The sequence below is a fragment of the Polynucleobacter acidiphobus genome, assembly GCF_003065385.1.
Classification (GTDB): Bacteria; Pseudomonadota; Gammaproteobacteria; order Burkholderiales; family Burkholderiaceae; genus Polynucleobacter; species Polynucleobacter acidiphobus.
The window spans coordinates 326,044-383,714 of sequence record NZ_CP023277.1; the positions used below are offsets into that span (position 1 = coordinate 326,044).

General features: G+C 49.7%; 52 protein-coding genes and 1 tRNA gene (1 of these 53 running past the window's edge). 38 read left to right on the forward strand and 15 right to left on the reverse strand.

Annotated features, from left to right (window positions below):
• Window positions 1-292: 292 nt before the first annotated feature.
• Window positions 293-1,474, forward strand: a complete 1,182-nt coding sequence (locus AOC32_RS01825; protein ID WP_108507863.1) for an integrase core domain-containing protein — start codon at window positions 293-295, stop codon at window positions 1,472-1,474.
• A gap of 73 nt (window positions 1,475-1,547) precedes the next feature.
• On the opposite strand, the gene AOC32_RS01830 is transcribed toward AOC32_RS01825, so the two are convergent.
• From AOC32_RS01830 to tsaE, 3 genes are all read right to left on the reverse strand, one after another.
• Window positions 1,548-1,623, reverse strand: a tRNA-Lys gene (locus AOC32_RS01830).
• 179 nt (window positions 1,624-1,802) lie between these two features.
• Window positions 1,803-3,185 (reverse strand): N-acetylmuramoyl-L-alanine amidase, encoded by a 1,383-nt coding sequence (locus AOC32_RS01835; RefSeq protein WP_108507864.1) that lies wholly within the window; start codon window positions 3,183-3,185, stop codon window positions 1,803-1,805.
• On the reverse strand, window positions 3,182-3,670 hold the full coding sequence (gene tsaE, locus AOC32_RS01840; RefSeq protein ID WP_234409771.1) for a tRNA (adenosine(37)-N6)-threonylcarbamoyltransferase complex ATPase subunit type 1 TsaE: 489 nt from the start codon (window positions 3,668-3,670) through the stop codon (window positions 3,182-3,184). The genes AOC32_RS01835 and tsaE overlap by 4 nt, the downstream gene beginning before the upstream one ends.
• Here tsaE and queG point away from each other — a divergent pair.
• The 10 genes from queG (at window position 3,660) to AOC32_RS01890 (ending at window position 10,332) form a co-directional block, all read left to right on the forward strand.
• A complete protein-coding gene (queG, locus tag AOC32_RS01845; protein ID WP_234409772.1) occupies window positions 3,660-4,994 on the forward strand; it encodes a tRNA epoxyqueuosine(34) reductase QueG in 1,335 nt (444 codons plus the stop codon). The two genes, tsaE and queG, sit on opposite strands and share 11 nt — an antisense overlap.
• Window positions 4,995-5,011: 17 nt before the next feature.
• Complete coding sequence (locus AOC32_RS01850) at window positions 5,012-5,875, forward strand: AzlC family ABC transporter permease (RefSeq protein ID WP_234409773.1); 864 nt, start codon at window positions 5,012-5,014, stop codon at window positions 5,873-5,875.
• Window positions 5,872-6,252 carry an AzlD domain-containing protein gene (locus AOC32_RS01855; protein ID WP_108507867.1) on the forward strand — a complete coding sequence of 127 codons (381 nt, stop codon included), beginning with the start codon at window positions 5,872-5,874 and terminating at the stop codon, window positions 6,250-6,252. The genes AOC32_RS01850 and AOC32_RS01855 overlap by 4 nt, the downstream gene beginning before the upstream one ends.
• A gap of 147 nt (window positions 6,253-6,399) precedes the next feature.
• A complete protein-coding gene (locus AOC32_RS01860; RefSeq protein WP_108507868.1) occupies window positions 6,400-6,660 on the forward strand; it encodes a helix-turn-helix transcriptional regulator in 261 nt (86 codons plus the stop codon).
• Window positions 6,650-7,906 (forward strand): type II toxin-antitoxin system HipA family toxin, encoded by a 1,257-nt coding sequence (locus AOC32_RS01865; RefSeq protein WP_108507869.1) that lies wholly within the window; start codon window positions 6,650-6,652, stop codon window positions 7,904-7,906. The genes AOC32_RS01860 and AOC32_RS01865 overlap by 11 nt, the downstream gene beginning before the upstream one ends.
• Before the next feature lie 91 nt (window positions 7,907-7,997).
• Window positions 7,998-8,372: an MbcA/ParS/Xre antitoxin family protein gene (locus AOC32_RS01870; protein WP_108507870.1), complete on the forward strand. Its 375-nt coding sequence runs from the start codon at window positions 7,998-8,000 to the stop codon at window positions 8,370-8,372.
• 61 nt (window positions 8,373-8,433) lie between these two features.
• The gene (locus tag AOC32_RS01875) at window positions 8,434-9,045 is read left to right on the forward strand and encodes an RES family NAD+ phosphorylase (RefSeq protein ID WP_234409774.1); all 612 of its coding nucleotides are present in this window, start codon (window positions 8,434-8,436) and stop codon (window positions 9,043-9,045) included.
• Window positions 9,046-9,065: 20 nt separating this feature from the next.
• The gene (locus AOC32_RS01880; protein WP_108507872.1) at window positions 9,066-9,329 is read left to right on the forward strand and encodes a type II toxin-antitoxin system HicB family antitoxin; all 264 of its coding nucleotides are present in this window, start codon (window positions 9,066-9,068) and stop codon (window positions 9,327-9,329) included.
• 184 nt (window positions 9,330-9,513) lie between these two features.
• Window positions 9,514-10,149 carry an NYN domain-containing protein gene (locus tag AOC32_RS01885; RefSeq protein ID WP_108507873.1) on the forward strand — a complete coding sequence of 212 codons (636 nt, stop codon included), beginning with the start codon at window positions 9,514-9,516 and terminating at the stop codon, window positions 10,147-10,149.
• A 75-nt stretch (window positions 10,150-10,224) separates the two neighbouring features.
• Window positions 10,225-10,332, forward strand: a complete 108-nt coding sequence (locus AOC32_RS01890; protein ID WP_108507874.1) for a type II toxin-antitoxin system HicB family antitoxin — start codon at window positions 10,225-10,227, stop codon at window positions 10,330-10,332.
• Window positions 10,333-10,356: 24 nt separating this feature from the next.
• On the opposite strand, the gene AOC32_RS01895 is transcribed toward AOC32_RS01890, so the two are convergent.
• On the reverse strand, window positions 10,357-13,425 hold the full coding sequence (locus AOC32_RS01895; protein ID WP_108507875.1) for an FAD-binding and (Fe-S)-binding domain-containing protein: 3,069 nt from the start codon (window positions 13,423-13,425) through the stop codon (window positions 10,357-10,359).
• A 206-nt stretch (window positions 13,426-13,631) separates the two neighbouring features.
• Here AOC32_RS01895 and AOC32_RS01900 point away from each other — a divergent pair, with 206 nt between their 5' ends.
• The 14 genes from AOC32_RS01900 (at window position 13,632) to galE (ending at window position 31,015) form a co-directional block, all read left to right on the forward strand.
• Window positions 13,632-13,967 carry a helix-turn-helix domain-containing protein gene (locus AOC32_RS01900; protein WP_108509290.1) on the forward strand — a complete coding sequence of 112 codons (336 nt, stop codon included), beginning with the start codon at window positions 13,632-13,634 and terminating at the stop codon, window positions 13,965-13,967.
• Between the two features lie 61 nt (window positions 13,968-14,028).
• Complete coding sequence (locus AOC32_RS01905) at window positions 14,029-14,439, forward strand: heme-binding protein (protein ID WP_108507876.1); 411 nt, start codon at window positions 14,029-14,031, stop codon at window positions 14,437-14,439.
• 103 nt (window positions 14,440-14,542) lie between these two features.
• On the forward strand, window positions 14,543-15,730 hold the full coding sequence (locus AOC32_RS01910; RefSeq protein WP_108507877.1) for a Fic family protein: 1,188 nt from the start codon (window positions 14,543-14,545) through the stop codon (window positions 15,728-15,730).
• A gap of 37 nt (window positions 15,731-15,767) precedes the next feature.
• Window positions 15,768-17,147 (forward strand): DEAD/DEAH box helicase, encoded by a 1,380-nt coding sequence (locus AOC32_RS01915; RefSeq protein ID WP_108507878.1) that lies wholly within the window; start codon window positions 15,768-15,770, stop codon window positions 17,145-17,147.
• Between the two features lie 52 nt (window positions 17,148-17,199).
• On the forward strand, window positions 17,200-18,390 hold the full coding sequence (locus AOC32_RS01920; RefSeq protein WP_108507879.1) for a glycosyltransferase: 1,191 nt from the start codon (window positions 17,200-17,202) through the stop codon (window positions 18,388-18,390).
• Window positions 18,391-18,417: 27 nt separating this feature from the next.
• Window positions 18,418-18,840 (forward strand): PqqD family protein, encoded by a 423-nt coding sequence (locus tag AOC32_RS01925; protein ID WP_108507880.1) that lies wholly within the window; start codon window positions 18,418-18,420, stop codon window positions 18,838-18,840.
• A 5-nt stretch (window positions 18,841-18,845) separates the two neighbouring features.
• Window positions 18,846-19,886 (forward strand): phosphoenolpyruvate carboxykinase (ATP), encoded by a 1,041-nt coding sequence (locus tag AOC32_RS01930; protein WP_108507881.1) that lies wholly within the window; start codon window positions 18,846-18,848, stop codon window positions 19,884-19,886.
• Entirely contained in the window at window positions 19,883-20,590 is a 708-nt protein-coding gene (locus AOC32_RS01935) for a glycosyltransferase family 2 protein (RefSeq protein WP_108507882.1), read from the forward strand. The genes AOC32_RS01930 and AOC32_RS01935 overlap by 4 nt, the downstream gene beginning before the upstream one ends.
• Window positions 20,590-21,252: a glycosyltransferase family 2 protein gene (locus tag AOC32_RS01940; protein ID WP_108507883.1), complete on the forward strand. Its 663-nt coding sequence runs from the start codon at window positions 20,590-20,592 to the stop codon at window positions 21,250-21,252. The genes AOC32_RS01935 and AOC32_RS01940 overlap by 1 nt, the downstream gene beginning before the upstream one ends.
• A 26-nt stretch (window positions 21,253-21,278) precedes the next feature.
• Window positions 21,279-23,651, forward strand: a complete 2,373-nt coding sequence (locus AOC32_RS01945; RefSeq protein ID WP_108507884.1) for a nucleotidyltransferase domain-containing protein — start codon at window positions 21,279-21,281, stop codon at window positions 23,649-23,651.
• A 21-nt stretch (window positions 23,652-23,672) separates the two neighbouring features.
• Window positions 23,673-25,658: a tetratricopeptide repeat protein gene (locus tag AOC32_RS01950; protein WP_108507885.1), complete on the forward strand. Its 1,986-nt coding sequence runs from the start codon at window positions 23,673-23,675 to the stop codon at window positions 25,656-25,658.
• A gap of 58 nt (window positions 25,659-25,716) precedes the next feature.
• Window positions 25,717-27,816: an ESPR domain-containing protein gene (locus tag AOC32_RS01955; RefSeq protein WP_108507886.1), complete on the forward strand. Its 2,100-nt coding sequence runs from the start codon at window positions 25,717-25,719 to the stop codon at window positions 27,814-27,816.
• A complete protein-coding gene (locus AOC32_RS01960) occupies window positions 27,800-29,995 on the forward strand; it encodes an autotransporter family protein (protein ID WP_108507887.1) in 2,196 nt (731 codons plus the stop codon). The genes AOC32_RS01955 and AOC32_RS01960 overlap by 17 nt, the downstream gene beginning before the upstream one ends.
• 6 nt (window positions 29,996-30,001) lie before the next feature.
• Window positions 30,002-31,015, forward strand: coding sequence for a UDP-glucose 4-epimerase GalE (galE, locus tag AOC32_RS01965; RefSeq protein WP_108507888.1), 1,014 nt, complete (start codon window positions 30,002-30,004; stop codon window positions 31,013-31,015).
• Here the strand turns inward: galE and gluQRS are convergent.
• Window positions 30,999-31,991: a tRNA glutamyl-Q(34) synthetase GluQRS gene (gluQRS, locus tag AOC32_RS01970; RefSeq protein WP_234409775.1), complete on the reverse strand. Its 993-nt coding sequence runs from the start codon at window positions 31,989-31,991 to the stop codon at window positions 30,999-31,001. The two genes, galE and gluQRS, sit on opposite strands and share 17 nt — an antisense overlap.
• A gap of 34 nt (window positions 31,992-32,025) precedes the next feature.
• Here gluQRS and dnaE point away from each other — a divergent pair, with 34 nt between their 5' ends.
• Together dnaE and AOC32_RS01980 are read left to right on the forward strand one after the other, a co-directional pair.
• Window positions 32,026-35,616, forward strand: a complete 3,591-nt coding sequence (dnaE, locus tag AOC32_RS01975) for a DNA polymerase III subunit alpha (protein WP_108509292.1) — start codon at window positions 32,026-32,028, stop codon at window positions 35,614-35,616.
• A gap of 75 nt (window positions 35,617-35,691) precedes the next feature.
• Window positions 35,692-35,937 (forward strand): AbrB/MazE/SpoVT family DNA-binding domain-containing protein, encoded by a 246-nt coding sequence (locus AOC32_RS01980; protein WP_234409776.1) that lies wholly within the window; start codon window positions 35,692-35,694, stop codon window positions 35,935-35,937.
• Window positions 35,938-36,017: 80 nt separating this feature from the next.
• Here AOC32_RS01980 and galU read toward each other — a convergent pair whose 3' ends face one another.
• The gene (galU, locus tag AOC32_RS01985) at window positions 36,018-36,887 is read right to left on the reverse strand and encodes a UTP--glucose-1-phosphate uridylyltransferase GalU (protein ID WP_108507889.1); all 870 of its coding nucleotides are present in this window, start codon (window positions 36,885-36,887) and stop codon (window positions 36,018-36,020) included.
• Between the two features lie 140 nt (window positions 36,888-37,027).
• Here galU and AOC32_RS01990 point away from each other — a divergent pair, with 140 nt between their 5' ends.
• The gene (locus AOC32_RS01990) at window positions 37,028-37,306 is read left to right on the forward strand and encodes a type II toxin-antitoxin system RelE/ParE family toxin (RefSeq protein WP_108507890.1); all 279 of its coding nucleotides are present in this window, start codon (window positions 37,028-37,030) and stop codon (window positions 37,304-37,306) included.
• Window positions 37,306-37,638, forward strand: coding sequence for a HigA family addiction module antitoxin (locus tag AOC32_RS01995; RefSeq protein WP_108507891.1), 333 nt, complete (start codon window positions 37,306-37,308; stop codon window positions 37,636-37,638). The genes AOC32_RS01990 and AOC32_RS01995 overlap by 1 nt, the downstream gene beginning before the upstream one ends.
• 10 nt (window positions 37,639-37,648) lie before the next feature.
• Here the strand turns inward: AOC32_RS01995 and AOC32_RS02000 are convergent, their stop codons facing one another.
• A complete protein-coding gene (locus AOC32_RS02000; protein WP_108507892.1) occupies window positions 37,649-40,552 on the reverse strand; it encodes a valine--tRNA ligase in 2,904 nt (967 codons plus the stop codon).
• A gap of 24 nt (window positions 40,553-40,576) precedes the next feature.
• Between AOC32_RS02000 and AOC32_RS02005 the strand changes: the two genes are divergently transcribed.
• Window positions 40,577-42,913: a UvrD-helicase domain-containing protein gene (locus tag AOC32_RS02005; protein ID WP_108507893.1), complete on the forward strand. Its 2,337-nt coding sequence runs from the start codon at window positions 40,577-40,579 to the stop codon at window positions 42,911-42,913.
• Window positions 42,914-42,922: 9 nt separating this feature from the next.
• Here AOC32_RS02005 and AOC32_RS02010 read toward each other — a convergent pair whose 3' ends face one another.
• Genes AOC32_RS02010 through AOC32_RS02020 form a run of 3 tightly spaced genes read right to left on the reverse strand, consistent with a single transcriptional unit; the run spans window position 42,923 to window position 45,121 of the window.
• Window positions 42,923-43,708, reverse strand: a complete 786-nt coding sequence (locus AOC32_RS02010) for a BPSS1780 family membrane protein (RefSeq protein ID WP_108507894.1) — start codon at window positions 43,706-43,708, stop codon at window positions 42,923-42,925.
• Window positions 43,709-43,724: 16 nt separating this feature from the next.
• Complete coding sequence (locus AOC32_RS02015; protein WP_108507895.1) at window positions 43,725-44,702, reverse strand: homoserine kinase; 978 nt, start codon at window positions 44,700-44,702, stop codon at window positions 43,725-43,727.
• 8 nt (window positions 44,703-44,710) lie between these two features.
• Entirely contained in the window at window positions 44,711-45,121 is a 411-nt protein-coding gene (locus AOC32_RS02020; RefSeq protein WP_108507896.1) for a hypothetical protein, read from the reverse strand.
• Window positions 45,122-45,243: 122 nt separating this feature from the next.
• On the opposite strand from AOC32_RS02020, the gene polA reads away from it, so the two are divergent.
• Genes polA through AOC32_RS02035 form a run of 3 tightly spaced genes read left to right on the forward strand, consistent with a single transcriptional unit; the run spans window position 45,244 to window position 49,753 of the window.
• A complete protein-coding gene (polA, locus tag AOC32_RS02025; RefSeq protein WP_108507897.1) occupies window positions 45,244-48,006 on the forward strand; it encodes a DNA polymerase I in 2,763 nt (920 codons plus the stop codon).
• 37 nt (window positions 48,007-48,043) lie between these two features.
• Entirely contained in the window at window positions 48,044-48,943 is a 900-nt protein-coding gene (locus AOC32_RS02030; protein ID WP_407675545.1) for a dienelactone hydrolase family protein, read from the forward strand.
• Between the two features lie 48 nt (window positions 48,944-48,991).
• The gene (locus tag AOC32_RS02035; protein WP_108507898.1) at window positions 48,992-49,753 is read left to right on the forward strand and encodes a ZIP family metal transporter; all 762 of its coding nucleotides are present in this window, start codon (window positions 48,992-48,994) and stop codon (window positions 49,751-49,753) included.
• Between the two features lie 21 nt (window positions 49,754-49,774).
• Here AOC32_RS02035 and AOC32_RS02040 read toward each other — a convergent pair whose 3' ends face one another.
• A complete protein-coding gene (locus AOC32_RS02040) occupies window positions 49,775-50,608 on the reverse strand; it encodes a sulfurtransferase (RefSeq protein ID WP_108507899.1) in 834 nt (277 codons plus the stop codon).
• 23 nt (window positions 50,609-50,631) lie between these two features.
• Entirely contained in the window at window positions 50,632-51,738 is a 1,107-nt protein-coding gene (locus AOC32_RS02045; protein WP_108507900.1) for an aromatic ring-hydroxylating oxygenase subunit alpha, read from the reverse strand.
• A 192-nt stretch (window positions 51,739-51,930) separates the two neighbouring features.
• Between AOC32_RS02045 and xseB the strand changes: the two genes are divergently transcribed.
• The 4 genes from xseB to folE2 are packed head-to-tail and all read left to right on the forward strand — an operon-like array spanning window position 51,931 to window position 55,892.
• Entirely contained in the window at window positions 51,931-52,158 is a 228-nt protein-coding gene (gene xseB, locus AOC32_RS02050; protein ID WP_108507901.1) for an exodeoxyribonuclease VII small subunit, read from the forward strand.
• 19 nt (window positions 52,159-52,177) lie between these two features.
• A complete protein-coding gene (locus tag AOC32_RS02055; RefSeq protein ID WP_108507902.1) occupies window positions 52,178-53,086 on the forward strand; it encodes a polyprenyl synthetase family protein in 909 nt (302 codons plus the stop codon).
• A 13-nt stretch (window positions 53,087-53,099) separates the two neighbouring features.
• Window positions 53,100-55,010 carry a 1-deoxy-D-xylulose-5-phosphate synthase gene (gene dxs / locus AOC32_RS02060; RefSeq protein ID WP_407675546.1) on the forward strand — a complete coding sequence of 637 codons (1,911 nt, stop codon included), beginning with the start codon at window positions 53,100-53,102 and terminating at the stop codon, window positions 55,008-55,010.
• A gap of 57 nt (window positions 55,011-55,067) precedes the next feature.
• Window positions 55,068-55,892, forward strand: coding sequence for a GTP cyclohydrolase FolE2 (gene folE2, locus AOC32_RS02065; RefSeq protein WP_108507904.1), 825 nt, complete (start codon window positions 55,068-55,070; stop codon window positions 55,890-55,892).
• On the opposite strand, the gene tsaD is transcribed toward folE2, so the two are convergent.
• Window positions 55,889-56,959 (reverse strand): tRNA (adenosine(37)-N6)-threonylcarbamoyltransferase complex transferase subunit TsaD, encoded by a 1,071-nt coding sequence (gene tsaD, locus AOC32_RS02070; protein ID WP_108507905.1) that lies wholly within the window; start codon window positions 56,957-56,959, stop codon window positions 55,889-55,891. The genes folE2 and tsaD overlap by 4 nt on opposite strands.
• 86 nt (window positions 56,960-57,045) lie before the next feature.
• On the opposite strand from tsaD, the gene rpsU reads away from it, so the two are divergent.
• On the forward strand, window positions 57,046-57,258 hold the full coding sequence (gene rpsU, locus AOC32_RS02075) for a 30S ribosomal protein S21 (RefSeq protein ID WP_011903537.1): 213 nt from the start codon (window positions 57,046-57,048) through the stop codon (window positions 57,256-57,258).
• An 83-nt stretch (window positions 57,259-57,341) separates the two neighbouring features.
• Here rpsU and AOC32_RS02080 read toward each other — a convergent pair whose 3' ends face one another.
• Window positions 57,342-57,650 carry a helix-turn-helix domain-containing protein gene (locus AOC32_RS02080; RefSeq protein WP_108507906.1) on the reverse strand — a complete coding sequence of 103 codons (309 nt, stop codon included), beginning with the start codon at window positions 57,648-57,650 and terminating at the stop codon, window positions 57,342-57,344.
• Window positions 57,647-57,671 carry the 3' portion of a type II toxin-antitoxin system RelE/ParE family toxin gene (locus AOC32_RS02085; RefSeq protein WP_108507907.1) on the reverse strand. 299 nt of this gene lie beyond the right edge of the window, so the window shows 25 of its 324 coding nt (coding positions 300-324); the start codon falls outside the window, past its right edge; it ends in the stop codon at window positions 57,647-57,649. Before AOC32_RS02085 ends, AOC32_RS02080 begins: the two co-directional genes overlap by 4 nt.

Consider the following 57,671-nt stretch of genomic DNA (forward strand, 5'->3'; position numbering starts at 1 on the left):
CCGGCGAGCAGATTGATAGCGAAAAGCTTCTAGTGCAATTGCTAGGTCATATTCACAATGCAACTGCTTAACCAAATCCTCCAAGAGATGCCTAGTCTCTCCAAGGTGTCCGTCATCCCCACTTGAAACGTTTATTAAGCTCCGCATTGTTTCAAACAGTAATCACATTTGCCGCAACCAAAAGAAAAAGACCCAGAGATTACTCTAGGCCTTTGTTGTACAACCCGACACATCGTTAACACTTTATACCGGACACATACTTTACAGTTTTTGGCATAGGAGGGACCACTCTATGCCGTGGAATGAAAGTACGAAGATGGATGAAAAGCTCCGGTTTGTGTCGCGTTTTTTAGATGGTGAGAAGATTGCCCCCTTATGTGCCGAGTTTGGCATTTCCCGAGTCACTGGCCATAAGATCATTGAGCGGTATAAAGACAGTGGTTTAGAAGCCTTGACCGATCGCAGTAGACGCCCGTTTCGGCAAGCCAACCGCTTGCCTTTTCAGGTCGAGCAGTTGATCGTCAGGCTCAAAAAGGAGTTCCCCACCTGGGGCGCCCCTAAACTGCGTGAGCGCTTGCGGACCCACTATGGGGAGATTGCATTACCGGCCAAGAGTACCGTGCATGCAGTTCTGGATCGCCATGGTTTAGTGAAGAAGAAGCGGGGTCGCCGCCATCCCAAGCTTACGGGGACAAACCTATCGGACCTCAAAGAACCGAATGCCCTGTGGTGCACCGATTACAAAGGCGAGTTTATGCTGGGCAATCAGCAATATTGCTATCCCCTAACGGTGACTGACTACGCGAGCCGTTACCTGATTTGCTGTGAAGGACTCGAGAGTACCAAAGAAGCCCAGGCCATCACGGTGTTTGAGCAACTCTTTAAGGAATATGGGCTACCAAGCGCGATTCGATCCGATAATGGGGTGCCCTTTGCCTGCGCCAATGCCCTTTATGGACTCTCTAGCCTATCGGTGTGGTGGCTCAGATTAGGCATTGGGATTGAGCGCATCAAACCAGGCAACCCCCAGCAAAATGGTCGGCATGAACGCATGCATTTAACCTTAAAGCAAGCGACGACCAAGCCCCCAGCCAAAACACTCTTACAACAACAAGATAAGTTTGAAGACTTTATCTACGAGTACAACTACGAGCGACCCCACCAAGCCTTAGAGATGAAAAAACCGGCAGAGCTCTATACACCATCCACTAGACGCTATCAGGGGCTCCCCGATGTGAGCTACCCCTTCCACGATAAAACGGTGACCGTGACCAACTGTGGACGAATCTGCATCGCGGGTCAGAAGATCCACTTAAGTACGGTCTTTGCCGGACACGATGTGGGTGTCCGGCAAGTGGAAGATGATGTGTGGCTCGTGAGCTTTATGGATTACGATTTAGGGTACTTTGATTTGGAATCGAATAAGGTGCAAGCCTTAGACAATCCATTTGGTCCCAAAGTACTTGGCGTGTGAGCGGTAAAAAAAGTGTAAACCATGTGCTCGGTATATTGTGTAAACCATGTGACCGGTTTACACCTGTATTTATTGGTGGGTCGGGCGAGACTCGAACTCGCGACCAACGGATTAAAAGTCCGCTGCTCTACCGACTGAGCTACCGACCCAGTGTGGTGTTGCTTGATTCAAAACTGAACGAGCAAGGAATTTGCCAAATGAGAACACTGCATGAAAACCGCTTTAATTCATTACTTTAGCAAAACCAAGATTATAGCAAGATGTGAAAAGGCTATCTGACCCTCTAATTCCGCCTTGTGACCTGCCTTCTCCCCCAACCTGAATTTCCTCAGCCACGCCGTGCTACGGGCGGGTTCTTGGCAAAGTAATCCTTGATCCCCGCCAAAATGGCTTCCGCAATTCGCTCCTGGTAGGTCTCGTCATTGAGCTTTTTTTCTTCTTGGGGATTGCTAATAAAAGCCGTCTCAATAAGGATCGATGGAATATCGGGGGCCTTTAAGACCGCAAAACCCGCTTGCTCCACCCGGTTTTTGTGCAGGGGCGCAAAGTTGCCAATATTGTGTAAGACCGAGTTGCCCACCTGCAAAGAGTCGTTGATCTGCGCGGTGGTTGACATATCAAGGAGTAAATGCGCCACTTGCTTATCCTTAGTTTTGATATTGATGCCACCGATGAGATCCGAGGCATTTTCTTTATTGGCCATCCAGCGTGCGGCTGAACTCGTTGCTCCTTGTTGCGAGAGGGCAAAGACCGATGCTCCTTTAGCATGGGGTTGTATAAACGCATCCGCATGAATGGAAATAAATAGATCAGCCTCCACCTGCCGTGCTTTAAAGACGCGGCGGTGCAAGGGCACAAAATAATCGCCATCGCGGGTCAAAAAGGGCCGCATCGAGTCTTCTTGATCGATCTTATTCTTTAAGCGCTTGGCAATGGAGAGCACAATATTTTTCTCGTGTGACCCTCGAGCGCCAATGGCGCCTGGATCTTCGCCCCCGTGACCGGGGTCGAGTGCCACCGTAATTAGGCGCTTAAACGGAATGCGCTGGGTATTGGCAGTGCTTGCGCTTTGTGAACTCTGTGGACTTTGTTGAGTTGTACTGGGGCCACCCTTTCTACCGGGAGCCGTATCTTTTTTGGCAAAGGCAGCAATCGGGTCATCCTCTGCAGGTAAGCCTTTTTGAGACTTGGCCCGCTCCTCTGCAAGTAATTTCTCTTTTCTGGCGGACTCTTTGACGAGTTGCATGAGTGGATCGGGAGGATTAGTGGGGTAGAGATCAAAGATTAAGCGGTATTGATACTCGGCAATCGGCTCAAGGGTGAAGAGCTGGGGTTTCACCGCTTCTTTGAGATCAAACACGAGTCTTACAACCGTCGGTTGAAATTGCCCCACGCGAATTTGTGCCACGTACGGATCATTGGGTTTGACCTTCGCGACCAAATCTTTCAAGGTGGGGTTGAGTTCCAAGCCATCAATATCAACAACCAGTCGATCAGGACCTGTGAGTAGTTGATGGGAAATCGGTAATGCCTTATCCGACTCCAAAGTAATGCGCGTGTAGTCTTCCGAGGGCCAAATGCGAACGCCCAAGAGTTTGGCGCCGCTATTGGCTTGTACCAGTTCACTTTCAGTGAGTAAGAGATAAAGCACACCGAGCGAGCCCATCGATTGCAGTCCTTGTGAGATGACTTGGCGACGTTTGGGGTTCATGGATTGGTTGATGATTGGGTGACGAGGGATTGAAGGACTGCTTCACCCTTTGGGGTCTGTGCGGCGATCACGACCGTTCTCGCCAGTTCCGATTCCGTCTCTTGGGAATGAATCAGGGTGATCGCCAGATCCATGGTGGGTAGGGTGTGCTCGGCTTTCTCGGGCCACTCAATGATGCACAGCGTTGGGTACTCGGATTGTGTGAAGTGCTCTAAGAGACCAGCGTCGACCCATTCCTCTGGGCTTTGCATGCGGTAGAGATCAAAATGAAAGACGTGGAGTACTTCGTTGGGTAAATCCAGAATGTGCTCTTCACACAGGCTATAGGTCGGACTTTTGACCTTGCCCGGATAGCCCATCGCTTGGAGGAGGTAACGGGTGGCGGTGGTTTTGCCTGCTCCCAGATCCCCATGAAGACTCATAAAGAGTGATTGAGGTTTTTTGGGGGTGGAGGTATAGAACCCGAGGATTGCATTGGCGAGCATTTGTACTGCCTTTGCAGTAGCCCTCTCATCTTTACAATGGATCGTATGGTTTATTGCCAAGCGCGTCATGACCTCGTGCGTTCACACTCATTTAGGAATGGATTCTAAATTGCCTATGCATTCTCACGCATTTTCGCAAGAATTGCACACTCAGTGGGGGACGTTGCGCGCATGGCTCAATACCCGTGCCAAGGAGTTGGGCTTTTCCGAAGTGCGTATTACCGATACCGATGTGAGTGATGCACATCCTCATTTGGTGAAGTGGTTAGCAGAGGGTCGTCATGGCCAGATGGCTTATATGGAGCGTCACAAGGAGCCACGTTCCGACCTCGGTCTTTTGCAAGCAGGCGCGATTCGCAGCATTTGCCTCACCATGCCGTATTTAAGTGAGCAAAGTAAATTACATGAGCAGCATGAGCCACATGAGATTGGCGCGTCTTCAGTTGAGCAAATCATTGAGTGTGAAGAGAAGCGTCTCTTGCAGAGCGATCAAGCGGTGGTTTCACTCTATGCCAGAGGGCGGGATTATCACAAGGTGATTCGCTCGCGCTTACAAATCTTAGCTAAGGAGCTGGAAGAAAAACTACAAGCGGCGTTCAGCGAACTAAATCATTCCTTGCAATACCGCGTCTTTACCGATTCTGCGCCGCTCATGGAAGTGGAGTTGGCGCACAAAGCCGGTTTGGGCTGGCGGGGCAAGCACACCTTACTTCTGAATCGCGACTCCGGGTCGTTTTTCTTCTTAGGCGAAATCCTTATCAACGTCCCACTGCCCATCGATGCGCCAGTGGAAGCGCATTGTGGCTCGTGTCAGGCGTGCATCGATATCTGCCCTACAAAGGCGATAACGGCTCCTTATCAATTGGATGCAAGGCGTTGCATTTCCTATCTAACAATTGAGCATCACGATGCAATCCCCGTGGAGTTTCGTAGCGCCATGGGTAATCGCGTCTATGGCTGCGATGATTGCCAACTCGTATGCCCCTGGAATAAATACGCCCAGCTCTCGACCGTACCTGATTTTGCAGAACGCAATCACTTGGGAAGCTCTTCGTTACTGGAGCTCTGGGGCTGGAGCGAAGCACAGTTTATGGAGCGCCATGCGGGTAGCGCCATTTTGCGCATTGGCTATGAGCGCTGGCGACGCAACCTGGCCGTTGCTCTGGGAAACGCCTTGGCATCGAACCTCGATGATGAAGTAAAGAGAGAGATTGTTTGGCAGTTACAAGATGCCTTGCCAAGCGCGAGCCCCTTGGTCGCCGAGCACATCTCTTGGGCGCTGAGTCGAGATAGCTCACAAGGTACCGAAGGGTCAGACCGCTAAAATAGCAGTGACCCATCATGAGTACTCCACCCATCGACCCAAAGGATTTACAAGCTAGGCGCACCGAGCGCACAGGCGATCGTGTTGCCACTGAAATGGATTCGCTTGAGTCGCACCAGTCCGAGATTGATGCATCGACCCATTCAATAGCGACCGCGCGTTTTACCAGCACACACGATGCCTTTTGGAGTGGGGTGCGCGATGGCCGTGGAGCGCCAGCGATGGTGCTTTTTGCCGGAATGGTGGGCTTTGGGGCGATGGGGCGCACCAATGGCTTTGATCTGTGGTTTACGACCGCAACAAGCTTTTTAATGTTTGCCTTGCCCGGTCAGATCGTGATGCTGGAAATGATTTTAGTAGGCGCTTCATCGCTCACGATTGCGCTTGCGACCACTCTCACCGCAACCCGCTTTGTGACCATGACCGCCACTTTGTTTCCGATGCTCCATGAGCGCGATCGCAATAAGGCGCTCTATGCCAAAGTGCACCTTCTGGCGATGACCGCGTGGGCAGTTTCTTTGAAAGAATTCCAAACAATTGAACCTAAATATCGCCTAAGTTACTTTGTGGGGCTTGGAATCTTGTGCTGGTTAATTTCAGTACCCGGAACGATTGTGGGATTTTTAATTGCGGGCTCGGTACCCATGCCCATCACCTTGGGTCTCATTTTTATTAATCCCCTCTTTTTCTTACTCACTTTTACCGAGATTAAGGTGAGTGGCTATCGCCTAGCCATTCTTCTAGGCAGCATTGCCGGCCCCATCTGTTATTTACTCGATCGCGATACGAGCCTGTTAACCGCCGGACTGATTGGCGGTACTTTAGCCTATTGGATTGATCGGCGTTGGATCAGGTGCTATGACCGAAAGGTGTCCTCATGAGCCTATCTGCATCCCTAGCGCAAAACCTCGATACCGCCTTTGCGATTCAACAGGGGTGGGGCGCATGGCTTGCACTTTTAGCTGCGTCACTCGGAACTTATGTGTGCCGCGCAGTGGGCGTAATGCTCTCGGGGCAAGTGAGTCAAGATAGCGAGTTCTTTCGCTGGCTATCAGCAGTGACCTATGCGATGGTGGCAGCGCTCACGATTCGCTTGATATTCTTACCAATTGGCCTTTTAGCCACGGTACCGCTCTACCTGCGCATTCTTGTGTGCATCTTGGCTCTGGGGGTGATGCTCTCTAATCCCAATCGGCGCTTAGTGCCGGCATTGCTCACCGGTACTTTATTGATGGTATCGATCGGGGTCATGCTCTAGGGGTAAGCAGGGTAGCTGGAATTTCCCGACTGGGGATATCTTTCCCTATATGGGTGCTGTTACACAGAAAATTCCTGAACGGGAAATATTTCTTGATTCTTTCTTTGAATTGATAGATAATTTACTGAACGGGAAATAACGTCACACATGAGCTCCATACAAACCACTAAACAACTCGGTCACGCACTGCGTGCCGCACGCAAGCAGCTCGGGTTGACGCAGCCTCAACTGGCTTTGGCCGCAGGCGTTGGTGTGCGTTTCATCGTTGACTTAGAAGCTGGCAAGACCACCCTACGGCTTGAAAACGTGCTGCGCGTCATTGATGCCCTGGGGGGTAAGCTTGAGCTCCTTGGCCTACCATCATCTATTCCTGAAAATGACGCTAAGGGCAAATCAAATGACGCGTGAGCTTGAGGTCTGGCTCTTTGCCGAGCAGGTGGGTGCGCTAGCCCTTATCGATGGGCGGCTCAACTTTCGGTATAACCCGGATTGGATCTTACGTCCTGACTCGCTAGCCCTGTCTCATTCGCTACCTCTCCAAACAGAGTCATTTGACGATCGCCAAACGCGCCCGTTCTTTGCGGGACTCTTGCCAGAGGGGCAACTTAGGCGCCTCATTGCCAAGCAATTTCAGGTATCAAGTCAGAATGATTTTGCGCTACTCGATCACATCGGTGGAGAGTGCGCCGGGGCCGTGACCTTACTGGAGCCAGGGCAGTCGTTGTTTAGTCCCGGGGGTTATCACGATCCTCAATGGCTAAGCGAGAAAGAGATTGTTGAGATTCTGGATGAGTTACCGCATCGACCGATGTTGGCTGGTAAAGACGGCCTACGGCTTTCACTGGCGGGCGCTCAAGATAAGTTACCCGTCGTTGTTGATGGTGACCGCATTGGTCTCCCAAGAAATGGAATGCCCAGTTCGCACATCTTGAAACCTGCCATTCCTAACTTAGAGGATACAGTGACAAACGAAGGTTTTTGTCTAGCGCTCGCTCAAGCCATGCAACTTAAGCCTGCAAAGTCACAGATACGCTCTGTGCTAGGGCGATCATTCTTACTGGTTGAGCGTTATGACCGACTAATCAATCCACAAGGCCAGCGGCAGCGTCTGCATCAAGAGGATTTTTGCCAGGCTCTGGGCGTCGTGCCTGAAATGAAATACCAAAACGAGGGCGGTCCAGATCTGGAGCAATGTTTTAATCTGATTCGGCGTACCACTCGCCCCAGTGCACCGCAAATCTTGCGCATGCTTGACTTTGTGATCTTCAACGCTTTGATTGGCAATCACGATGCGCACGCAAAAAACTTTTCGCTCCTCTATGCGGGTAAGTCTGTCATCTTGGCGCCGCTCTATGACGTGCTTTCGACGGCGGTCTACCCTACGTTAACACCCAAGATGGCGATGAAGATTGGTAGTGCATACAAGTTCAGCGAAGTGCAGGCAAGGCATTGGGATCGGTTTATGGAAACCGTTGGCTTAAGCAGGGCTCAGGCCAGAAAGCGGATTCTAAATTTGGCAAAGTCCTTGCCGATGACTGCGCGTCATCTGCAGTTCGATCCAAAGAGTGGCTTCATAGGCCATGACATCATTGAGAAAATCGTGACCGTCATCGAACAACGCTGTGCTCTGACCATACGAAGGCTCACCGAGTAGTCTAAAAAAGTATAGGGCGTTTTAGTTACCGTGGGGAAGTGCATATTGAATCTATAGAAATTTATTTATGGTAAAATTTCTATAGAAAATTATGGCTACCCAACCAATCCATACCTCTTTAGACGCATCTGCCACTCTTAGTAAAGCAGTTATTAGAACCGCTGAGCGGCTTCATCTGTCAAAAACAGAGCTAGCAAAGGTTTTGGGTTTGAGCCCACCAACGATTACCCGCCTATATAGCGGTCACTATGTTTTAGAAGAAAAACGAAAAGAATGGGAATTTGCTTTGCTATTGATTCGAGTATTTCGAAGTTTGGATTCCATTTTGGCCAATGAGCAAGCGATTCAACAATGGCTTAATAGCAATAACCATGCATTGGGTGGTAAACCGATCGAACTCATTCAACAAACAGAAGGATTAGTACGTGTCATTCAATACTTGGACTCCTCACGCGGTATCGTCTAATCAGTTTACTTGGAGAGGTACTGCTTGGAGAATGGTTGAAGCGCAGCATTACGCTTCGACCATGAAAATCGTTGACACGCGCGACGAGCAGGATCTTTTAGAGGTATTGCTTGAGACGAGTAAACCTCAATTATCAAATGAGTTAAGCGGTTTGCATTATTTACTCGCTACACCGTTTCGTTATCACCCGCTCAAATATGGATCTCGATTTCGAGGGCCTACTGATCCTGGAGTTTTTTACTGTGCAGAGTCGGCACTAACAGCTGGTATTGAGCTTGGGTATTGGCGCTGGCGTTTTCTGAATGACTCCGAGGGCTTAGACGAGATTGAGCCCGTGACCCACAGCGCATTTTCGGTTGAGCTCAAGGCGTCGACCGTAGATCTTGGTAAGAAGGCATTTTTGGAAGACGAGTCTCAATGGCGCAATTCTCGGGATTACAGCGCAACCCAAGATTTTGCAAACAGCGCAAGAAAAACAGAGGTTGGGGTCATTTTGTATCAATCCGTTCGAAATCCTGAGCCAAGTTGGTGTGCCGCAGTATTGCGACCTAATGCATTTGCAAAAACAAAGCCAGCGGGACAAATGCAAACTTGGCTCTTGAAAGTCAATCAATCGCATCTCATCTTGCGATCGGACACTGAGTCAGCCCAGGTATCGACTGAGAATTGGTAAGTGATCAGGAGTTCTATGTCATGAGATATCCAATTGCCATTGAGATGGGTAGCCCAAAAAAATCGTGGGGCGTTGTGGTACCCGATCTACCGGGTTGCTTTTCTGCTGCTGATTCTGGAATTGATGAGGCAATCGAGAATGCAAAAGAAGCGATTGAGCTATGGATTGAAGTCGCGCTTGAAAAGGAAATGGAAGTTCCAAAACCAAGCTTAATTACTGATCTTCAGAAAAAAAAGGAATTTAAGGGGTGGATATGGGCGGTTGCTGAGATCGATCGCGAATGAGTGTACGAAAGCATTAGTGGCTAAGCTCGATCTGGAAGCCTTGTTTATTCAGTGCTAAAACCCTAATTTAGGTTGCGTTTTACGCTTATTAGTATTATCATAAGTAAATTACTCCCCTGATGGTTTCGACTGTCAGGCGCAGGGCCTCTTCGGAGGCCCTTGCTTTTTCTGAAGAAAGTTCTGGGTGTCTAAATCTAAATTAAGAACTATTGTCTACATCGATGGTTTTAACTTCTACTATGGACAATTAAAAGATAGCCCTTATAAATGGCTGAATCTGAGCAAGCTATTCAAAACAATCTTGGGCAAAGAAAATGAGTTAATAAAGATCAAATACTTTACAGCTCGGGTACAGCCAACCGAACGTGACCCGCAAGTCAATACACGGCAGGATACTTATTTTCGGGCATTGGGGGCATATTGCCCAGAGGTTGAAATTCATTTTGGACATTTTTTACGACATAGGGTGTTTGCTGAAAATGCTAACCCACCCCCCAATAAAATAGAAATTTTTAAGACTGAAGAAAAGGGGTCAGATGTTAACTTGGCTCTGCATGTATTAAATGACGCTTGGGCCAATACTTATGACTGTGCCATCATTGTCTCAAATGACTCTGATTTAGCTACAGCTCTATTAATGATAAAAGAGCAAAATAAAGTCATTGGCCTGATTACTCCTGGCTCGCCAAAGCGCAAACCCTCATGGCAATTGAAAAAGCATGCGAACTTCTTTATCCCAATTAGAACCTGGGCTTTAGAGCTAAGCCTTTTACCTAGATTAATACCTAATACGGAAATCAGAAAACCAGTTAGTTGGTAGTTGTGGTTAGATAGCCATACAGCGTTTAATGAAAAAAGAGCTGATGTCATAGAGCTTTGAAATAAAAATCAACGAATGGATACAGCACTTCCCAACACTGTATCCAGTAAGTTTGATGCAAAAGCCAAGAAAGCGGGCGAGACTCGCTCAGGATTCATTGCACACTTAGCCCTGTGCGCATGAGTTTGAGTCAGTATGAGTTAGTCTTTAGCTTACTAGATGCCGTTCTAGAACCTTCGCAATATGCACTGCCTCGCGACTTGCCCCATCGGCAATTTGATGACGACAGCTCGTGCCATCAGCGACCACGATTGCATTAGGCTCTTTGCGAATGCGCGGTAATAAACTGAGCTCCGCCATTTGTTTGGAGGCCTCAATGTGCTCGACTTCATACCCAAAGCTGCCCGCCATGCCACAGCACGAGGACTCAATGAGTTGGGGGTTAGCATTCGGAATGAGTTTCAGTAATTCAAGGGTGGGGCTCACGGCCGCAAAGGCCTTTTGATGGCAATGGCCGTGCACTAAAATTGGCTGAGCGGACTCCTTGAAGTTGGGCACAAACCGATTGGCTTTATGTTCACTGGCTAAAAACTCTTCGAGGAGTTGGGCGTGCTTACTCACGACTTGCGCAGCGTCACCGAGACCCATCGTGAGTGCTTCATCGCGTAGCGTAAATAAGCAAGAGGGCTCTAGACCCACAATCGCTATTCCTTCGTTTGCATAGGGTGCTAAGTGATTAATAAGTGCTGAGAGTCGGGTTTTCGCTTCGCCGACCATGCCAGAGGCCAAGTAGGTGCGACCACAGCAAAATGGGTTTTGTTCATCATGATCTTTTGCAGGTTGCGCCACATGAATCGCGTAGCCCGACTTTTGTAATAGGGCAAGCGCTGCTTGAAGATTCTCATTCTCAAAATAGGCGTTAAAGGTATCAGCAAAGAGCACCACCCGTTTATCGTGCTTGGTGAGCACCTCGGGAGCCATGAAGGGCAAGGGCGCTTGATTCCAAAAATGCTTGCTTTTCCAGACCGGCAAGGAGCGTTGAGCGCTAATTCCGGTGACCCATTCTTGGATCTTGGCTAAGAGTGGGATGTGATTGCGTAGATTCATGAGCGCTGGCAAACCAGGAATACGCGCAATCACAGGCGCGTAGTTGGGTAGGTGGGCGACCAAGCGATCACGCAGGGTATGACCAAAGCGCTCTTTGTATTGCGCCAGATACTCAATCTTCATTTTGGCCATGTCCACGCCCGTGGGGCACTCGCGTTTACAGCCTTTGCAACTCACGCACAAATCCATCACCTCTCTCACTGCTTGGGTGGCCAGTGGCAAATGGGCAGGAGGTGTATCACTCGTATTCGTAATCTGCCCTGAGATCGCTAGACGCAAGGTGTTGGCACGGCCGCGGGTCAGATCTTTTTCATTGCGGGTGATGCGATAACTTGGGCACATCACATCCGCATCAAATTTGCGGCAGTGCCCGTTGTTATTGCACATCTCAATCGCTTTTGCGAGACCCTGCGCCGGATCGCCACCGGTGCCTGCTGCAGTGACTGCTTCGGTCACGGGATTATTTTGCACATTCCAGGCGGACCAATCGAGCTTGGGTGTCACACTAATCACTTGATAGCTCGGTGGATAGCGGAAGTAGGCGCTGTCATCCATCCTGGGAGGATTCACAATCTTGCCGGGATTGAGAAGCCCTTTGGGATCAAATTGTGTTTTGATCTTGGCAAGCGCCTCGGTAATCTTGGGACCAAATTGCCAGCTAATCCACTCCCCCCGGCACAGACCATCGCCATGCTCGCCACTAAAGGCACCTTTGTATTTGCGCACGAGCTCCGCCGCTTCCTCTGCAATGGCGCGCATCTTCAGAGCCCCATCGCGGCGCATATCCAGAATCGGGCGCACATGCAGGGTGCCGACTGATGCGTGCGCATACCAGGTGCCGCGTGAGCCATATTTACTGAAGACCTCGGTCAAGGCTTGGGTGTAGTCAGCTAAGTACTCTAGGGGCACAGCACAATCCTCAATGAAGCTCACCGGCTTACCATCACCCTTGAGACTCATCATGATATTGAGTCCTGCTTTGCGCACTTCCCATAAGTTCTTTTGCATCGCCGGGTCGGGCATCATCACGACCGACCCAGGTAAACCCAGATCACTCATGAGCGCATCGAGCTCTTGAAGTTTTTGTAAGAGTGGAGCGTGCTCGTCGCCGCTAAACTCCACGAGCAAAATCGCATCGACTGTTTTAGCCTGGGCGTCCACGAGCGCCGTTTCAATGGTTTTACGAAACGCCGGGTTATTGCGCGAGAGGTCGATCATGGTGCGATCAACCAGCTCCACCGCAGTAGGCCCTAACTTCACGATATGCTGGGCACTATCCATCGCTTGATAAAAACTCGCAAAGTTCACGACCCCTAAGACCTTATGCTTGGGTAAGCGCGCAAGTTTGAGTGTTAAGGATTTGAAATAGGCTAGAGTGCCTTCACTGCCTACGAGTAAATGAGCAAGATTGACACTGTTATCTAAGGTGTAAGGCAACTCGCTTTGCGGATGAAAGACATCTAAGTTATAACCCGCGACTCGGCGCATCACTTTAGGCCAATGCGCGTCAATCTCGGGCTTGAGATCGTCCACTAGGTGCTTAACGTAATCCCCCAACACTTTGGCACGGCCCATGCTTTCTGAATAAGGACCAAAGTTGGCGAGCTCGCCATCAGCAAGCCAGGCATCAATCCCTAAAACGTTGTGCACCATATTCCCATACGCAATGGAGCGGCTGCCACACGAGTTATTGCCTGCCATACCGCCGATGGTCGCTTGGGCTGCTGTGGAGACATCAACCGGATACCAAAGCCCGTGGGGTTTAAGGTGAGCATTGAGATGATCCAGCACCATACCTGGTTCCACCTCTACCGTGGCGTGATCCGGATCACTCAGATCAGAAGAGAGGATCTTGCGAAAGTGTTTGCTGTTATCAATCACGAGTGCAGCACCCGTGGTCTGGCCGCATTGACTTGTACCACCACCTCTGGGTAAAACGGGAATACCTGACTCGTTCGCAACCTCAAGGGCCGCTTCAATGTCCTGCGCCGATTTAGGAACAAGAACTGCTACCGGAAACTGTTGGTAGATTGATGCATCGGTGGCGTAGCGCCCACGACTAGCACCATCAACCAAAACCTCGCCTTCAACGTGCTGTTGGAGTTTGGTGGAAATCTCGGGTGGCAGGCTGCTTAAGGTAAAGCTAGGATCGGGTGCAATTTTGGTCATGAAGTAAGGCTATTAGCAGGGTGATTGATGCGCAATGACATAGAACAATATTTAGTAAAAATGATTGTAGTGATTTAAGTGCTACTTTTCAGGGGATGTAAGGATTCCTTTGCCGACTATGGGCAAGGAATTACTCAGGAATTGTTTATACTATTTCAGGTATAATTTTCTCATGCACAATGTTAAAAAATGCTCATAGTTGGAAGATGAAGAAAAGAGAAATGGGCGGTACTGAAATTACCCGAGGATCGAAAAATGTGTATGCAGATCTAGGTTTGCCTGACGCTGACAAACTCAAGATTAAGACTGATCTGGTCATTCAAATTATTAAAGCGATTGAGCGCCTTCAGTTGACTCAGGCTGAAGCTGCGCAACGGATGGGTATTTCACAGCCAAAAGTCTCAGCCATGATTAATGGAGACTTCTCTAATTTGTCCGAGCGCAAGCTGATGGACTGTCTCACCTGCCTTGGTTACAACATTGAGATTCGGGTAAAGCCAGTTAGAAAGCCGATTGGGAGCTTGCGGGTAGTTATTGCTTAGGCTGATAAGAACCGTGGCAGAATGATCCTAAAGAAAGAACCAAAATACCAAGGAGACCACCATGCTTGCCAATAAACCCTATTTGCGCCAAGTCGATGTGCAAAAAATTTTAGATGCCGCCAATGCCCATGCCGAGAAACACAATTGGGCGGTCACCATTGCAGTGTGCGATGACGGCGGGCATCTATTGGGATTGATCCGTCGTGACGGTTGCGCCCCGGTGTCATCCTATATTGCTCAAGACAAGGCACGCTCTGCAGCGATGGGTAAGCGCGAGAGTAAGGTGTATGAGGACATCATTAATAACGGTCGAACTGCCTTTGCGACGGTCCCCCACATCAAGGGCATGCTTGAAGGCGGGGTCAATATCGATGTGGATGGGCACACTATCGGTGCGGTAGGGGTTTCTGGCGTGAAGTCGGCCGACGATGCGGGTATTGCTAGAGCTGGCATCGCCGCGATTTTGTCCTAAATCAAAGCCAAATCTACCTTGTAAGGTAAGCCACATCTAGTAGTGAGCCGTATTTTAAAAAATACGGCTCAAAATATGAGCCGTATCAGCTATAATACGGCTCATGGTGTTCGCTCATTCATCAAAAAAAACCTATATCTGGCAATTGCCAGGATGGCCAAACTTTCAGATCGATCATGATCGCTTGGAGTCTCTGATAACCAGTGCTCGCCAAGCCCAAGGAGTGATTATTGGTAAGGCATCCGCTATTGGCTTAACGGATATCGCTGATGTTCATCAACAACTCTGGATTGATGAGGTGATTGCTACCTCAGCGATCGAGGGCGAGCAATTAAATCCGGACTCTGTGCGTTCATCGGTATTAAGAAAGCTGGGAATAAAGTATCAGGCTATTTCTGATCCGCGTTCAGAAATGATTGATGGACTAGTCGCCATCATGGATGATGCGCTAACGCATCACGATGAAGAGCTTAATCATGAGCGATTGTGTTCGTGGCATCGGGCAATCTTTTCAAATGAGCGATCAATTAAACCGATGAGGGTTGGCGGTTATCGTACGCATACAGAGCTTATGCAAATTGTGAGCGGTTTATATCGCAAAGAGAAGGTGCACTACGTCGCGCCACCTTCGGAAGAGGTCCATGATCAGATGCATCAGTTTCTGACTTGGTTTGAGCTCACGCGTCCAAATATCAAAGGGCGCAAGGCAGAATCCTTGGATGGTTTGTGTCGGGCTGCTATTGCCCATTTATGGTTTGAATCGATTCATCCGTTTGAGGATGGAAACGGTCGCCTTGGGCGGGTCATCTTGGATATGGCTCTCGCACAGGATTACCCACACTCGATGCGTATTTACAGCATCTCGAATCAAATTATGCGAAATCGTTCCTCGTACTACGATGCGCTTGAAGAGGCGCAGTCAGGAGATTTAGAAATCACTAATTGGTTGATTTGGTTTTTAAACACATTTATTAAGTCATGCAAAACATCCTCACAATTTATTGATGATGCAATCGCAAAATCGCAATTTTGGCAAAGGCATGCCAATCGGGGATTTAGTGAACGACATCGTAAGGTGATTCAAAAACTGATCGAGGCGGGCGATGGCGGATTTCTTGGCGGCCTTACCGCTGAAAAGTATCAAAAAATCACCAAGGTATCTAAAGCGACTGCAACTCGCGACCTTGGGATTCTCAAGGAATGGGGCATCTTATTTACTAGCGGGGAAGGTAAAGCCACGCGCTATTACCTGAAATTAGGTAATTGGCAGCATGGGCTTGATAAGGAGTGATTCCTTGCAAGCAGGAGAAGCCCTGTAAAATCAAGGGGTGTCTACAAAAACCGATCCAAACCTACCCGATTCGGGTAATGCACCCAGCGCTAATTTTGCTGATTTCCAATTAGATCCCAAGATCCTCAAAGCAGTTGAGGAGCAGGGCTATACCCAAGCAACCCCAATTCAGGCCAAGGCGATTCCAGTCGTCTTGGAGGGTCGGGATGTGATGGGTGCAGCGCAAACCGGAACCGGTAAAACCGCCGCCTTTACCCTGCCCATTATTCAGAAGCTGTTACCCCAGGCCAATACGAGTACCTCACCCGCACGCCACCCCATTCGGGCCCTAATCTTGACCCCGACTAGGGAGTTAAGCGATCAGGTGGCTGATAACGCGAGCCTCTATGCCAAATTCACGGATCTGCGCACGGCCGTGGTATTTGGTGGTGTGGACATCAAACCTCAAACAGCCTTGCTACGATCGGGCGTAGAGATTTTGATTGCAACCCCTGGGCGTCTACTCGACCACATCACCAGTAAAACAGCCGATCTATCGCAAGTGCAACTCTTGGTATTGGATGAGGCTGATCGTATGTTGGATATGGGCTTCTTGCCAGATCTGCAACGCATTATCAATTTGATTCCCGCGCAGCGCCAGACTCTATTGTTCTCTGCCACCTTTTCTCCAGAGATTAAGAAGCTCGCACAAACCTATTTGCGCAATCCCGTGACTATTGAAGTAACTCGGCAAAATGCCGCAGCCGATACGGTTAATCAAGTGGTGCACTTAGTGCCCTCCGAACATAAGCGCGCAGCCATTGTGACGATTTTGCAAAATCGGGCGAAGGCCGGCTTAAGTCGCCAGTGCATCATCTTTACCAATAGCCGAATGGGATGTGCGCGCCTAGCAAGTGCCTTGGAGCGCGATGGCATCAAAGCGGCTGCGATTCATGGGGATAAGAGCCAAACCGAACGGATGGCAACCTTAGAAGCATTTAAGACCGGTGCGATCGATGCCTTAGTGGCTACCGACGTTGCGGCACGCGGCTTAGATATTGCCGATATGCCGTGCGTGATTAATCATGAGCTACCCTTTAATGCTGAAGACTTCATTCATCGAATTGGTCGCACTGGGCGCGCTGGGAGCAAAGGTGATGCGATTGCATTAGTTGACGATAGTGAAAAGCGCTTACTCGAGGATATTGAGAAGCTCATGAAGCGCAAGCTCACGATTGTGCGATTACCCACCAGTGAGCGAGAGAGTAAAAGCGGTGGTTCTAAAGCGATTACAGCCGACCCATTTTTTTACATGCCTTATGAGCCTGGGCAAACCGCGACAGCACCAAAGCAAGAGCCAACGAGTGCGCCGGTTAAACCAAACTCGAACTCAAAAAAGCCAGTGCTTGGCGCGCTCTTGGGCGGAATCAAAAAATAGTTTTATACCCCTTCCTTTGAAGTCTTAAAAAATGGGGGATTAGATTCAAATCATGGAATTCGTCAGAAAGCACATCCTGTTTGTTGAAGGAGGGTTGCCCACCCCAGAAATGGATGCGGGGTCATTGGCTAATCTAGAGCTGATTAGCCTTATTCAATCGCAGGGTCATCGGGTGAGTTATCTCTTTACGGGACATCACCCCATGGGCGCGCGTCACGCACTCATCGATCTGGGATGCGAGGTCATCGATGGAGTGGGCTTTACACGCGCTCAGCAACAGACTCTATTCAAAGAACAAGGGTTTGATGCGGCCATCCTCTCACGCCCTGGACCGGCACTGCAATGGATCGATGCTTTAAAGGCGCTTGCGATTCCCACCGTTTATTTTGGGCATGATCTGCACCACGTTCGACTCGAGCGCGAGTATGCGCTTCATTTGGAAAACGCACCGCAACCCAAATTGCTGCAATCGTGTTTGGTGCATAAATCGATTGAGCGTCATTTGTGGGAGCTAGCCGATGTGGTGGTCTACCCAACGTCTTGGGAATGCGATTACGTCATGACGCACTGTGGCCGCACCCACGCGCTCCCCATGCCGATTTACGATGGTGAGGCGATGGCGCAGCTCCAGCCGCAGATCGCAAGTATCGTTGCGCAAGTGCAGACCAACGACGGCACCCCATACCCTCTTCTCTTTGTGGGTGGCTCGCATCATGGCCCTAATCGCGATGGTCTTCTTTGGTTCGTGCGCGATGTGGCACCTTTACTGACGCTACCCATGGAATTACGGGTCGTGGGGCAGTGGGATTGCGAGGCAATGCAACAACTTAAGGCTGCAACACTCGGTGCATGGCGCGGCGATCAGCGCTTGACCTTTTGCGGCTCGCTAACGAAGAAAGCGTTATTGCATCAGTACGCCACTGCGTCCTTGGTGATTGCGCCACTGCGCTATGGAGCAGGGCTCAAGCGCAAGGTGGTTGAAGCATTGCTGTTTGAGCGCCCCTTGCTCACAACCCCGATGGGAGTGGAAGGAATCGAGCTAGCACCTAGCCAATTGGAGCAGGTGTGTAGTTCCCTCGATCCCAAGGCGTTTGCCAAGGCTGTGGAAGCCCGCTTGCAATTGCCGCCATCAGTCCATCAGGCACGCTCTCAAGATATTGCTCGCCAGATGGCTAGGCAGTTTTCAAAGACCCAGCGTTTAGCGAGTCTTGCGCAAATCTTTGCTATGCTTAAACTTTACTAATTTTGGGTTTTCACACTATTTGAGTTTATGAGCACTGCCTACGAAATCAATACCCCGCACGTGATTTCTGAGTCACTTGGTAGTGAGACCGTCATCATTAATTTAGAGACCGGTACCTACCATCATTTAAATGGCAACGCTGCGCGCATTTGGCAACACTTGCAGCAAGCGATTACCACTGACATGCTGGTACAGGGAATGGTAGCGGGCAGTCCAGAGCGTGCGTCCACCCTGACCCAGGCTCTCCCCGATTTTCTTGCGCAATTGGTGGATCAAGGCCTGATTCGCGAAAGTACTCGCGAGCCAATTGCACAACCTTGCCCAGCCATTACGCTCGATGACAGTGCCATGGTGTGTGAGAGTTTTACCGATATGCAAGATTTATTGGGCTTAGATCCCATTCATGAGGCCGATCCGAACGCTGGCTGGCCACATCAGCCACCGACCTAATTGGTTTGAACGCGTTATTTGCGCAGTTAGCCACCACTTTGCGTGATCCGATCGCAAAGGCAATCTCCTTCTCAGAGCAACTATTTGGTCTGCACCGTTTTTCCTTTTGGATCAGTCCCGATTGGCCCCACCAGGCAATTCGTGCCGCTCTTCATGGGACCCAGAATCAGAGCGCGTCAGTTCAATCAGACTGGCAGGTCTTGGCATTAACCGTAACGCACGAGCATCTGACCGAGCTTGTAAAGCCCTACGATCGCAATCGCTATGGGCAATTAACCATGCCCGGATGCGTCCAAGGTCAAGGGGGAGTTTTAACTCAGATGGCGTTTTACGATCCGCTGGCAAAGTCCTTAAGAGCCTATGATTTTGATTCTCAGATTGCCTACATCCTAGTGACCCCAGCGCATGCATTTGCCGAGTGGGAGATTTTTAGTCCCTTTAAAGAGTTTTGGCATTACTGGGCCCTTGTGCATGATTCACTGGTGGTGCACTCAGGGGTGGTATGCCAAGCGGATGGCGCGCTTGTGATCTTAGGACCGGGTGGTGCAGGCAAGTCCACCACCACTTTATCCTGCGTAGAATATGGCATGCAAACGACGGGCGATGACTTTAATGTATTGTCGATGGTCGATGGACAGGTTTGGGTGTATCCCCTTTTTCGAACCATCAAGGCAAAATCGGGCAACTCCCTCATTACCGGTTTTCGCTCTTTATCCCGCTGGCCCTCGCAGACCTATGCCGCAGATCAGAAAACGATTTACTTTCCACCAAGTGCTGATGCCATTTGGCAAAAAAAGCCAGCGCAAGTGCTCGCCTTTTTAGAGCCTCAGTGGCAAAGCCAGGATTTGCCGCGCACCCCGGCTGCTAAGCCTGTCATCCAAAGTGCCGTGAGTGCTATTTTGCAACACCCATATTGGGCAGAGCGCTATTTGCAGCGCATGAGCGCCATGCTGGCGCGATGCCCACGCCACACCCTGTATTTGTTGGCGCAACCCCACGATAATGTGGCGCGCATTCGTGCTTTGATGGCGACTCTTCGGTCATGAAAGCGATGCACCAGGTCAGCGTCATTATTCCGGTGTTTAATCCCACTGAGCACCTAGCGGCGTGCGTGGCGAGCGTCTTGCAGCAAGAGCACGCTCCGTTTGAAATCATCCTCGTTGACGATGGCTCCAGGAATGACCTCCTGGCGACGCTAGAGACGACTTGGCCAGGCGAGCTTGTGCGGGTATTGCGGCTCGAGCGCAATCAAGGCGTTGCTCACGCTCGCAATTGGGGTGTGCAACACGCGCGCGGTGAGTATTTAGCATTTATCGATCAAGACGATTTATGGCCACCCCATAAATTACGCCTCCAGCTTGAGTATTTGGATGCGCATCCTGCCATGGATTTTGTGATTGGTCAGCAGGTGTATTTTTTATCCGCTGAACAAACCCAGGTGCCACCGTGGTTGCGCCGCGAATTACTGCAAACGAGTCTGCCTGGGTATTTGCCGGGCACTCTGCTAGTGCGCAAAGATCGTTTTGCAACAGTTGGTTTTTTTAATGAAACCCTGGTATCAGGTACCGATGATGTGGATTGGTTTTTTCGGGCAAAGGATCGGGGTATGCAAAGCGCTATGCTAGCCGATGATCTTTTATACAAACGCGTGCATGGCAATAACTTAAGTCAACAGGTTACTCGGCATCAGCAGGAGTTATTGCGCGTGGTGGCTGCGAGTATTGCGCGTCAGAAAAACACAGGTAAATAATGCCAATCTCTGTGATCATGCCGTGTTACAACGCCGCTCTGTATATCGAAGAGGCGATTGCCTCGGTCTTAGCGCAGGGCGATTGGGTGGGTGAACTGATTGTGATTGATGATGCCAGTACCGATGACAGCGCTAAGCGCGTTTTGCACCTTGCGCACCCGAAGATTCAGCTGCTACGTCGAACCACCAATGGTGGCATTGCATTGGCGCGCAATCAAGGGATTGAGGCAAGTTCGAACGAGTACTTGGCGTTTTTAGATGCCGATGATTGGTGGCCAATGCAGCGTTTAGCAAGGATGCGCGCCACTTTGGGTGATGGGCAGTGGTGCTTTGGTCAGATTGAGCATTTTTATTCCCCCGAATTGCAGCCAATGCCCACTAAACCCTTACCACCCATCCAAACCGGTTATTTTGCAAGTGCGATGCTCGCGCGTCGCTCATTTTTTGAGCGCGTTGGAGTATTTAATCCTCAATTGCGCGTTGGGGAGTTTATCGATTGGTTTGATCGTGCTCGCGCGATTGCGCCCGATCCAGTCCTCCTAAACGAAGTGGTTTTAAGGCGGCGCATTCATCGCAGTAATTCATCGTTAACAAGCCAGCAGCATGTCCGTGACTATCTCAAGGTGGCTGCCTTAGCGATTGCACGAAAGCGTTCATTGTGAGTTTGAGGCCCGAATACCTTGCCTTAATGGATGAATGCCACCACGGGCAATTTGCCGATGCAGCGCTTCGCATCACCAAGCAATTGCAACGCAGCGATGGTGCAGTGACTGCGCAGGTGATGGCAGCTCATTTTGCCTTGCGCCAAGCGCAATTTTCCAAAGCCCAATGGTTCATTGATGCAGCGCTCGCCAAGGATCCTTCAGACCAAGGAATTTATGCCGAGGAGCTTTTATACCTCTTTGCTCAAAGTGATTACGCCACGCTTTGGCAAAAATGGAATTTAGCAGTTGTCGCGGCCGCCCCAGCGCAGCATCCGATTCACGTGCTGGCACAAATGATGGAGCTTCTGAGTGCCGATGCCCCGCGTGATAGAGTGCTGCAAAAAATCAAGACCCATCCATTTACGACCATGGCCACGCATTTGCCATGTTTTGCATTTTTAGCAAAAGCGGATCCGCATATGCCGGCGTTGGATTTTGAAGCCGAGCTAGGACTGCAAACATTACGTAGCGTAGAAGATCTCATTGCCAAAACTGATTACCTCATGGCTTTGGTAGTGGCCCGCTGGGCCGCACACCTTGCTCCCAATGATGCCAATGCCTTTGCGGCTTTGGGGCTAGCGGAGCTTGTCAACGGCTTTGATACCTTGGCGGATCGCTATTTGCATGAAGCGGAATTTCGTCAAGCAAGCGATATGCCTCTTGTGAATTTGTATCGCTATCGGATCTTTATGAAGCAGGGCCGGTGGACAGATGCCAACATCATGGCCCAAGCGCTCATGGCCGAGCAGGCGCTTTCTTGGACGGAGTGTCTGAGTTATCTCGACTATGCGCTTTGCCAACATGAGATTGCCTTATTTGAGGCAGGAGTCGAGTGGTTTAGTCAACACTTTAAAGACGATGCCCGTTTGCCATCGGCCTTGGCGTACTTCGAGTTGCGCCAAGCGCTTGATGCCAAGCGCATCAGTTCCTCTGAAGTCCTAGCTCGCTTGGCGCACACCACCTGGCAAGATAATGCTTGCGCTCATTATTTGAAGGCACAGCTTTTAGAACCCGATGATCCGCGAGCAGCGCAAGCCGCGGCCTTGGCGGCCATCGCGCTTAATCCCTACTATCCTGCTGCCCAACGTTGGCAAGCGCAAGTGGCGACTCATCCGGCAGCGCTCGAGTGGATGGGGATTTTTATTCCAAAAAATCATGAGGGAGCGGCTTGGCCAAGTCCCCAGCACGAAGCGCTATTGCAACTCATTTTTGATGTACCGCGTGCGGAGCTGAGTTCGCGTTGGGCTAAGTTGGTAGAGGTAAATCCCGTTAGCGGATTGGATGCGGGCGCAAATCGCTTGTTGCCGTTTTTGCATAAACGCTTTGAGACCGATATGGTGGCGCTTGACGGATCCAATCGGGCGCTTTTAAAAGGGGTTTGGAAAAAAAGTTTTTTTGAAAATGCCACACGCCTGGCAACGCTTTTGGAGTTGCAGGGGCATTTTCAAAACGAAGCAATTGATCTCGTGCTGTTAAAGGGGATTGGTAATGCCCTTGATCTTTATGGCGACTTAGGATCGCGGCCCATGGCCGATTTGGATATTCTGATTAAGCCCGCCGAAGTGGCTACCACGCATCAACTACTCACTCGGCTTGGCTGGAGCAGTGATGATCCACCCATTGCCCCGCGAGTGCGCTTTCAATACGCAAGCACCTATCGCCATCCCGGCGGCGCGATGGTGGATGTTCATTGGCGACCGTGTGAAGATTTTGTGAGTGATATTTACGACCCTGCCGATTTAGGGGAGTTGCATGCGATTGTGGTGCAAGGCCAAACCTTTGCAGTGCTCAATCCCACCTTGAATTTATTAACCACCATCTTGCACGGGGTGGCATGGAATCATCTTCCACCGGTGCGCTGGGTTTGCGATGCTCGCTTAATTTTGCATAAATACCAAACCCAGATTGATTGGGGGCTCATGCACAGCTTGGCTTTGAAGTATCACTGCTTAGAGGTCTTGGTCTTGGGTTTGCAATACCTGCAGCGGCATTTACCGCAGCCACTGCGTTTGCCGCCGCCCATGGAGCTTGCGCTCCTGAGCGATTACTCCCAATCACCATTAATTCGGGTGCGGACCCAGTCACGCTCGCGCTTAGCCAATGCGGAAGAGATCATCGCTACTGTAGAGTTGTGGCGCAAGAAAGTAACGCTTGGCGCGCACGATCGCATCATCGCCACTGGCGGAGAAGCGCCTCAATATGTACGGGGGCGATGTGAGCTGCGTGAGATTCCTTGGTTAGCGCAGTATGACCCAGGCATTGGAGATCGCTATTTTGGGGATCAGGTGTCCGCTTATAATCTCATCACCATCGATGGGGCGCATTCGTGTGTATTGCGCCTCAATGCCCGCTATTGACGCGATTGATCAAGAAGAGCCATGGCACAACCATCCTCACCCCCTGCGATCCCTGCATCCTTAGAGGCGGCCGATCGCCTCTTTGAAGCTCAGGAGTATGGCAAAGCAAAGGTCATTTATGAGACGCTCATGCATGAGCGCGCATCTCCTGCCAAGGTGTGGCAGCGCTTAAGCCTGATTGCCCTTATGGAGGGCCATTTAAATCACGCTTTAGAATATGCCTTAGAAGCTCACAAGCGAGACCCAAAAGATCCCACCACTATATTGAATTTAGCCGAGCTTAATCGGCGCTTGGGAAAGTTAGCCGATGCCTTGCATTGGGCTCAATTTGCAGTCACGCATTTTCCGCACGATCCAGTAGCCCATTACAACCTTGCGAGCGTGTATCTGGACTTGCAAGACGATCTTAAAGCGCAGGAAGCTTTGATTGAGGCTACGCGCTTGCAGCCAAACCATGGTCCGGCTTGGAATAATTTGGGGTCGGTCTATCAACGGCGTGGTTTATTTGAAGAGGCTTATGAGGCATATGCCATGGCAGTGCAGATTAACCCCAGCCATGCAGAAGCCCAATGCAATAAGGGCTCGATTTTGTATCACCGTAAGCAATTCGAGGCAGCCCGTACCTGCACGGAGTTGGCCCTCCAAGCGCGACCCAATTTTTTAGAGGCCAAAAACAATCTCAAACACATGATTGATCCTCAGGGCGGGGCAAATTACTTGATGGCTCTTGCAGGTTTGGCAAGTGGCTTTCAAAATCAACAACGGCATCTTGCTGTGATTGAGTTATTACAATCGGAGGTGCAAACTGGCAGTTCGCTTGCTGAAATGGCGCAGCTGTGGCATTTATTAGGAATCTCGTATTACAAATTAAATCAATTTGCGAGCGCTTACCAATGCTATCGAGAAGCGATCGCTATTGCACCACGTTTTCCTGGAGCCCTCAATAGCCTCGGGTTTTTATTGCAAGACATGCGGCTGTATGAGGACGCGAAGTTGGCTTTTGAGGATGCGCTTGGATTGGAACCAGGCTCGGATATGGCAAGACTGAATCTGGGCCTTTTGCAACTCAAGTTAGGCGAGTGGGAAGCGGGTTGGGACAATTATGAATTGCGCTGGACGGGTTCAGCCGAGGCAATCAATCAAACGCAAGTCAAACCCAATCTTGCGCTCCCAGTCTGGGATGGGGCACAAGGAGTAGAACAGAAGGGGATTCTCGTGTTGGCAGAGCAGGGGTTTGGAGACGCGATTCAGTTTTGCCGTTACCTGCATCAACTGCAAACGCGAGCTCAGCATATTAGTTTTCATGTGCCTGACGCTTTGCGGCGCTTAATGGAATGGTCCTTCCCAAATGTGGATGTTCGCTCTTTGATACCAGCTCGTCTAGATCCATGGAGTGCTTACGTACCACTACTGTCCTTGCCCCGCATTTTTCAAACGCGACTTGAAACCATCCCGGCTGACACCCCGTATTTATACGTCCCCACTATTTTTAAAGAGTATTGGCAACGCCGCGTGCAGCAAACCCGTTCGGATCGATTGAAGATCGGTATTGCATGGTCTGGCCGAAAAACCTTGCAATACGATGCGCGTCGTAGCATTCCCTTTGATGCCTTGGCCCCACTTTTGGCGATGGATCATGTTGATTGGATCTGTTTACAAAAATGGGATCGGGAGATGGATGAGCGTCGTCTCGATTCGTCCACTTGGTTGGACTGGACCACAGAGCTTCATGATTTTGCGGATACGGCAGCACTTATTGAAAATCTGGATGCAGTAGTTGTAGTTGATTCGGCAGTTGCGCACCTCGCTGGTGCACTTCATAAGCCGGTGTATTTGCTTAATCGGTACGATGGGGAATGGCGCTGGTTATGCAATCAAAGCCGCTCACCGTGGTATCCATCGATGCAGATCGTCAATCAATCGGAATTTGGCAATTGGGCGTCTGTGATTGAGGTTGTAAAACAGAAAATTCAAGGGTTAACCCTAGATCGCTCGATGGGTAGCTAGTTTATCCTTTGATTTACTAAAAAACTCAGTGAATTCATCTCAGTCCAATTAATTAAAAATGAACAAGATATATCGACTGATATGGAGTAAGCGCCACGGTTGTCTGGTTGCTGTTGCTGAGAATGCGCGCTCTCATAGCGGGGGTAGCGCGGGGCAATCGCTTGTCGTGGGTGCTCTATTGGTTGGCTCGATTGCGGCGATCAGTCCAAGCCCAGCCATCGCTGCAGATTGCAGTTTTACCGGCGGCGCTACGATTTCTGGAACGTGTGAGCTACCAGCTAGCCCTGGGTTAACGGTCACTGGATCGCAGGCCATTGAGGTGACGACAGGCGCTGCTGCGCAAACCACCGTAAGTTTCACATCTGGCTCATTGCGTAATTCTGGATTAATTAGCGGCTCCACAGACGGTATTCAAAATACCTTTGGGACTCTGGGTGGATTTATTAGCAACAGTGGCACCATCTCGGGGACAAATAACGCGATTAATTTAACCAATATGACCCGGTTTATCAGCAACACCGGGACGATCTCTAGTTCAGGTGTTGGTATTCGCTTAACAAACGGCAACTTAGCGGGTGGGATCACTAATGACGGGTTAATTAGTGGCGTGACCGAAGCAATTCGCATTAATGGTGGGACATTTCAGGATTTTTCGACGTTTCGAGTCATATCAAATTTCGGCACCATTAGTGCTTCAGGTGGGGACGCATTTCGCTCAGGCAATTCCACAGCGGGTAGCGCAACATCCATCATCGGTACGATCGCGAACTTTGGATTGATTTCGGGTCAACGCGGCCTCGTTTTTGATGGGGGGACTAATCAAATCGGTAGCTTTCACAACTCTATCTCGGGATCCTCTAGCTCGGGATTTTTAGTAGGCGAAATTGCTGGAACATCTACCGGTATTCAGATTGGCTCTACCAGCATTAGTAGCACGATCAGCGGCAGCATTCAAAACCAAGGGTTGATCCGCGGTGGTGATATTGGAATCTATATTCAAAATGGCACACTCACCTCACTACGCAACTACGCGGGAACGATTACTGGAAGCTTAGACAATAGTAAGGCGCTATGGATTGCCAATGGCCGAATTCTGGAGGGTATTAGCAATACGGGCACGATCGGTGGTACCGCCTCTGGCAGTACCGCGATTAAAATTGGTGATGGCACCAATATTGGTACGCTAAGTGGTGCAATCTATATTCCTGGAATCACCAATTCTGGAACGATCGGGCTAGGTAATATCGCGCTTGAAATTGATAGTGGCTCATCGCTCACCCATAGTCTCGAGAATAGCGGAACCATTACCGCAAACACAACAGCGATTCGTGTTTTAGGTACGCTTGCAAATAATTCATTTTCAGGCAATGCGATCGTTAACTCGGGCACCATTTCAGGTTTTAGTGATGCAGCAATTGAGGTTGGTTCAGGAACTTTTTCTGGAACGATCTCAGGAAGTATTTCAAATACAGGATTGATTTCAGCTACTTCTGCGATTCGCATTGCTCAAAATAGCACTTTGCTTGGATACATCACCAACGATGGAACGATTGCTGGAACTTCGAATAGTTACGGCATCGATCTAACTGGAACCATTACCGGTGGAATTCGCAATACCGGATTGATTTATGGGGGACCTTCTGGCCGATCGGGGGCCGCAATTAGCGTTTTTAGTCCCGACGTATCATCGCCGGCACTAGTTTCTTCGGGCATTACGAATCTTGGAACAATTGCTGGTGAGTTTGCAATTTATGTCAATGAATTTGGAACCATTGCGGGCGGTATCACTAACTCCGGCAGCATTTTGACGCGAACCTTGGGTTCATCCGGCGGCGCCTCGGCGATTGCAATTCTGGGACGGGTCTCTGGAAGTGGTGGTGGCGCAAGCATTATCAATACTGGAACGATTGATAGTGGCGCTGGCGCTGGAATCGATATTGGTACGTCTTATGTTGGGACCATCAGTGGCAGTATTCGTAACGCAGGAACTATTAAGGGTGCGACCTCTGGCATTCGTTTGCAAAACGGAACGATTACTGGTGGCATTACGAATTCTGTCTCAGGACTCATTACTGGTAGTCAAGCCAATAGCAGCGGTATTTGGATTGCCGGAGCAAATGCCACAAGTAGTGGCGGTTTAAGTGGGGGGAATTCGTAATCTGGGCACAATTGGTGGCTCAGCGAGTGGCGCGATAGGACTCATCGTCGGCGATAGTGTCTATGCAAGTACGCTCAGCGGTGGTGTCACCAACTCTGGAACGATCGGGCGTGGCTCTTACGGGATTCAGGTTCAAAGCCTATCCTCATTAACGGGCGGCCTGACCAATAGTGGAACGATTAACGGTAGTACCGCGGGTATTCAAGTCGAAGGAGTTCTTGCCAATGGCGGCTCGGGTAACGCCATCACCAATTCTGGCTTGATTCAATCGGCAGGCGGACCGGCCCTGCAAATTGGCGGGACTCTTGCGGGCACCATCAGTGGCAGTATTCATAATTCTGGGCAAATCGTAGGCAGCTCATCGGCCATTCAAGTTGCAAATAACGGTGTGGTTACCGGTCAAATTAGTAATAGTGGAACTCTGAGTGCTACCCATGCGTTAAATTTGACCAACACCGCGAGTGGTTTTGTGATCAACAATACCGGGGTGATTGATGGTCACGTCATTCTTGGTATTAATACGCTCAATTTAAATGCCACCACCAATACAGTTGACGGTTCTATCTCCGGTGGAGTTGCTAGTGGAGTGACGCTTAATGGCGCATTAACTAGTTCGGGTACGATTGATGTGGGCCGTTTTCAGATTCAAAGTGGGGCAAGTCTCACAATGGCCAATGCCATGACCATATCCGATTCTGGGCAGGCATTAAACAATTCTGGAACACTCGCGATTGCCGCCGGAACCAGCCAAACCTTAACAGGTAACTATAGCCAAGCGAGCGGAGCCACATTTCAAACGGGGGTTGCGGGCGCGTCAAGTTATGGTCAGCTTCGTGTCAACGGAAATGCAAGTATTAGTGATGGTGCTCAGGTCAATGTCAATGTGATTGGAAGCCCATCCATTTCAAGCAATACAACCATGAGCGGCATTATCTCAGCGACCGGGACTCTTGCAGCCACTGCTGCAGCAATTACAGTCACCGATAACAGTGCGCTATTGGACTTTTCATTGGCGGTATCAGGGAGTAGCTTGGATTTGATCGCTCGCCAGTCATCTGTCAATAACTATGTGAGTGCTGTTCAAAGCAACAATAATCCGTCAGCCTTGGATGCTGCTACAACCTTGCAAGTGCTATCTGCAACCCCATCGCCGACCTGGGATCCGGTCTTTACTGCATTTAATCAAATGGCTAGCACTCAACAAGTATCAAATGGGGTCAGCCAAACAGTTCCACTTTTGGTTGGAGCTGGCTCGCAAGCCACCGCGATGGTGATGCAAAACTTTAATGATGTGATTGACTCACGTGTCTCGGTCAAACAAGGCTTGGCTAGCAAAGAAGAATTTATTGGCAATCAAGAGGTTTGGTTAAAACCGATCGGTAGTTGGGCCGAGCAAAATCAAGAGAATAATGTTTCAGGATATCGCGCAAATACTGGTGGGGTCATTTTAGGGATCGATCGAGGTATCAATGCAAATACCAGCCTGGGAGTGGCTTTGGTCTTTGCAAATAGTAATATTTCATCGAATTCAGCGGTCGCTCCAAGCTCTCTCAATATCAATAGTTACCAATTGGGTGTTTATGGGCATCATCGACTGACCCAATCAACCGTTGTCAACTATCAAGCAGATATTGGTATTAACCAAAATAAAGGAAGTCGTTCAATTAATTTCATGGGAACGACGGCAAACTCAAGTTATGACAGTTACTCATCGCATGTAGGTTTGGGCTTAAACCATCACTTGCGTGTAAGCGAGCTCTTCACATTTATTCCATTAATTCGTACGGACTACATTGGAGTCATGTCAAATGCATACACCGAAAGTGGTGCGGGGCCGTTAAGCCTCAATGTCAGTCAGCAAAATTACAATCAATGGCTAATGACAACGGGTGCAAAAGCTGAGTATGCATTGCCAAATCGCCTGAAGTTAGTTGGTAACTTAACGGCCGGATACAACGTAATCAATCAACAAGTGCAAGTTACATCAGCGTTTGTTGGTGGTGGGGGTAGCTTTGTAACCAATGGCTTATCGTTATCACCTTGGTTATATAGCGCAGGCTTAGGATTGGTTGGCAAAACAAAAGACAATGTCGAGTTGAGTATTCGTTACGATTTACAATCGTCTTCTTCGGGTTATTTCAATCAAATTGCCTCTGCACGCATTCGATTCTTTTTTTAGAAGCATATGACTCAAACCATTCTCGTAACCGGCGGCCTCGGTTACATCGGTTCGCATACGGTCGTCAAACTCTTAGAGCAAAACTACCGCGTCTTCATTTTGGATAATCTCTGTAATAGCGAGCGCAGTGTGCATGCGCGTATTACCCAAATTACCGGTAAAGACTCGATCTTTGTGGAGGGCGATATTCGCGATCGCTCCCTCGTTACATCGATTTTTCAATCTCATGCGATTGATGGCGTGATTCATTTTGCGGGATTAAAAGCAGTTGGTGAATCCCAAGCTGAGCCGTTGCGCTACTACGACAACAATGTATTGGGCAGTATCGTTCTTTTTGAGGAGATGCAAACAGCAGGTGTTAAGACCTTGGTATTTTCCTCATCCGCGACCGTATATGGTGATTCGCCTGATACGCCATACCACGAGCAGCTCCCCTTAAAGCCGATTAATGTCTACGGGCGCACCAAGTGGATGATCGAGCAGATTCTTGCGGATCTTGCATTGGCTCAACCGCAGATGGCGATTGCATGTTTGCGTTACTTTAATCCCGTTGGGGCCCATGCTTCGGGACTTATTGGCGAGCATCCGCGCGGCATTCCCAACAATCTCATGCCCTATATTGCCCAAGTTGCCATTGGCGAGCGGGAGTGCTTAAGAGTGTTTGGTGCAGACTACCCCACACCCGATGGCACGGGCTTGCGTGATTACATCCACGTCGATGATTTAGCCGAGGGCCATCTTTTGGCCTTGCAAGCTCTTCAGAGTCACGCTGGGCTCTTAACCGTTAACCTGGGTACGGGCATACCGACCAGTGTGCTACAAATGATTGCTGCCTTTGAGGCAGCCTGCGGTAAACCGATTGCCTATGAGATCGTGGAGCGGCGCTCAGGCGATAGTGCGAAAAGTTTTGCTGATCCGAGTCTCGCCAAGACCCTCTTGGGTTGGCAAAGCCAATATGGCATTGAGCGCATGTGCGTGGATACGTGGCGGTTTTATCAGTCTCTTAGCAAGTCACTTTAGCTACCCATCCCTTCGCAAGTCGATCTTTCCAGCGCTCGGTTGCAACACCTAACCACTGCGCGACGCTTGTTTGGTGAGCTAGGGTTGTATCCGCTATCCCTAAGTAATGTGCAGCACGATTGAGCGTCGCAAGGATTATTTCTCTTGAATGCATCTCGATGGCTGCTGCCTGAGTTTGTTTACTGAGTTTCTCACCTGCAGTATTCGTCACCAGCGGGAGATGCAAATAATGGGGCGTTTCATAACCCAATGCGCACTGCAGATGGATTTGGCGTGCGGTGTTACTGAGTAGGTCTGCACCGCGCACCACATGCGTAACCCCTTGTGCCTGATCATCAACTACCACTGCTAACTGATAAGTAAATAATCCATCGGCACGCCGCAGCACAAAATCACCCACTTGATGATTCAGATCTTGGCTTTGTTTGCCTAAGCCTTGATCCACAAAGTCAATCACGCAATTCTCGGGCAGTCTCATGCGTAGCGCATGATTCTCAAAGCTTAAATGTTGCTCGCGGCATGTTCCTGGGTAAATCAGCTCTTGATTGGGACTCATTGAGATACCTGCTTGGTGCAAAACGTCCTCAATCTGTTTGCGCGAGCACTGACAGCCATAGATCAGATCCTTAGTGATCAATTGATCGAGCCCCTTTTGATAAACCGACGTTCGCTTGGATTGCCACGTGGGCTCCTCATCCCACTCTAGGCCATAGGCTTTGAGTTGCTCAAGAATCAATTGATCGGCTCCTGGCGCGGTCCTTGGGGTATCCACATCTTCAATGCGCACGAGCCATCTCCCATCGTGCGCACGAGCATCAAGCCAGCTCCCTAATGCCGTGGTGAGCGACCCTAAATGCAGAGCTCCGGTGGGTGAAGGAGCAAAACGACCCCGATAGGGTTTATGACCTTTTTGGTCCTCCTTTAGCCTAGTGCCTTGATTGAATTGGGGATTTAAAGGGTGGGTCATCGGGCTCATGATTTGGGGGTGCACACAGCTAAAATCATCTCATATGGCAGCCCCCCAATTTATTCATCTGCGTTTGCATTCGGAGTACTCGATTACCGATGGGGTGGTGCGCATCGATGATGCGGTTGAGACCGCATCCTCCGATGGCATGGGTGCGTTGGCACTCACCGATCTGGGGAACCTCTTTGGCCTCATTAAGTTCTACTCCGCCGCCCGCTCTGCAGGGGTCAAACCAATTGCGGGTGCCGATGTGTGGTTAACCAACACCCAAGAGCCTGATCAACCCCATCGCATGCTGCTCCTGGTGCAAAACCACACGGGTTACCTTAATCTCTGCGAACTCTTAAGCAAAGCGTCACTGCATAACCAACGCCATGGAAGAGCGGAGATTCATCCGGATTGGTTGAGTGAGCCCCTACCCGCAAGCACTAAAGGAGCGAAGAAAAAAACACTCGCTGAGGGCTTAATTGCGCTCTCAGGCGCGCATCACGGGGATGTGGGGTGTGCACTCCTCAACGGGGATGAGGCCAAGGCGCGCGAGTGGGCCAAGCACTGGCAAACGGTCTTTGGTGGACGGTATTTTATGGAGCTCCAACGCTATGGTCACGCCCAGGATGAAGTGCATATTCAGCTTGCATGCCAACTCGCGAGCGAGTTGAAGATTCCGGTCGTTGCCACCCACCCAATTCAGTTCATGAAGCCCGAGGATTACACGGCACATGAGGCGCGAGTCTGTATCGCTGAAGGCGAGTTATTGGGTGATCCCCGTCGCCCCAAACGCTTTACCGAAGAACAATATTTTCTGACGCAAGCACAAATGCACCAGCGCTTTGCGGACATTCCGGCCGCACTTGCCAATACGGTGGAGATTGCCAAGATGTGCAATCTCAGCCTGACCTTGGGTCAAGCTCGCTTACCCGAGTTTCCAACGCCTGATGGTATGCCACTTGATCAGTACCTAATGCAACAAGCAGAGATCGGCTTGGATAAAAATCTGTGCAAACTCTATCCCAACGAGGAAGAGCGTAAGGCCCTTGAGCCCCGCTATCGCGAGCGTTTGCGCTTTGAAGTTAACACGATTGCGCAGATGGGCTTCCCAGGTTACTTCTTGATCGTCGCGGACTTCATTAACTGGGCCAAAAATAATGGCGTGCCTGTTGGACCAGGCAGAGGATCAGGTGCCGGATCCTTGGTCGCCTTTTCATTGGGGATTACCGATCTCGATCCTCTGCGCTATAACTTACTCTTTGAGCGCTTTTTAAATCCCGAGCGGGTCTCGATGCCCGACTTTGATATTGACTTTTGTCAGCACGGGCGCGATCGCGTGATTGCCTATGTGAAAGAAAAGTACGGCAAGGATGCGGTGAGCCAAATTGCTACCTTTGGCACGATGGCGGCTAAAGCCGCCATTCGGGATGTGGGCCGAGTACTTGAGCAACCCTATGGCTTTGTCGATGGCATTGCCAAGCTCGTCCCATTTAAGCCAGGCCAAGTGGTCACGATTGAGTCTGCCAAGAAAGAAGAAAAACAACTCGCCGAGCGGGAAAAAAATGAAGAGGAGGTGCGCCAACTCTTAGCGCTTGCACAGCAGCTCGAGGGCATGACCCGCAATGTGGGCATGCACGCCGGAGGGGTCTTAATTGCTCCAGGCAAACTCACCGATTTTTGCCCGCTCTATACCCAAGACGGAGGCGATGCCAATGCGGGCGTGATCAGTCAATTCGATAAAGACGATGTGGAGTCTATTGGTCTCGTGAAATTTGACTTTTTGGGGCTCACGACGCTCACTATTTTGGCGGGGGCCGAGCGTTGGATTCAAAAACTACATACGGAACACAAAGATTGGAGCATCAGTGATATTCCACTCGATGACCCCAAAGCCTTTGAGCTTTTAAAGCGCGGGAATACGGTTGCCGTGTTCCAGTTAGAAAGTCGGGGCATGCAAGGTATGCTACGCGATGCTAAACCCGATCGCTTTGAAGACATTATTGCCTTGGTTGCGCTGTATCGACCGGGTCCCATGGATCTCATTCCCGATTACATCAAACGTAAGCACGGGCAACAGAAAGTGGAGTATCCCGACCCGCGCATTGAGCCTGTGTTGCGTGAGACCTACGGCATCATGGTCTACCAAGAACAGGTAATGCAAATGGCTCAGATGATTGGAGGCTACTCCTTAGGGGGTGCTGACCTATTACGGCGCGCGATGGGTAAAAAGAAGCCCGAGGAGATGGCGCAGCATCGCCAGATCTTTCGCGAGGGAGCGCAAAAAAATGGACTCACCGAGCATAAGGCTGATGAAATCTATGACCTAATGGAGCGTTTTGCAGGCTATGGGTTTAATAAGTCGCATGCGGCTGCCTATGCGCTCTTAGCCTATCAAACCGCGTGGCTCAAGGCCTACTACCCCGCAGAATTTATAGCGGCCAACTTATCGCTCTCAATGGACGACACCGATAAGGTGAAGATCTTGTATGACGATAGTCTGCATAATGGTTTGAAGATTTTGCCGCCGGATATTAATACCGGCATGTACGAGTTCACGCCGATTGCAGATTCCAATGATCAAGACCAAAGCGTGGGGATTCGTACGATTCGTTATGGTTTGGGAGCGGTGCGAGGCACCGGTGAAGGGGCAATCCAAATCATTGTGGAGGCCCGCAAGAATGGGCCATTTAAAGATCTGTTTGATTTTTGTGCCCGGGTCGATCGCCGTCAAGTCAATCGCCGTGCGATTGAGGCTTTGATTCGGGCGGGGGCATTTGATTCGATTGCGACCGATGCTGCTAAAGGCTTGGCAAACACCTATGACGCGCGCTCCACACTTCTAGCCTCACTCTCACGCGCAATTGAAGCCGCCGAGCAAGCCGAAGCCTCGGTGCATCAGGTAAGTCTCTTTGATGCCGAGGATGTGGCGCAAGCCCATGCACCGGAGTATGTGAAGGAACTCCCTTTTTCGGAAAAGAAACGCTTGCAAGACGAGAAAGCGGCACTTGGTCTATGCTTAACCGGGCATTTATTTGATGCCTACCGGCCTGAAGTGACGCACTTTATACGCCAGCCACTCATCAAGCTCACCGAGGGTAAGGATCAACTGGTCGCCGGCATTATTACCTCGTCACGGATGCTGATGGGCCAGCGTGGACGGATGATGATCGCCACGATTGATGATGGCAGTTCAGCTCTTGAACTTACCCTCTACAGCGAAGTGTATGAACCCAATCGCTCTTGGCTCAAAGAAGACGAGCTACTAATTGCCAAAGTGAACGTAAGCCCCGATAAGTTCTCAGGAGGTTTACGAATTGTTGCTGAGAGCGTGATGGATATTGTGGGTGCACGCTTACGTTTTGCTAGAAACGTTCATCTCAATTTAGATACCGGCATTGATCTGAAGGTTCTCAAAGCCCAAATCAATCCATTTCTAGTCAAAGCCCCAATGGGGAATGCCCCACAAACTCCTCCAAAGGGACTGCCATTGACTGCTGCAGTGATGGCCAAAGGCGGGGCTTGTTTAGTCCAGTTTCCAGAAGACGTGCGTCTTTACCCGGATGACAATTGCCTACGGAACTTGCATCAGATTTTGGGAAGCAAAACAGGTTCAAGCCCCAATCCGGTAGAAATTCAGTACGCTTGATTTTTCTGTTCGGGTCTTTTGCGCATTGTTAAAAGTTATCTAGTTCGATTAACAAGTTACTCATAAAAAAACAAAATGCCCATCGTAATTACCACCATCATTACTGAGAATGGAAACCAAGTCATCCCACTGACTGGTGATGCATGTTATCCAGAGGCGGTTAAGAGGGTTGTTATCCGTATACGTGGAAATGAACGAATCATTACTCCAATCGAACATACTTGGGATCACTTTTTCTTAAATGGACCCGTTGTTTCTGATGATTTTATGAATGAGCGTTGCTTATCAAAGCCTTCAATTAAAGAAGATTTTGATTCTTAGTAATCAGTTATTCAAAGCTATTGTCAAACTAGCTGGAATGTTGAACCTATCCAGGGGTAGAAACAATCTCCTGCCAATGCCTAACGATTTTTAAGATAGGCCTCAAACTCATCTTTGAGTTCAGGATGTTTGAGTGCAAATTCAATCGTGGCCTTAAGGTAGCCCAACTTACTTCCGCAGTCATAGCGTACCCCTTCGTACTCATAGGCCAGAACGGGCTCATCCTTAAGAAGGGTCTGTATAGCATCAGTGAGTTGATATTCCCCGCCGGAACCAGGTTTGAGATTACGAATGTGGCCAAAGATCGAGGACGAAAGGATATAACGACCCACCACCCCAAGATTGGATGGAGCATCCTTCGTGGCGGGCTTTTCAATAATTCCGGTGACGGTATGGATTCCTGTACTTTGGGCTTTGGCTGCCACAACCCCGTAGGACTTGGTTTGCTCTGGCTGAATTTTCTCAACGGCTAAGACTGAAGCGTTGTGTTTGGCATGCAGATCAACCATTTGTTTGAGTACCGGAGTTTTTCCATCTAACAAATCATCGGCCAAGATAATGGCAAACGGTTCGTCACGAACTAATTTCTCAGCACATAAAACCGCATGTCCGAGACCCAAAGGTTCAGCTTGGCGGACATAGACGCAATCCACATGGCTGGGTTTAATGTTGCGCACAATCTCCAGAAGACTTTGCTTATTCTTCGCCTCAAGTTCTGCTTCAAGTTCATAGGCTTTATCAAAATGATCTTCGATGGCACGTTTACTGCGACCAGTCACAAAAATCATCTCCGTAATACCAGCAGCAATGGCCTCCTCGACCGCATACTGAATTAATGGCTTATCCACCACGTTGAGCATTTCCTTGGGGGATGCCTTAGTAGCTGGTAAAAAACGAGTCCCCAGGCCGGCAACAGGAAAGACTGCTTTGGTAATCGGTTTGGTCAACATATTTGTGATTATGCCCTTATTTGAAGTAATTCCTGAGGTTTTTAGTAAGTAATAAGCAGAGCATAAATAGTGAATTAATTATATTTGACATATTGTAATTAATACCATTACAATGTAATAAGTTGCATTACAATTGATAAATGATTATCCAATTTAAACATCGTGGTTTGCAATTATTTTTTACAAAAGGTAGTTATAAGGGAATTCCTGTGCAGTTTGCATCTCGGATAGAGCGGATTCTCGATCGCCTAGATTCGTCGATGAGCCCTAATGATATGAATTTGCCAGGATATCGATTTCATGAGTTAAAGGGAAAGCGAAAAGGGGTCTATGCGGTCTCGGTTTCTGGTAACTGGAGAATCAGTTTTGAGTTTAAGGACTCCGATGTAGTTAATGTTAATTTGGAGGACTATCACTAATGAAGAATATTAAAAATAGTATGCGCAATCCTTCACGCAGACCAACGCATCCCGGCGCAATTCTACGTGAGGATATTTTGCCTTCACTCGGAATCAGTCAGGCTGCCCTTGCTGAATATTTAGGAGTCAGCCGATTGACGGTATCTGAAATCTTGCTTGAAAAACGTGCCGTAAGTGCGGAAATGGCCATGCGCATCTCAAAGGCAATTGGCGGATCTCCGGAGAGTTGGTTGCAGATGCAATCTGCCATTGATCTATGGGATGTTACGCAACGGTTTAAGCAAGACCCGGCGAAGTTACCTAAACCAATCCCAAATCTAGCTTTCGCCTGATTGATTAAGCCTACATGCTTAGTTTATTAAGCTGTTCACTTAGCTTTGCATGACTTACTTCAAAATCCGCTAGCCGTTTTTTTTCCTGCTCGAGAACTGCGGCGGGAGCACGGGCCACAAACGACTCATTACTGAGTTTGCTCTGGCATTTGGCGATCTCGTTGGCAAGGCGCGTAATTTCTTTGGTAAGTCGCGCTTGCTCTGCTTTAGGGTCAACCTCAATCTTCAGCAATAACTTATTGCGACCTACGAGAGCAATCGGTGCGCCTGGCGCATCCTTTTCTAAAGTAGACTCATCGGTCACGATTTTCACTTCTGAGAGCTTTGCGAGTGCGCTTAAGTAGGGAGCTGCTTTGGTTAAAAACTCTTTATCTCCAAAAATCCATAATGGCACTTTTTGGGCAGGCGAGATTTGCATTTCCCCACGCAGATTACGGCACGCATCAATAATGGCTTTCACTTCACCTATCCATGCCTCGCTGGTTGGATCGATCTTGTCACTTTGCGATACGGGATAGGGTTGAAGTGCAATCGATTGCGACGGTTGATCAGCAAGCACTTTGCCACTCTTAGGACCAATGGTTTGCCACAACTCCTCAGTAATGAATGGAATGATGGGGTGAGCTAGGCGCAAAATGGTTTCTAGAACTCGTAAGAGTGTTCTCCTTGTTGCTCGTTGCTGAGCAGGAGTGCCATGCTGCAATTGAACTTTAGCAAGCTCTAAATACCAATCACAGTACTCATCCCACACAAATTGATAAATGGCGAGTGCAATATTGTCAAACCGGTAGTCGGTAAAGCCCTTTGCCACATCTGCTTCGGTGCGCTGCAGTTGCGAGACGATCCAGCGATCCGCTTGCGAGAAATCCAGATACCCTTCGGGGCCACATTGGTTATCGCACGGTGCAAAGCCATTATCTTTCTCATCCCCGGGGCAACTCATTAAAACAAAGCGTGTGGCATTCCACAGCTTATTACAAAAGTTACGGTAACCCTCGCAGCGTTTTTGATCAAAGTTGATATTGCGCCCTAAAGAGGCCAGTGAAGCAAAGGTAAAACGCAGTGCATCAGTCCCAAACGCCGGAATACCTTCTGAAAACTCTTTCTTGGTTTTCTTGGTAATGCTCTCCGCTTGCTTGGGGTTCATGAGGCCAGAGGTGCGTTTTTGAACCAAGTCATCAAGCGCAATACCATCAATCAAATCAATCGGATCCAAAGTATTGCCTTTGGACTTACTCATTTTCTGGCCTTCGGCATCGCGCACCAAGCCATGCACATACACAGTCTTAAATGGCACCTTGCCAGTAAAGTGGCAGGTCATCATGACCATGCGGGCTACCCAAAAGAAGATGATGTCAAAGCCGGTGACCAAGACCGAGGAGGGTAAAAAGTGATCGAGCTCTTTGGTTTGTTTGGGCCACCCCAGTGAACTAAATGGCACTAAGGCAGAACTAAACCAGGTATCTAAGACATCATCATCACGCTTTAGATCACCGCTATAGCCCGCTGCCTTGGCCTTGGCCTTGGCTTCATCGGCATTGCGTGCCACAAAGATCTCGCCATTATTTCCATACCATGCGGGGATTTGATGGCCCCACCACAATTGCCGCGAGATGCACCAGTCCTGAATGTTCTCAAGCCACTGGGTATAGGTGGAGATCCAGTTCTCAGGTACGAGTTGGATGTCACCCGAAGTGACCGCATGCAAGGCGGCTCCTGCAATCGATTGACCCGGTTGGTAGCGATTATCGGGGCTTGCTTTAGACATCGCCACAAACCACTGATCGGTGAGCATGGGCTCAATCACGGTTTGGGTTCGATCACCCCGTGGCACCATGAGGGTGTGGGGTTGAACTTTTTCCAATAGATTAGCTGCTTCGAGATCGACCACAATTTGCTTACGAGCGGCAAAGCGATCGAGCCCTTGATAGACCTTCGGAGCATGCTCGTTAATTTTGGCATCGAGCGTTAAGACATTAATGACCGGTAACTGATGACGCTGACCTACCGCATAGTCATTAAAGTCATGGGCGGGAGTGACTTTAACTACCCCAGTCCCAAAACTCATATCCACATAGGTATCCGCAATAATCGGGATGCTGCGCTGGCAAAGAGGAAGCTCCACGGTTTTGCCAATCAGGTGACGATAACGCTCATCCTCCGGATGCACCATGACCGCCACGTCACCCAGGAGGGTTTCGGGACGGGTGGTTGCGACCACCAAGTGACCACTTCCATCGGATAGGGGATAGCGTATATGCCAGAGGCTGCCTTGTTCCTCGGTGCTGACCACTTCTAAATCCGAAACGGCGGTTCCTAACACGGGATCCCAGTTGACCAGGCGCTTGCCGCGATAAATTAGTCCCTGTTCAAAGAGGGTGACAAAGACCTCCACCACCGCCTCGGACATCTTGGGATCCATCGTGAAATACTCACGTGACCAATCGATTGATGCCCCTAGGCGCCGAATCTGACGCGTAATCGTGGAACCGGATTCTTCCTTCCACTCCCAGACTTTTTTGAGGAAGGCCTCGCGTCCAAGATCATGACGAGAAATTTTTTGGGCATCAAGTTGGCGTTCCACCACGATTTGGGTGGCGATTCCGGCGTGATCGGTGCCCGGAACCCAGAGGGTATTTTTGCCAGACATACGTGCATGACGCACCAAGCCATCCATGATGGTTTGATTAAAGGCGTGACCCATATGCAAGGTGCCGGTGACATTGGGCGGTGGCAACTGAATACAAAAATTGTCTTTGCCGTCATCCACCTTGGCGGTGGCAATGCCACGCGTTTCCCACTCAGGCCCCCAGAATGCTTCAATTGGGGCTGGCTCGTACGACTTGGCTAATTTGGCTAAGTCAGGATTGTGATTGGGCGAGGGATTTTCGGGGGAATGGGCAGTGTCAGGCATAAGCATCAAATTATAATTGGGACGATGTACGCTGATTTACTTGAGAACCTCAATCCTGAACAACGGGAGGCGGTGACCTTATCTCCAACTCAGCCCGATGGCCGCCCTCAATCAGCACTGATTTTGGCGGGTGCGGGTAGCGGCAAGACCCGCGTTTTAACCACCCGCATTGCCTGGCTGATTCAAACGGGGCAGATTTCTCCGATTGGGGTTTTGGCGGTCACTTTTACCAATAAAGCAGCCAAAGAAATGCTCACCCGCTTGGGGGCGATGCTGCCCATCAATACCCGGGGCATGTGGGTGGGAACCTTTCATGGTCTGTGTAATCGATTACTACGCGCACATCATCGCGATGCGGGTCTGCCATCAACCTTTCAAATCTTGGATACGCAAGATCAACTCTCGGCGATTAAACGGCTTTTAAAGAGCCTCAACGTCGATGATGAGAAGTTCCCGCCGCGGCAATTGCAATACTTTATTGCGAATGCCAAGGAGCGGGGTAAGCGTGCCAAGGATCTCGACCCCGGTGATGATTTTGAGGCTCGCATGATCCAGCTGTATGAGGCGTACGATGCCCAGTGTCAGCGCGAAGGCGTGTGTGACTTCTCTGAGCTCTTGTTGCGCAGTTATGAGTTACTTAAACACCATGAGTTAATCCGCACGCACTATCAAGAACGCTTTAAACACATTCTGATTGATGAGTTTCAGGACACCAATGCCTTGCAATACGCTTGGCTCAAGCTCTTGGCCGGCAATGGCCAGATGACCAGCAGCTCAGTATTCGCGGTCGGTGATGATGATCAGAGCATCTATGCATTTCGGGGTGCGGATGTTGAGAACATGCGGCTCTATGAGAAGCAATTCAAACCGGTCACTGTAAAGTTAGAGCAAAACTATCGCTCACACGGGCATATCCTCGACGCTGCTAACCATTTGATTGCACACAATCAAGATCGCTTGGGCAAGAACCTGCGTACTGAAGCTGGTGTAGGAGAGCCAGTACGTATTTATGAAGCCGCGAGTGATGGGATGGAGTGCGCTTGGCTCATCGATGAGATTAAAGCCTTGATCCGAAGTGGTATGAGTCGTAGCGAGATCGCGGTGCTCTATCGTAGTAATGCTCAGTCGCGCATTATTGAGCACGGGCTGTTCTCAGCCAATATCCCTTACCGCGTGTATGGAGGCTTGCGCTTTTTTGAACGCGCCGAGATTAAGCATGCATTAGCCTACATGCGTTTACTCGAGAACCCCAATGATGACACCTCCTTTGCACGAGTTGTGAACTTCCCAGCGCGCGGGATCGGGGCGCGTTCGATCGAGGCATTACAAGATGCTGCCAAACAACACCAGTGCTCATTCTATGCAGCAGCTTCATTTATTGAGGGTAAAGCCGGTAATAGTATCTCGGGGTTTGTGCGTCTCATTGAGCATCTGCGTGACTCAACTAAACACAATACCTTACCGGAGACGGTGGAGTATGTGATTCAGCATAGCGGCTTGATTCAGCATTATTTGACCGAGCGTGAGGGGCAAGATCGCGTCGAGAACTTACAAGAGCTGATTAATGCTGCGACCGCATTTGTGGCTGAAGAAGGTTATGGCCAAGATGTTCAAGCCGCTACGCCACCTAGCCCAGAGCAAGCTGGGGTGGAAGACATTTCTCCGCTGGCCGGATTTTTGGCTCACGCATCGCTTGAGGCTGGGGATAACCAAGCCGAGGCCGGTCAAGACGCCATTCAATTAATGACCGTCCATTCGGCTAAAGGCTTAGAGTTCTCCGCCGTGTTTATGACGGGTCTCGAAGAAGGATTGTTTCCGCATGAGAACAGTATTTCAGAGCCCCGGGGGCTGGAAGAAGAGCGACGCCTCATGTATGTCGCAATTACGCGTGCCAAAGAGCGTTTGTATCTTTCGCATACCCAGTCACGCATGCTTCATGGCCAAGTGCGCTACAACATGCCCTCACGCTTTTTAGATGAATTACCCACTGAGAGCCTCAAGCATTTAACACCCAAAGCAAAAGATGCCCGCTGGGGAGCCACGTCCTGGCAAAAGGGTCGATCTGCGAATACAAACAGTGTGGATGAGTTGTGGTGGGGCGGTAACGAGAGTGATGTGCCGGTGCGCAATGATCAGGTGAGTAACGCGATTGTCACGAGCTCCCTACAGTTAGAGCAAAACAGGAAGCGCGGACATTCCTTTCGGGTTGGTCAAGAAGTGTTCCATACCAAGTTTGGGGAAGGGCGGGTGACTGCATTGGAAGGCGAAGGAGTTGATGCCAAAGCACAAGTGAACTTCAAGCGCCATGGTGCGAAGTGGTTGCAGCTATCGATTGCGAAGCTGGTGGCGGTTGAGACCTAATACTTCAGCCTAATTCGGCAACTGCTCGTAATCATTGCCTGTAAAGCAACCCTTCCAGGTCGCAAAGAACGAGCAGTACATCACGGTTAGTGCAGCCATGGAAAAAGGCGCGACCACAAAGGATGCGTAACGGCTCAAACCGATGATATCCATGATCATTCCCAGTGTGAGCGGAATCACAATCAAGACGACACTCCAAATGGTGATGTAGTAAAAAAATGCACCTTTATTGGTCCAGCACGCCATCCAACTGGCAAACAAGGCTTTGCTCGGTGGCATATCAGCCCATGCCACTAAGACGGGCGCAAACCACATGAGCATGGCTACCGGGATATACAAAATGCCACCGATCATCAGTGAGTAATACAACTGCTGCATGACCTCAGAGGTGATCGGTTTGTCATTGGTAATGAATGGCAAGAGCGCCTGAAAATCAATCACCATACTCGCAATTAAGCTCATGGTGAAGATCATGAGGGCATACACTAGTCCCAGTTGCAAGATGCGTTTTTTAACCTCCGGGTTATTGGAGCGAAACGCTGCAAGGTAGACGGTTGGCAAAATCCGTTCTTTTTGAATCGTTTGACGACACGCGGTCATAAAGCCAACCGATAGAGCGGGGGTCAAAATGAGGACCGCGAATACGCCGGCCAATGGGATCATGATGGCTAGCTGAGCCAAAAAGACATACATGAAGACTAGCATTAGAAAGCCCAGCGGGTTTTGCTTGAAGAGCCAAACTCCCTGGCGGACCCATACATAGCCTTCATTGGTTGCAACGGGATTGAGATTCATAGGCACTTAGCTTACCTTAACTTTTGTGAAGGCGGTTGCGTAGGATTCGCTCAAAATGCGTTGGATCATGGGGCGTGAGCATGTGCGCATTACGCGGTAGATAAAAATCCCAAAGCCGCGATATCCAAAATCGCAAAGCTGCCGCGCGTAACATGGCGGTCCAGGATTCTTCCTCGCCATCGGTGAGTGGGCGGACTGCCATATAGGAGGCCAATAGGGCGTGTAAACGCTCGCGATTGAGAGCACCTGAACCATTGGTAAACGGTTCTTCAAGACACCAATCATTGGCAGTGACAGCTAAATCAAATAACCATTTGTCATTACCTGCAAAGTAGAAATCAAAAAAACCACCCAAGGATTCTTGACCGTTGTGGGCAGTAAAAAGCACATTGTCCCGAAAGAGATCGCAATGACAGGGACCCTCAGGAAGAGATTGGTATACCGACGACTGAAAAAATGCTTCCTGAAATTGCATCTCCGATAGAAGCAATTCTTTTTGGGAAGTATTGAGGTGCGGCATGATCACAGGTACGGTTTCTTGCCACCAGGCAATACTGCGTAAATTGGGTTGGGATAGTGCAAACGATTTCCCAGCCAAATGCATTTTGGCTAACTCTCTACCCACGGCATCGCAATGCTCGCCCAGGGGATTAAGCTCTGATTGACCGGAGAGTTTGCTAACGATGGCTGCGGGCTTTCCCTTGATCTCAAACCACAGCTGTCCAGCGCGATTGGCAATCGGCTTGGGAACCGAGATGCCTTGATTAGCAAGATGAAGCATTAGCTCCAAGTAATAGGGCAGTTGCGCAGCACTTAAACGCTCAAAAATCGTTAAAACGTAGTGATTGACTTCGGATGTTTGGCAATCGAGAAAGAAATTGGAGTTTTCAATCCCACCATGAATACCTTTGAGTTCGATCGCATTACCAATCGTAAAGTCACTCGCAATCCGAGGGGCGATCTCGTCAAGGGTGAGGGAGGTATAGACTGCCATGCGCAGGATTACTTAATTGGAATCCGAATACTCGGAACGCTAATTAAATTATCCGATGACATACCACCTGCTGGAAATACCGTTTGCGGGGGTGACATCTCATAAGTACCAAAGGCGGATTTCACTTCAATTTCGGTTGGTAAATTGCTGTCCCGGTATTCGCGAATTTGAGTACCAGAGGGGTCGGTGTATTCAAAGCTGGGTTTGCGTTCTTCCTTGACACCAAGACCCGCAGGATTTCTGGATGACGGAGCTAATGGCTGATTATTGATTTGATTCAAATCTTCTTTACTTAGCGCTTGGGTGCCCGATGACTGGGCAAACACGCCATGCGATAGGAGTGCGGCAGAGCATGCGATGAAGGCATAGCGCCTTATTAGCGGTCCGGTCTTAGTAGGTAAATTGAGGGCTATTGTCATTTGTTTGTTACCAAAGAATGCTGCCTATTATCCTAAGAAACTAGGATTTGCCCCACCGTTGCGCCGATCAAGCAAAATCAGGGGTTTTCCAGACCCCAGTAACTAAATTGTACGATTGAGGCATGTCAGCACATCAATTACTCCTTGTCGACGGCTCAAGCTACCTCTACCGGGCCTTCCACGCCATGCCGGATTTACGAAATAGCGCTGGGGAGCCAACCGGGGCAATTTATGGCATGGTCAATATGATGCGACGCGCCCGTGCGGAAATTGGTGCTGATCACATTGCCTGTGTGTTTGATGCAAAAGGCAAGACCTTCCGAGAGGATTTATATCCCGAGTACAAGGCGCATCGTTCTCCGATGCCTGAGGATCTGGTAGCTCAAATCGAGCCAATTCATGAGGTGGTGAAGGCGCTCGGATGGCCAGTTCTAATGATCTCTGGCGTCGAGGCTGATGATGTGATTGGCACGTTGGCCCGCCAAGCCGCTGAGATGGGCTGGTCAACCGTGATCTCCACGGGCGATAAAGATCTTGCGCAACTCGTGAATGACAAAGTGACTTTAGTGAACACCATGACCAATGAGAAATTAGATCGGATGGGTGTGGTGGCTAAATTTGGAGTGCCACCGGAGCGCATTGTGGATTACCTAGCGATTATTGGCGACAGCGTAGATAACGTTCCAGGGGTTCATAAAGCAGGGCCCAAAACTGCAAACAAATGGTTGGCTGAGTATGGTGATTTGGATCAACTCATTGCCCATGCGAGTGAAATTAAAGGAGTGGTGGGTGATAACTTACGAGCCAGTCTTGATTGGCTTCCCAAAGCGAGAGAGTTGCTCACGGTAAAACTCGATTGCGATCTCAATCCGCACATTGGCTCCTTACATGATTTGCACGCTAAACCCGAAGACCCAGGCCAACTAAGAGCACTCTTTGAGCGCTACGCATTTAAATCATGGTTGAAAGAACTAGACGCTAAGAGTGTATCCACTCCAACTTCGCAGGGCGCAAGGAATTATTCAGATACCCCAGTCTTCCAAGAGCCTCTTTCGCAGGAGTCTCAAACACCATCTAAAACCGAGGTGGGCCGCGATTACACATGCGTGACAACGCAAGAAGTGTTTGAGCAATGGCTACAGAAAATTCAGCATGCCCCATTAACCTGCATTGATACCGAGACTACGAGTCTGGATGCCTTGCAAGCCGAGTTAGTGGGGATTTCCTTATCGGTTGAAGAGGGTAAAGCCTGTTACATCCCAGTTGCACACCGTACGGGCGAAGAGCAGTTGGAGCGCGATTGGGTACTCGCGCAACTCAAACCTTGGCTTGAAAATCCGCTAGCCAAAAAATTGGGCCAGAACCTTAAATACGATATGCACGTGTTTGGTAATTATCAGATTCAGGTGCAAGGCGTTGAGCACGATACCTTACTCGAATCCTATGTATTGGAGTCGCACCTCAGTCACAGCATGGACAACTTAGCCCAGCGCCATTTGGGAATCAAGACCATTCAATACGAAGAGGTCTGTGGCAAGGGAGTCCATCAAATTGGCTTTGATCAGGTTGACCTTAAAACCGCGACCGAGTACGCCGCTGAAGATGCCGACATCACCCTGCGTCTGCATCGCCATTTATGGCCGCAATTGGAACGCATGCCCGGCTTGCGGTACGTGTATGAACAGATCGAAATGCCAGCGATGCGCGTCTTGGGAATCATGGAAAGTAATGGCATCACGATTGATCGCGAGAAGTTGGCGATTCAGGGGCAGGAGGTCGGAAAAAAACTCCTCATCCTCGAAAAGGAGATCCATCAACTGGCTGGTCAGCCATTTAATATTCAATCCCCCAAGCAGATCGGTGAAATTCTGTTTGGACAACTGCAACTGCCTGTGGTCAAAAAAACCCCATCGGGAGGGCCATCCACCGACGAAGAGGTCTTACAAAAACTAGCCGAGGATTTTCCCTTGCCTGCGCGGATTTTGGATTACCGCAGTCTGGCAAAGCTCATGTCGACCTATATTGAGAAGTTGCCGCGCATGATCAATCCCAAAACAGGACGCGTGCATACTAATTACGCCCAAGCCGTTGCGGTCACGGGGCGCCTAGCGTCAAATGATCCCAATTTGCAAAATATTCCAGTACGCACCGAAGAAGGTCGTCGGATTCGGGAGGCCTTTGTTCCTCAAGCAGGCTATCGCTTGGTCTCGGCCGATTACTCCCAAATTGAGCTGCGCATCATGGCGCACATTGCCGAGGATGAAAACTTATTAGCTGCATTTAAAGCAGGCAAGGATATTCATCAAGCGACTGCCGCCGAGATCTTTGCGATTCCATTGGAGCAAGTGAGTTCAGAGCAACGGCGTTATGCCAAAGTGATTAACTTTGGTCTCATCTATGGCATGAGCGCCTATGGGTTAGCGGGTAATTTAAAGATCGAGCGTGCTGCTGCTCAGCAGTACATTGCTAAATATTTTGAGCGTTATCCAGGCGTTGCTCAATATATGGAACGCACTCGAGAAGAGGCTCGTACTAATGGGTATGTAGAAACCGTATTTGGGCGACGCTTATGGTTACCGGACATCAAAGCCAATGGACCAAAACGGCAGGGAGCCGAGCGCGCGGCGATTAATGCGCCAATGCAAGGAACGGCCGCTGATCTTATTAAGTTGGCGATGGTCGCGGTGCAAAATTGGTTAGAACAAGAGCAACTGAAGACCCGTATGCTTTTACAAGTGCATGATGAACTCGTATTCGAAGCCCCCCCTGACGAGCTTGAGCATCTAAAATCATCTCTACCTCAACTGATGGGATCGATTGCCGAACTGAAGGTGCCTCTAATTGTGAGTATCGGAGTTGGCGATAATTGGGAAGAAGCGCATTAGCGCACGCGTTGTTGAAATCAAACTAGGAGACAAGACAATGAGTAATGATCACAAGCAAAAGGATTCAGGTCGACGTGATTTCATGAAGACCTCATTAAAAGCCTCAACCGCAACGGTGACTGCCGGAGCATTGGGGATTGGGTTTGTAGCCGCTTCGGATCCTGTTCTGGCCCAGGCGATTAAAACCGATTTCACAGGCATTAAAGCGGGTGAGCAAGATATTCCAGTGGGCAGTTTTAATATGCCGGCTTATATCTCTCGTCCCGATAAAGCGAGCGGCCCGTTACCCATCGTGATTGTGGTGAGTGAGATTTTTGGTGTGCATGAGTACATTGCTGACACCACTCGGCGCTTTGCAAAGTTGGGTTATCTAGCGATTGCTCCTGAGTTCTTTACTCGTGCAGGGGATCCTAATACCTTTGGAACTATTGCCGAGATTCAGAGCAATATTGTGGCCAAGACCCCTGATACTCAAGTATTGGGTGATCTAAAGGCTGCGATTGCCTGGGCTGGTAAAAATGGCGGCGATCTTAAAAAAGTAGGCGTAACTGGATTTTGCTGGGGTGGGCGCATTACTTGGCTTGCTGCAACGATGCCCGAGGTGAAGGCAGGTGTTGCTTGGTACGGACGTCTGGTGGGTGATAAAACTGCTAATAACCCCAGACAACCGGTCGAGATTGCAGCCGATCTCAAAGCCCCGGTATTGGGCCTTTATGGTTCAGCCGATACCGGTATTCCACTCGATACCGTGGAGCAGATGAAAGCAGCGCTCGCTAAAGCAAGCTCCAATCCTGCTGCGAAAGCCTCCAAGTTCGAGATATATCCCGATGCGCCTCACGCCTTTCATGCGGACTACCGCAATACCTATCGCGAGGGTCCCGCAAAAGATGGCTGGGCAAAATGCTTAGCGTGGTTTAAGCAGTACGGCGTTTCTTAAAAATCGATTGAATCGAGCGAGTTGCCTGTGGGTTTGAGCACACTTCAAATGATTGTTTTGGTCACCGCAGGAGCAGGGCTTGCGAGTGTGCTCGCTGCCGCCAGCCTTTCCTTAACCCTGCTCGCCAAGATCGTCAACAATATGGTGAGCCTCTCAGTCGGCATTTTGTTGGCCACCGCCTTTTTGCATTCTCTGCCTGAGGCATTTGAGATCCCGGGTGCGCAAGCCCATTATTTGTTTGCAACTCTGCTCGCTGGATTACTGGGATTTTTTCTCTTAGAGAAAATCGCACTCCTACGTCATAGTCACCATCACGAAGGTGATGGACATGACCATCACCACGGCCACGATAAGGAAGAGGCTGGCAGTAGCGGTTGGCTGATTTTGGTGGGTGACAGTATTCATAATTTTGTGGATGGCGTATTGATTGCTGCCGCTTTTATGGTGGATGTGCAAATCGGTATCTTTACTGCCTTAGCCATCATTGCGCATGAGATCCCCCAAGAGATTGGAGATTTCATCGTACTTCTCAATGCGGGCTTCTCTCGGGCACGCGCACTGCTTTACAACGGGATTAGCGGTTTGATGGCAGTGGTTGGGGGTGTGCTGGCGTATTACTTTTTAGAACGGGCCACCCAAGTGATGCCCTATCTGCTGGTGATTGCATCGAGCAGCTTTATTTATATTGCGGTGAGTGATTTAATCCCGCAGATGCATCGGCGACCCCATTGGCAGGAGTCTGTCCGCCAGATTGTGTTGATCGCGATTGGAGTTGGAATTGTGGTTTTACTGACCGACCACAACCACTAATTTAAAGAGTACGAACTTTACTTATCGCTCGATTGGACGGTTTGGATCTGAGCACCACTCGCTCCAACTACCCACATGTAAGCGAGAGCCACTGAGGCCCGCTGCTTCCATCGCCAACAAATTATGGCAAGCACTCACTCCAGACCCACACGAATGAATAATCGTTCCTGGTTTTTGCTGACCAATCAGGAGAACAAATTCTTTATAGAGTTGCTCTGGTGATTTAAATTTACCCGAGACCAAATTCTCTTTAAAGCAGCGATTGGTTGCTCCGGGAATATGACCACCGACTGGATCTAAAGTTTCGTTCTCGCCGCGAAAGCGATCTGGCGTGCGCGCATCAATCACCATTTTGCGAGCATCGGCTTGGACGTTTTGCTCCATCTCATCAATGGTGACCACTCCCTGGTAGGGATAGGCCTCTGGCGTAGCGGTTAATGGAGTGGGCTCACGACCCGTATGACCAATACTGCCGTTCCAGGCATCTAAGCCGCCATCAAGTACTTGAACCGAGGCATGGCCAATTGAGCGCAGCATCCACCATAAGCGGCTTGCAAAGGTGCCGCCATGGCTATCGTAGGCGACCACATGCGTGTGATTGGCAATTCCAAGACGTTGACGCGTTTTTGCCCAAGCCTCAGGGCTTGGGAGCGGATGCCGACCATTCTTCCCCGTTTTAGGACCTGATAAATCTTTATCGACATTGACATAAATGGCACCAGTGATGTGGGCATTTTTGTACATTTCATAGCCGGCGTTGGCGTTGGTGAGATCAAAGCGGCAGTCGCAAATCAAGACATCACTACCTTCATTGATGAGTTCTTCCAATTGATTTGCGGTAATGATGGGATTCATATGTCCTCCTGGGTGAATATCAATTAGTAGTTCATTTCACGACGATACCATTCGTGGAAGTGTTGCATACCATCTTCCATAGGGCTTTGATAGGGGCCAACTTCGTTCTGACCGCGAGCGAGTAGTGCCGCACGACCTGCATCCATACGCTCAGCAATTTCGTCATCCTCAATGCAGGTTTCCATATAGGCTGCGCGCTCAGCCTCAATAAACTCGCGCTCAAAAAGAGTAATTTCTTCAGGGTAATAAAACTCGACGATATTGCGGGTCTTATTTGGGGCAATCGGGTGCAGTGTTGAAATGCAGAGCACGCCTGGATACCACTCGACCATCACATTGGGGTAGTAAGTGAGCCAAATCGCACCATGCTTAGGCATTTGCCCTTGGTGGTGACGTAAAACCGCGTCATGCCAGGCGCGATAGGTTGCTGTACCAGGCTTGCTTAGTTCTTTATGAATACCGACGGTCTGCACGCTGTGCCAGTCGCCAAACTCCCAGCGCAAATCGTCGCAGGATACAAATTTCCCAAGACCTGGATGAAAGGGCACCACGTGATAGTCCTCCAGATACACCTCAATAAAGGTCTTCCAGTTGTAGTTGCACTCGTGCACCTCAACGTGGTCGAGCATATATCCCGAGAAATCTAAATCGCGTCCAACAGAAAGTTGACCTAGGTCTGCTTGGACATCGCGAGGACCCTCAAATAGGAGACCTTGCCAGTTTTGCAGGGGCGATTTGCCAAGATTTAAACAGGGCTTATCGCCAAAATGCGGAGCGCCCAGCAACTGACCTTCTAGATCATAGGTCCAGCGATGCAGAGGACAAACGATGTTGTCGACCTTACCGCTACCATTGAGCATCAAGGCTTGGCGATGGCGGCAGACGTTCGATAGCAGTTCCACGCCATTGGGGCCCTCATGATTGCGAACTAGGATGCGCCCCTCATTTTCAGCAAGGAGGGTTCGATACGAACCAGTCTCAGGAACCATGAGCTCATGGCCGACGTAGCCAGGCCCTTGCTGAAACAGCAGTTGCAGTTCACGTTGAAATAAATCAACGTCAAAATATGCCGAAACCGGCAGTTGTAAATTGGACGGCGCAAGAAATTGCGCGGTAGCCAGATTAGTCATTCTCCCCACCCCCGAAAAAGTCAGCCGAAGCTAAGCGGAACAACCAATCCAACCATCGACATGTCGATATTGGAAAGGAAGGGGGATTATACCCACGGGAGACTATTTTGGAAGGACTCTATTAAAAGGGCCTTAGGGCAAATCCAGGATCCTTAAAAGGGTGGTAACCCAATTCAGTATTAAGATGACGAAATGGCTAGTAAGAAAACCACCTCGGCTTCGCCCGAATCCACCATTGACCCCCAAATGCGCTATGAGGCAGCCCTCAAGGAGCTGGAGTCCTTGGTGATGGCGATGGAGTCTGGCAAGCTTTCCTTAGAGGAGACCTTGGCCGCCTATCAGCGCGGTGCTGCTTTACTCAAACACTGTCAAGGTGTTTTGGCTCAGGTCGAGCAACAAGTTAAAGTGATCGAGAGTTAAGTCGATTAACGCTGCATCGATGAGCTCATTTTCATTCGAGGCGTGGTTGGCCTCCCAATCGCAGCGAGCAGAAAGCGCGCTCCTTCAGTACCTCGATCCCGATACTGCGTTGCCCCAGCATTTGCATACCGCGATGCGCTATGCCGTTCTTGGTGGCGGCAAACGAATTCGTCCCTTATTGGTATTTGCTGCCAGTGAGTTGGGATCAGTTGATCGTGTGGATGCATCGCTTGTAAATCGCGCTGCCAGTGCGATTGAGATGATTCATACTTATTCACTCGTGCACGATGATTTACCATGCATGGACGATGATGATTTGCGCCGTGGACGTCCCACGGTGCATAAAGCCTTTGATGAGGCAACCGCTTTGCTGGTGGGGGATGCCTTACAAACCCGTGCCTTTGAAGTTCTGTCTCATCCAATTAGCGTGGATCCTCAGATTAGTCTTGCCCAGTTACGCATGATTGAATCATTGGCGTATGCCTCGGGCTCAAAAGGCATGGCAGGTGGTCAAGCGATTGATCTTCAAAATGTGGGCAAGAAAATGGATTTGCCAGCTTTGGAAGAAATGCACGCCATGAAAACAGGCGCTCTTCTAATTTGCGCCGTACAGCTGGGTGGGATTGGTGCTCAATTACCACCGGCTTCCATGGCTTTGCTGAATACCTATGCCAAAGCTCTTGGCTTGGCGTTTCAGGTGGTGGACGATATTTTGGATGCCACTGCCGATAGCGCGACGCTTGGGAAAACAGCGGGCAAGGATGCGGCGCAAGACAAGCCTACCTATGTGACCCTGAAGGGTTTAGACTATGCAAACAAACTAGCTACAGAATTAAAGGGGAGAGCGTTAGACAGCCTTAGTGAGTTTGGGCCGCAGGCAGAGGCCTTGCGCCATTTGGCTCATTTGGTTGTCGATCGCAAAAAATAGTATGTTGCACTCGATGAATGACCCGCGCGATTTGCGCAAATTGACGCGTGAAGAGTTACCGGCCTTAGCCGATGAGCTGCGGCAATACATTGTGGACTCCGTATCGAAAACGGGTGGGCACTTGTCTTCCAATTTAGGAACGGTTGAGTTATCGATTGCACTTCACTATGTATTTGATACACCGCACGATCGGATCGTGTGGGATGTGGGTCATCAAAGTTATCCGCATAAGATTTTGACTGGACGTCGCGATCAGATGCATTCCTTACGGCAATTTGGGGGATTGTCAGGATTTCCAAGACGCTCTGAGAGTGAGTACGACACCTTCGGTACCGCACATTCCTCTACCAGCATCTCTGCAGCGATGGGAATGGCACGGGCTGCGCAAACCAAGGGAGAGGATCGGGTGGCAGTTGCTGTGATCGGGGATGGCGCCATGAGTGCGGGTATGGCCTTTGAAGCCATGAACAATGCAGGTGTCTACGAGAACATGCCGCTCGTGGTGATTCTGAATGACAACGACATGTCAATTTCACCAGCGGTTGGGGCGCTTAATCGCTACTTGGCACGCTTACTTAGCGGCAATATTTATTCTGCGACCAAAAAAGGAATTGATTCAGTTCTGTCCTCGATGGCTCCGCCCTTACGGGAGTTTGCCAAGCGCCTTGAAGATCATGCCAAGGGTTTTGTATCACCATCGACCATCTTTGAGGAGTTCGGGTTTACGTACTTTGGCCCAATCGATGGGCATGATTTGGATACCTTAATTCCGATGATGCAAAACGTTCGCCGCTTAGCCAAAGAAGGCAACGGCCCTCAGTTCTTGCACGTCATTACTCGCAAAGGCCAAGGTTATATGTTGGCTGAAGCGGATCCCATTTTGTATCACGGTCCCGGTAAATTTAATCCTCAGGAAGGCATTAAATCGAGTGGCGCCAGTAAAAAAACATTTACCCAGGTATTTGGGGAGTGGTTATGCGATATGGCGCAAGCCGATCCAAAGTTGGTCGGTATCACACCTGCGATGCGCGAAGGCTCCGGATTAGTGGGGTTTGAAAAGCGTTTTCCCGATCGTTACTATGATGTGGGGATTGCCGAGCAACACTCGGTTACCTTTGCAGCTGGCATGGCCTGCGAAGGGATGAAACCCGTTGTTGCTATTTATTCCACCTTCTTGCAGCGTGCCTACGATCAATTGATTCATGATGTGGCCTTGCAAGATTTACCGATTGTGTTTGCAATTGATCGCGCTGGCTTGGTAGGCGCCGATGGTGCGACTCATGCCGGGGCATACGACATTGCCTATTTGCGCTGCATTCCCAATATGCTAATCATGACCCCAGCCGATGAGGCGGAGTGCCGTGATTTATTGACAACGGCCTATCATCAAAATCACCCCACAGCGGTTCGTTATCCACGGGGTGCTGGCATTGGCAATCTGCCATCCAAAGAGTTGCGCACCTTACCACTCGGTCGCGGTGAGATTAGGCGGGAGGCACAAACGACCGGTAAGCGCCTAGCCATTCTTGCATTTGGAACATTGCTATATCCAGCACTTGATGTTGCGCAGAAGCTTGATGCTACGGTCGTCAATATGCGCTTTGTGAAGCCGCTTGATATTGACTTGATTCAGACGCTTGCCCGCAATCATGATTACTTTGTAACGGTTGAGGATGGTTGTGTTCAAGGTGGCGCAGGAAGTGCCTGTATGGAAGCCATGAACCTCTTGGGAATCACTAAACCACTATTAGCTTTGGGCTTGCCAGACGCCTTCATTGAGCACGGGGATTACAACTTGCTGATGGCGCAATGTGGACTGGATGCCGCCGGAATAGAAGCCTCGATTCTTGGACGTTTCCCGGATTTGGGTACTGCGCCACTGAACCTCAAGACCCCATCGGATCAGGTCCCCGTCGGTAAATAATGCATCTCTAAAAGCGCTCATTGAACCGGTTGGGTTATTTTGAGCGAAAATGATGATATGAATGACCTCAATACCAGCTTTCTCAACACCAAAGCATTGCCTGATGTGCAAGGCAGTGACGATGCGCGATCACTAGCGATTGAGCGTGTTGGGATTCGGGGTATCAAGCACCCCATTCAGGTTCAAAGCGGCTCCGGTTCATTTCCAACGGTCGCTCGTTTTGAGATGGACGTGGCATTACCTGCCGATCAAAAGGGTACGCATATGTCGCGCTTTGTGCAGTTACTGCAAGAGCAACATGGCAAATATGATGGCTTGGCAATTGTGCAAATGGCCAAAAACATGCTGCCTCTCCTGCACGCTAAGCAAGGCCGTATTCAAATGCAATACACCCACTTTGTCAAAAAAAGTGCCCCAATCTCCGCAGTTGAGAGTTGGATGGATTACGAGGTAACGTATCTGGTTGAGGCAAAAGAAGGTTCCGATCAAACGATTGAGGCTGATCTTTATTTAAAGGCCATCGTGCCGGTGATGAGCTTATGCCCTTGTTCTAAAGAGATCTCGGAGTATGGCGCTCATAATCAGCGTTCGCATGTCACGATTTTGGTCAAGCTGGATGCCGATGCTAATCTTGGTGTGGAAGAGGTGTTACGCATTGCTGAAACAGAAGCGTCTAGCGAGTTATGGGCTATTTTGAAGCGCCCTGATGAGAAATGGGTCACAGAGCATGCCTATGAGAATCCGAAATTTGTGGAGGATCTGGTACGGGATGTCGCCACTCGCCTAAAGCATGATCAGCGTATTCTGTCGTTGACAGTGGAAGCAGAGAACTTTGAGTCCATCCATAACCACAGCGCGTTTGCCCGCATTAGTCTTCCCTAGTTGCTCTGGGTATTTAAAGAACTTAGATCCCAGCGGGGCTTAATATCAAACGCCCCATGCGTGGTTGAACTACTTTGTAGTAGACGAAGTGCTCCTGCAAACGCAATCATCACTCCGTTATCGGTACATAACTCGATTGGTGGATAGTGAACCTGATACCCGCGCGCGGCTGCCATTGCCGTGAGTTTTTTGCGAAGCTGGGTATTGGCACCCACACCTCCAGCAACCACTAAATCACGACACTCCATTTGCTCGAGTGCTGCCATTGCTTTATGACTTAAGACATCGGTCACGGCCTCAACAAATGCACAGGCGAGGTTGGCACGAAAAGACTCGGTATCAGAATTGGTGGATTGTGCTTTTTTGACTTGGTGCAGCACTGCAGTTTTTAGTCCCGAAAACGAAAAATCCAAATCCTTGGAATGCAACATCGGTCTGGGCAAATCAAATCCTGCAGCTTTTCCGGACTCAGCTAATCGTGACAGAGCGGCTCCTCCCGGATAATCAAGCCCCAATAATTTGGCAGTCTTGTCAAACGCCTCACCCGCTGCATCATCAACTGTTTCCCCAAGCAGTTGATAGTCCCCAATCCGATTTACGAGCATGAGTTGAGTATGCCCCCCAGAAACCAGTAGGGCAACAAAGGGGAATTCAGGTGGGCGCGAGGATCCATCTGCTAATAAAGGGGATAGCAGATGACCCTCTAAATGATGAACTCCCACTAGGGGTTTTTGGATTGCAAGCGCCAGAGCATTGGCAAAGGCTGATCCCACCAGCAGGGCGCCTGCAAGGCCTGGCCCCTGGGTATAGGCTAGCCCATCGAGCTTATCGATGGTGCAGGAGGATTCTTTTAACGCCTTGTTTAATAAGGGAATTAAGCGTCGAACATGGTCCCGCGAGGCTAGTTCAGGCACAACCCCACCATAATCCTGATGCATCTCAATCTGTGAATGCAATGCGGCCCCTAAAATACCCTCAAACGCTGATTTGCCAGTCTCCCAGGCCCCTGTGTCATAGACGGCAAGGCCAGTTTCGTCGCAGGAGGTCTCAATACCGAGGACTATCATTGGGGGCGGGGTCGTGCTAAAATCCGTGTTTTAGTAAATTTTGATCATTTTCTAGCAATCAAAGAGTAAAAGCGAGTAAAAACAGCATGACCACAGTCCGCCTTCGCGAAAACGAACCATTTGAAGTGGCATTGCGCCGCTTTAAGCGCACCATTGAGAAGAATGGTCTATTGACCGATCTTCGTGCACGTGAGTTCTATGAGAAACCCACGGCCGAGCGTAAGCGCAAAAAAGCAGCCGCTGCAAAACGCCATTACAAGCGCATTCGTAGCCAGATGTTGCCCAAAAAGCTTTACTAATTAATTTGGTCCTTGCTGGCCATACAAATTAATATGCCCCGATTAGCCGGGGCATATTTTTTTGGGAACTCATCATCCCCATCTCAAACCAAATGTAGTTCAATTCGCTTTCCCAAGGCAGCCGCATATTTACGAAGAGTATTAAGGCTAGGGGAGTGTTTTCCAGAGGCTAAAGCACTTTCTAGCCTTGCAATGGCTGGCGCTTGGGTTCCCATCCGTTTGGCAACCTGAGCCTGGGATAATCCAGCCTCTTTTCGTGCAGCAAGGATTTCATCCAAAATTGAGAGTTCTTCGCTATTGAGCCGATTGAGTTCAGCCTTTACAGCTGAATTCTTAAGCATCTTGTTGACCATTTGTTTATGGGTCAGAGCTTTAGTCGATTTGGTTGTCATTTCTTAAACTCCTTCATGCGT

Bases quoted from the DNA above. Each gene is read 5' to 3' on its own strand.
- AOC32_RS01825 (WP_108507863.1), top strand. From the start codon at position 293: ATGCCGTGGAATGAAAGTACGAAGATGGATGAAAAGCTCCGGTTTGTG.
- AOC32_RS01860 (WP_108507868.1), top strand. From the start codon at position 6,400: ATGAGCTCCATACAAACCACTAAACAACTCGGTCACGCACTGCGTGCC.
- AOC32_RS02040 (WP_108507899.1), bottom strand. From the start codon at position 50,608: ATGAATCCCATCATTACCGCAAATCAATTGGAAGAACTCATCAATGAA.
- AOC32_RS01980 (WP_234409776.1), top strand. From the start codon at position 35,692: ATGCCCATCGTAATTACCACCATCATTACTGAGAATGGAAACCAAGTC.
- polA (WP_108507897.1), top strand. From the start codon at position 45,244: ATGTCAGCACATCAATTACTCCTTGTCGACGGCTCAAGCTACCTCTAC.
- tsaE (WP_234409771.1), bottom strand. From the start codon at position 3,670: ATGCTCGCCAATGCAATCCTCGGGTTCTATACCTCCACCCCCAAAAAA.
- AOC32_RS01895 (WP_108507875.1), bottom strand. From the start codon at position 13,425: ATGACCAAAATTGCACCCGATCCTAGCTTTACCTTAAGCAGCCTGCCA.
- gluQRS (WP_234409775.1), bottom strand. From the start codon at position 31,991: ATGAGCCCGATGACCCACCCTTTAAATCCCCAATTCAATCAAGGCACT.
- AOC32_RS01870 (WP_108507870.1), top strand. From the start codon at position 7,998: ATGGCTACCCAACCAATCCATACCTCTTTAGACGCATCTGCCACTCTT.
- folE2 (WP_108507904.1), top strand. From the start codon at position 55,068: ATGAATGACCTCAATACCAGCTTTCTCAACACCAAAGCATTGCCTGAT.
- AOC32_RS01990 (WP_108507890.1), top strand. From the start codon at position 37,028: ATGATTATCCAATTTAAACATCGTGGTTTGCAATTATTTTTTACAAAA.
- AOC32_RS01850 (WP_234409773.1), top strand. From the start codon at position 5,012: ATGAGTACTCCACCCATCGACCCAAAGGATTTACAAGCTAGGCGCACC.
- AOC32_RS01905 (WP_108507876.1), top strand. From the start codon at position 14,029: ATGCTTGCCAATAAACCCTATTTGCGCCAAGTCGATGTGCAAAAAATT.
- AOC32_RS02030 (WP_407675545.1), top strand. From the start codon at position 48,044: ATGAGTAATGATCACAAGCAAAAGGATTCAGGTCGACGTGATTTCATG.
- AOC32_RS01865 (WP_108507869.1), top strand. From the start codon at position 6,650: ATGACGCGTGAGCTTGAGGTCTGGCTCTTTGCCGAGCAGGTGGGTGCG.
- AOC32_RS01890 (WP_108507874.1), top strand. From the start codon at position 10,225: ATGGATACAGCACTTCCCAACACTGTATCCAGTAAGTTTGATGCAAAA.
- tsaD (WP_108507905.1), bottom strand. From the start codon at position 56,959: ATGATAGTCCTCGGTATTGAGACCTCCTGCGACGAAACTGGCCTTGCC.
- AOC32_RS01900 (WP_108509290.1), top strand. From the start codon at position 13,632: ATGAAGAAAAGAGAAATGGGCGGTACTGAAATTACCCGAGGATCGAAA.
- dnaE (WP_108509292.1), top strand. From the start codon at position 32,026: ATGGCAGCCCCCCAATTTATTCATCTGCGTTTGCATTCGGAGTACTCG.
- galE (WP_108507888.1), top strand. From the start codon at position 30,002: ATGACTCAAACCATTCTCGTAACCGGCGGCCTCGGTTACATCGGTTCG.
- AOC32_RS02000 (WP_108507892.1), bottom strand. From the start codon at position 40,552: ATGCCTGACACTGCCCATTCCCCCGAAAATCCCTCGCCCAATCACAAT.
- AOC32_RS01935 (WP_108507882.1), top strand. From the start codon at position 19,883: ATGAAAGCGATGCACCAGGTCAGCGTCATTATTCCGGTGTTTAATCCC.
- rpsU (WP_011903537.1), top strand. From the start codon at position 57,046: ATGACCACAGTCCGCCTTCGCGAAAACGAACCATTTGAAGTGGCATTG.
- AOC32_RS02020 (WP_108507896.1), bottom strand. From the start codon at position 45,121: ATGACAATAGCCCTCAATTTACCTACTAAGACCGGACCGCTAATAAGG.
- AOC32_RS01995 (WP_108507891.1), top strand. From the start codon at position 37,306: ATGAAGAATATTAAAAATAGTATGCGCAATCCTTCACGCAGACCAACG.
- AOC32_RS01950 (WP_108507885.1), top strand. From the start codon at position 23,673: ATGGCACAACCATCCTCACCCCCTGCGATCCCTGCATCCTTAGAGGCG.
- AOC32_RS02055 (WP_108507902.1), top strand. From the start codon at position 52,178: ATGAGCTCATTTTCATTCGAGGCGTGGTTGGCCTCCCAATCGCAGCGA.
- AOC32_RS01910 (WP_108507877.1), top strand. From the start codon at position 14,543: ATGGTGTTCGCTCATTCATCAAAAAAAACCTATATCTGGCAATTGCCA.
- AOC32_RS01945 (WP_108507884.1), top strand. From the start codon at position 21,279: ATGGATGAATGCCACCACGGGCAATTTGCCGATGCAGCGCTTCGCATC.
- AOC32_RS01855 (WP_108507867.1), top strand. From the start codon at position 5,872: ATGAGCCTATCTGCATCCCTAGCGCAAAACCTCGATACCGCCTTTGCG.
- dxs (WP_407675546.1), top strand. From the start codon at position 53,100: ATGAATGACCCGCGCGATTTGCGCAAATTGACGCGTGAAGAGTTACCG.
- AOC32_RS01925 (WP_108507880.1), top strand. From the start codon at position 18,418: ATGAGCACTGCCTACGAAATCAATACCCCGCACGTGATTTCTGAGTCA.
- galU (WP_108507889.1), bottom strand. From the start codon at position 36,887: ATGTTGACCAAACCGATTACCAAAGCAGTCTTTCCTGTTGCCGGCCTG.
- AOC32_RS02015 (WP_108507895.1), bottom strand. From the start codon at position 44,702: ATGGCAGTCTATACCTCCCTCACCCTTGACGAGATCGCCCCTCGGATT.
- AOC32_RS02005 (WP_108507893.1), top strand. From the start codon at position 40,577: ATGTACGCTGATTTACTTGAGAACCTCAATCCTGAACAACGGGAGGCG.
- AOC32_RS01875 (WP_234409774.1), top strand. From the start codon at position 8,434: ATGAAAATCGTTGACACGCGCGACGAGCAGGATCTTTTAGAGGTATTG.
- AOC32_RS02045 (WP_108507900.1), bottom strand. From the start codon at position 51,738: ATGACTAATCTGGCTACCGCGCAATTTCTTGCGCCGTCCAATTTACAA.
- xseB (WP_108507901.1), top strand. From the start codon at position 51,931: ATGGCTAGTAAGAAAACCACCTCGGCTTCGCCCGAATCCACCATTGAC.
- AOC32_RS02080 (WP_108507906.1), bottom strand. From the start codon at position 57,650: ATGACAACCAAATCGACTAAAGCTCTGACCCATAAACAAATGGTCAAC.
- AOC32_RS01835 (WP_108507864.1), bottom strand. From the start codon at position 3,185: ATGAACCCCAAACGTCGCCAAGTCATCTCACAAGGACTGCAATCGATG.
- AOC32_RS01920 (WP_108507879.1), top strand. From the start codon at position 17,200: ATGGAATTCGTCAGAAAGCACATCCTGTTTGTTGAAGGAGGGTTGCCC.
- AOC32_RS02010 (WP_108507894.1), bottom strand. From the start codon at position 43,708: ATGAATCTCAATCCCGTTGCAACCAATGAAGGCTATGTATGGGTCCGC.
- AOC32_RS01940 (WP_108507883.1), top strand. From the start codon at position 20,590: ATGCCAATCTCTGTGATCATGCCGTGTTACAACGCCGCTCTGTATATC.
- AOC32_RS02035 (WP_108507898.1), top strand. From the start codon at position 48,992: ATGATTGTTTTGGTCACCGCAGGAGCAGGGCTTGCGAGTGTGCTCGCT.
- AOC32_RS01955 (WP_108507886.1), top strand. From the start codon at position 25,717: ATGAACAAGATATATCGACTGATATGGAGTAAGCGCCACGGTTGTCTG.
- AOC32_RS01880 (WP_108507872.1), top strand. From the start codon at position 9,066: ATGAGATATCCAATTGCCATTGAGATGGGTAGCCCAAAAAAATCGTGG.